Annotated in this window: 52 protein-coding genes and 1 pseudogene (1 of these 53 cut by a window edge); 31 read left to right on the top strand and 22 right to left on the bottom strand. The window is 73.7% G+C overall.

Features of this window, described 5'->3' with window-relative positions:
- The 5 genes in view from BU52_RS25385 to BU52_RS25365 are tightly spaced (at most 35 nt apart) and all read left to right on the top strand, a layout consistent with a single transcriptional unit that may run on beyond the window.
- Positions 1–229, top strand: the 3' end of a protein-coding gene (locus BU52_RS25385) for a beta-ketoacyl-[acyl-carrier-protein] synthase family protein (protein WP_037938360.1). The gene continues 1,040 nt to the left of window position 1, outside the view; only the last 229 of its 1,269 coding nucleotides appear in the window; the start codon falls outside the window, past its left edge; the stop codon is at positions 227–229.
- Positions 226–1,470 (top strand): ketosynthase chain-length factor, encoded by a 1,245-nt coding sequence (locus BU52_RS25380; protein WP_037938359.1) that lies wholly within the window; start codon positions 226–228, stop codon positions 1,468–1,470. Before BU52_RS25385 ends, BU52_RS25380 begins: the two co-directional genes overlap by 4 nt.
- Positions 1,471–1,497: 27 nt before the next feature.
- Entirely contained in the window at positions 1,498–1,758 is a 261-nt protein-coding gene (locus BU52_RS25375; protein WP_037938358.1) for an acyl carrier protein, read from the top strand.
- Positions 1,759–1,760: 2 nt separating this feature from the next.
- Positions 1,761–2,243 (top strand): SRPBCC family protein, encoded by a 483-nt coding sequence (locus BU52_RS25370; protein ID WP_037938357.1) that lies wholly within the window; start codon positions 1,761–1,763, stop codon positions 2,241–2,243.
- Between the two features lie 35 nt (positions 2,244–2,278).
- A complete protein-coding gene (locus BU52_RS25365; protein ID WP_037938354.1) occupies positions 2,279–2,614 on the top strand; it encodes a TcmI family type II polyketide cyclase in 336 nt (111 codons plus the stop codon).
- An 83-nt stretch (positions 2,615–2,697) separates the two neighbouring features.
- On the opposite strand, the gene BU52_RS25360 is transcribed toward BU52_RS25365, so the two are convergent.
- The 4 genes from BU52_RS25360 to BU52_RS25345 form a co-directional block, all read right to left on the bottom strand.
- Positions 2,698–3,726 (bottom strand): methyltransferase, encoded by a 1,029-nt coding sequence (locus BU52_RS25360; protein WP_037938351.1) that lies wholly within the window; start codon positions 3,724–3,726, stop codon positions 2,698–2,700.
- Between the two features lie 69 nt (positions 3,727–3,795).
- On the bottom strand, positions 3,796–4,857 hold the full coding sequence (locus tag BU52_RS25355; RefSeq protein WP_037938350.1) for a right-handed parallel beta-helix repeat-containing protein: 1,062 nt from the start codon (positions 4,855–4,857) through the stop codon (positions 3,796–3,798).
- 826 nt (positions 4,858–5,683) lie between these two features.
- Positions 5,684–6,085, bottom strand: a complete 402-nt coding sequence (locus tag BU52_RS25350) for a hypothetical protein (protein ID WP_037938346.1) — start codon at positions 6,083–6,085, stop codon at positions 5,684–5,686.
- Between the two features lie 437 nt (positions 6,086–6,522).
- Positions 6,523–7,032 carry a MarR family winged helix-turn-helix transcriptional regulator gene (locus BU52_RS25345; RefSeq protein ID WP_200881289.1) on the bottom strand — a complete coding sequence of 170 codons (510 nt, stop codon included), beginning with the start codon at positions 7,030–7,032 and terminating at the stop codon, positions 6,523–6,525.
- 74 nt (positions 7,033–7,106) lie between these two features.
- Between BU52_RS25345 and BU52_RS25340 the strand changes: the two genes are divergently transcribed.
- The 4 genes from BU52_RS25340 (at position 7,107) to BU52_RS25325 (ending at position 14,545) form a co-directional block, all read left to right on the top strand.
- The gene (locus BU52_RS25340) at positions 7,107–9,227 is read left to right on the top strand and encodes an MMPL family transporter (protein WP_051858591.1); all 2,121 of its coding nucleotides are present in this window, start codon (positions 7,107–7,109) and stop codon (positions 9,225–9,227) included.
- A 286-nt stretch (positions 9,228–9,513) separates the two neighbouring features.
- On the top strand, positions 9,514–11,577 hold the full coding sequence (locus BU52_RS25335; RefSeq protein ID WP_037938344.1) for a SpoIIE family protein phosphatase: 2,064 nt from the start codon (positions 9,514–9,516) through the stop codon (positions 11,575–11,577).
- Positions 11,578–11,790: 213 nt separating this feature from the next.
- On the top strand, positions 11,791–12,621 hold the full coding sequence (locus BU52_RS25330; protein ID WP_051858582.1) for a ribonuclease BN: 831 nt from the start codon (positions 11,791–11,793) through the stop codon (positions 12,619–12,621).
- A 181-nt stretch (positions 12,622–12,802) separates the two neighbouring features.
- The gene (locus tag BU52_RS25325; protein ID WP_037938342.1) at positions 12,803–14,545 is read left to right on the top strand and encodes a VanW family protein; all 1,743 of its coding nucleotides are present in this window, start codon (positions 12,803–12,805) and stop codon (positions 14,543–14,545) included.
- 43 nt (positions 14,546–14,588) lie between these two features.
- On the opposite strand, the gene BU52_RS25320 is transcribed toward BU52_RS25325, so the two are convergent.
- A complete protein-coding gene (locus BU52_RS25320) occupies positions 14,589–15,452 on the bottom strand; it encodes a CBS domain-containing protein (RefSeq protein WP_037938340.1) in 864 nt (287 codons plus the stop codon).
- Between the two features lie 175 nt (positions 15,453–15,627).
- On the opposite strand from BU52_RS25320, the gene BU52_RS25315 reads away from it, so the two are divergent.
- The 10 genes from BU52_RS25315 to BU52_RS25270 all read left to right on the top strand — a co-directional run bounded on the left by BU52_RS25315 (position 15,628) and on the right by BU52_RS25270 (position 24,369).
- The gene (locus BU52_RS25315) at positions 15,628–16,125 is read left to right on the top strand and encodes a hypothetical protein (protein WP_037938339.1); all 498 of its coding nucleotides are present in this window, start codon (positions 15,628–15,630) and stop codon (positions 16,123–16,125) included.
- Positions 16,125–17,084, top strand: a complete 960-nt coding sequence (locus BU52_RS25310; protein WP_037938337.1) for a V-type ATPase subunit — start codon at positions 16,125–16,127, stop codon at positions 17,082–17,084. The genes BU52_RS25315 and BU52_RS25310 overlap by 1 nt, the downstream gene beginning before the upstream one ends.
- Positions 17,071–18,555 (top strand): V-type ATPase 116kDa subunit family protein, encoded by a 1,485-nt coding sequence (locus tag BU52_RS25305; protein ID WP_063830034.1) that lies wholly within the window; start codon positions 17,071–17,073, stop codon positions 18,553–18,555. Before BU52_RS25310 ends, BU52_RS25305 begins: the two co-directional genes overlap by 14 nt.
- Positions 18,552–18,968, top strand: a complete 417-nt coding sequence (locus tag BU52_RS25300) for an ATP synthase subunit C (protein WP_037938336.1) — start codon at positions 18,552–18,554, stop codon at positions 18,966–18,968. Before BU52_RS25305 ends, BU52_RS25300 begins: the two co-directional genes overlap by 4 nt.
- Positions 18,965–19,198, top strand: coding sequence for a hypothetical protein (locus BU52_RS25295; protein ID WP_037938334.1), 234 nt, complete (start codon positions 18,965–18,967; stop codon positions 19,196–19,198). The genes BU52_RS25300 and BU52_RS25295 overlap by 4 nt, the downstream gene beginning before the upstream one ends.
- Complete coding sequence (locus BU52_RS32875; protein ID WP_157847912.1) at positions 19,195–19,740, top strand: hypothetical protein; 546 nt, start codon at positions 19,195–19,197, stop codon at positions 19,738–19,740. The genes BU52_RS25295 and BU52_RS32875 overlap by 4 nt, the downstream gene beginning before the upstream one ends.
- Positions 19,737–21,506 carry a V-type ATP synthase subunit A gene (locus BU52_RS25285; protein WP_051858586.1) on the top strand — a complete coding sequence of 590 codons (1,770 nt, stop codon included), beginning with the start codon at positions 19,737–19,739 and terminating at the stop codon, positions 21,504–21,506. Before BU52_RS32875 ends, BU52_RS25285 begins: the two co-directional genes overlap by 4 nt.
- Complete coding sequence (locus BU52_RS25280; protein ID WP_037938333.1) at positions 21,503–22,918, top strand: V-type ATP synthase subunit B; 1,416 nt, start codon at positions 21,503–21,505, stop codon at positions 22,916–22,918. The genes BU52_RS25285 and BU52_RS25280 overlap by 4 nt, the downstream gene beginning before the upstream one ends.
- Entirely contained in the window at positions 22,915–23,523 is a 609-nt protein-coding gene (locus tag BU52_RS25275) for a V-type ATP synthase subunit D (RefSeq protein ID WP_200881287.1), read from the top strand. The genes BU52_RS25280 and BU52_RS25275 overlap by 4 nt, the downstream gene beginning before the upstream one ends.
- A 120-nt stretch (positions 23,524–23,643) precedes the next feature.
- A complete protein-coding gene (locus BU52_RS25270) occupies positions 23,644–24,369 on the top strand; it encodes a hypothetical protein (protein WP_037938463.1) in 726 nt (241 codons plus the stop codon).
- Between the two features lie 40 nt (positions 24,370–24,409).
- Here BU52_RS25270 and BU52_RS25265 read toward each other — a convergent pair whose 3' ends face one another.
- Complete coding sequence (locus tag BU52_RS25265) at positions 24,410–25,846, bottom strand: MFS transporter (protein WP_037938331.1); 1,437 nt, start codon at positions 25,844–25,846, stop codon at positions 24,410–24,412.
- Positions 25,843–27,417, bottom strand: a complete 1,575-nt coding sequence (locus BU52_RS25260; protein ID WP_078903436.1) for a DHA2 family efflux MFS transporter permease subunit — start codon at positions 27,415–27,417, stop codon at positions 25,843–25,845. The genes BU52_RS25265 and BU52_RS25260 overlap by 4 nt, the downstream gene beginning before the upstream one ends.
- Before the next feature lie 109 nt (positions 27,418–27,526).
- Between BU52_RS25260 and BU52_RS25255 the strand changes: the two genes are divergently transcribed.
- On the top strand, positions 27,527–28,174 hold the full coding sequence (locus BU52_RS25255) for a TetR/AcrR family transcriptional regulator (protein WP_037938329.1): 648 nt from the start codon (positions 27,527–27,529) through the stop codon (positions 28,172–28,174).
- Positions 28,175–28,336: 162 nt separating this feature from the next.
- On the opposite strand, the gene BU52_RS36865 is transcribed toward BU52_RS25255, so the two are convergent.
- Entirely contained in the window at positions 28,337–28,510 is a 174-nt protein-coding gene (locus BU52_RS36865) for a metal-sensing transcriptional repressor (protein WP_078903441.1), read from the bottom strand.
- Between the two features lie 397 nt (positions 28,511–28,907).
- Complete coding sequence (locus BU52_RS25245) at positions 28,908–30,377, bottom strand: MFS transporter (RefSeq protein WP_037938326.1); 1,470 nt, start codon at positions 30,375–30,377, stop codon at positions 28,908–28,910.
- A gap of 503 nt (positions 30,378–30,880) precedes the next feature.
- On the opposite strand from BU52_RS25245, the gene BU52_RS25240 reads away from it, so the two are divergent.
- Positions 30,881–32,266 (top strand): MFS transporter, encoded by a 1,386-nt coding sequence (locus tag BU52_RS25240; protein ID WP_037938324.1) that lies wholly within the window; start codon positions 30,881–30,883, stop codon positions 32,264–32,266.
- Positions 32,267–32,317: 51 nt separating this feature from the next.
- Here the strand turns inward: BU52_RS25240 and BU52_RS25235 are convergent, their stop codons facing one another.
- The 6 genes from BU52_RS25235 to BU52_RS25210 form a co-directional block, all read right to left on the bottom strand.
- On the bottom strand, positions 32,318–34,297 hold the full coding sequence (locus tag BU52_RS25235) for a helix-turn-helix domain-containing protein (protein WP_037938320.1): 1,980 nt from the start codon (positions 34,295–34,297) through the stop codon (positions 32,318–32,320).
- Positions 34,298–34,384: 87 nt separating this feature from the next.
- Entirely contained in the window at positions 34,385–35,185 is an 801-nt protein-coding gene (locus BU52_RS25230) for a 3-hydroxybutyrate dehydrogenase (protein WP_037938318.1), read from the bottom strand.
- Between the two features lie 54 nt (positions 35,186–35,239).
- Positions 35,240–35,719, bottom strand: a complete 480-nt coding sequence (locus tag BU52_RS25225) for an NUDIX hydrolase (RefSeq protein WP_037938317.1) — start codon at positions 35,717–35,719, stop codon at positions 35,240–35,242.
- A gap of 57 nt (positions 35,720–35,776) precedes the next feature.
- Complete coding sequence (gene lnt / locus BU52_RS25220; RefSeq protein WP_037938315.1) at positions 35,777–37,390, bottom strand: apolipoprotein N-acyltransferase; 1,614 nt, start codon at positions 37,388–37,390, stop codon at positions 35,777–35,779.
- Between the two features lie 579 nt (positions 37,391–37,969).
- Entirely contained in the window at positions 37,970–38,515 is a 546-nt protein-coding gene (locus BU52_RS25215) for a hypothetical protein (RefSeq protein ID WP_037938313.1), read from the bottom strand.
- Positions 38,516–38,564: 49 nt separating this feature from the next.
- Complete coding sequence (locus tag BU52_RS25210) at positions 38,565–39,359, bottom strand: glutamate racemase (protein WP_037938311.1); 795 nt, start codon at positions 39,357–39,359, stop codon at positions 38,565–38,567.
- A gap of 57 nt (positions 39,360–39,416) precedes the next feature.
- Between BU52_RS25210 and BU52_RS25205 the strand changes: the two genes are divergently transcribed.
- Positions 39,417–40,592, top strand: a complete 1,176-nt coding sequence (locus tag BU52_RS25205) for a glycosyltransferase (protein ID WP_407702061.1) — start codon at positions 39,417–39,419, stop codon at positions 40,590–40,592.
- A gap of 7 nt (positions 40,593–40,599) precedes the next feature.
- Here the strand turns inward: BU52_RS25205 and BU52_RS25200 are convergent, their stop codons facing one another.
- Positions 40,600–41,868 (bottom strand): TerD family protein, encoded by a 1,269-nt coding sequence (locus BU52_RS25200; RefSeq protein ID WP_037938306.1) that lies wholly within the window; start codon positions 41,866–41,868, stop codon positions 40,600–40,602.
- 296 nt (positions 41,869–42,164) lie between these two features.
- Between BU52_RS25200 and BU52_RS25195 the strand changes: the two genes are divergently transcribed.
- The 4 genes from BU52_RS25195 (at position 42,165) to BU52_RS25180 (ending at position 46,729) form a co-directional block, all read left to right on the top strand.
- Positions 42,165–42,593, top strand: a complete 429-nt coding sequence (locus BU52_RS25195; protein WP_037938304.1) for a DUF6643 family protein — start codon at positions 42,165–42,167, stop codon at positions 42,591–42,593.
- A gap of 41 nt (positions 42,594–42,634) precedes the next feature.
- Positions 42,635–43,459 carry an MOSC domain-containing protein gene (locus BU52_RS25190; protein WP_037938302.1) on the top strand — a complete coding sequence of 275 codons (825 nt, stop codon included), beginning with the start codon at positions 42,635–42,637 and terminating at the stop codon, positions 43,457–43,459.
- Between the two features lie 102 nt (positions 43,460–43,561).
- Positions 43,562–44,167 (top strand): Rv1733c family protein, encoded by a 606-nt coding sequence (locus BU52_RS25185; protein ID WP_037938300.1) that lies wholly within the window; start codon positions 43,562–43,564, stop codon positions 44,165–44,167.
- Positions 44,168–44,290: 123 nt separating this feature from the next.
- Complete coding sequence (locus tag BU52_RS25180) at positions 44,291–46,729, top strand: right-handed parallel beta-helix repeat-containing protein (protein ID WP_037938298.1); 2,439 nt, start codon at positions 44,291–44,293, stop codon at positions 46,727–46,729.
- Between the two features lie 10 nt (positions 46,730–46,739).
- On the opposite strand, the gene BU52_RS25175 is transcribed toward BU52_RS25180, so the two are convergent.
- Positions 46,740–49,133, bottom strand: coding sequence for a hypothetical protein (locus BU52_RS25175; RefSeq protein WP_407702060.1), 2,394 nt, complete (start codon positions 49,131–49,133; stop codon positions 46,740–46,742).
- Positions 49,134–49,380: 247 nt separating this feature from the next.
- Here BU52_RS25175 and BU52_RS25170 point away from each other — a divergent pair, with 247 nt between their 5' ends.
- Both BU52_RS25170 and BU52_RS25165 read left to right on the top strand, forming a co-directional pair.
- Positions 49,381–50,220: a DeoR/GlpR family DNA-binding transcription regulator gene (locus BU52_RS25170; protein WP_037938297.1), complete on the top strand. Its 840-nt coding sequence runs from the start codon at positions 49,381–49,383 to the stop codon at positions 50,218–50,220.
- Positions 50,221–50,287: 67 nt separating this feature from the next.
- Complete coding sequence (locus BU52_RS25165) at positions 50,288–50,794, top strand: SRPBCC family protein (protein ID WP_037938454.1); 507 nt, start codon at positions 50,288–50,290, stop codon at positions 50,792–50,794.
- Here BU52_RS25165 and cds1 read toward each other — a convergent pair.
- Positions 50,732–51,886: an L-cysteine desulfhydrase Cds1 gene (gene cds1 / locus BU52_RS25160; RefSeq protein WP_037938296.1), complete on the bottom strand. Its 1,155-nt coding sequence runs from the start codon at positions 51,884–51,886 to the stop codon at positions 50,732–50,734. The genes BU52_RS25165 and cds1 overlap by 63 nt on opposite strands.
- A 318-nt stretch (positions 51,887–52,204) precedes the next feature.
- Between cds1 and BU52_RS25155 the strand changes: the two genes are divergently transcribed.
- Together BU52_RS25155 and BU52_RS25150 are read left to right on the top strand one after the other, a co-directional pair.
- Entirely contained in the window at positions 52,205–52,528 is a 324-nt protein-coding gene (locus BU52_RS25155; protein WP_037938295.1) for a hypothetical protein, read from the top strand.
- A 183-nt stretch (positions 52,529–52,711) separates the two neighbouring features.
- Positions 52,712–53,257, top strand: coding sequence for an ATP-binding protein (locus BU52_RS25150; RefSeq protein ID WP_200881284.1), 546 nt, complete (start codon positions 52,712–52,714; stop codon positions 53,255–53,257).
- 108 nt (positions 53,258–53,365) lie between these two features.
- Here the strand turns inward: BU52_RS25150 and BU52_RS25145 are convergent, their stop codons facing one another.
- On the bottom strand, positions 53,366–53,653 hold the full coding sequence (locus tag BU52_RS25145; RefSeq protein WP_037938294.1) for an SHOCT domain-containing protein: 288 nt from the start codon (positions 53,651–53,653) through the stop codon (positions 53,366–53,368).
- Positions 53,654–53,815: 162 nt separating this feature from the next.
- On the opposite strand from BU52_RS25145, the pseudogene BU52_RS36495 reads away from it, so the two are divergent.
- Positions 53,816–54,067, top strand: a pseudogene (locus tag BU52_RS36495) (TetR/AcrR family transcriptional regulator); the annotation flags it as partial.
- Positions 54,068–54,107: 40 nt separating this feature from the next.
- Here BU52_RS36495 and BU52_RS25140 read toward each other — a convergent pair.
- From BU52_RS25140 to BU52_RS25130, 3 genes are all read right to left on the bottom strand, one after another.
- Entirely contained in the window at positions 54,108–54,530 is a 423-nt protein-coding gene (locus BU52_RS25140) for a PPOX class F420-dependent oxidoreductase (RefSeq protein WP_037938293.1), read from the bottom strand.
- 45 nt (positions 54,531–54,575) lie between these two features.
- Positions 54,576–55,466 carry an NAD(P)-dependent oxidoreductase gene (locus tag BU52_RS25135; RefSeq protein ID WP_037938292.1) on the bottom strand — a complete coding sequence of 297 codons (891 nt, stop codon included), beginning with the start codon at positions 55,464–55,466 and terminating at the stop codon, positions 54,576–54,578.
- 38 nt (positions 55,467–55,504) lie between these two features.
- Positions 55,505–56,668: ROK family protein (locus BU52_RS25130; RefSeq protein ID WP_051858578.1), on the bottom strand; the 1,164-nt coding region annotated here is incomplete at its 5' end.

The following is a 56,668-nucleotide window of genomic DNA, read 5'->3' as shown; positions in this document are numbered from 1 at the left end:
GCTGGGCGCGATCGGCGCGATCGAGGTGGTCGCGTGCGTCCTCGCGCTGAAGCACCAGGTGGTGCCGCCCACGGCGAACTACGAGACCCCCGACCCGGAGTGCGACCTGGACTACGTCCCGCGCACCGCCCGCCCGCGGAAGCTGAACCACGTGCTCTCCGTCGGCAGCGGTTTCGGGGGCTTCCAGTCCGCGGTGCTGCTGTCCGGGCCGGGCGGGAGGACACGATGAGCAATCGGCGCTCCGGGCGCGCGGCCGTCACCGGCATCGGTGTGATCGCGCCCAACGGAATGCGGACGGACGCCTACTGGAAGTCCGTCCGCGAAGGCCTCACCGTACTGGACCTGATCGGCCGCGAGGGCTGCGACCACCTGCCGCTGCGGGTGGCGGGCGAGGTCAGGTCCTTCGACCCGGCGGATCTCATCGAGGACCGGTTCCTGGTGCAGACGGACCGCTTCAGCCACTTCGCCATGGCCGCCGCCGCCCTCGCCCTCGACGACGCCGGACTGGGCGGCGAACCCGCCGAGCCGTTCTCGGTCGGTGTGGTCACCGCGGCCGGATCGGGCGGCGGCGAGTTCGGCCAGCGTGAGCTGCAGAAACTCTGGGGCAAGGGCTCCAAGTTCGTCGGGCCGTACCAGTCCATCGCCTGGTTCTACGCGGCGAGCACCGGCCAGATCTCCATCCGCAGCGGGCTCAAGGGGCCCTGCGGGGTGGTGGCGAGCGACGAGGCGGGCGGTCTTGACTGCCTCGCGCACGCGAGCCGGGCCGTGCGGCGCGGCACCGACGTCATGGTCGTCGGGGCCGCGGAGGCGCCCCTCGCCCCGTACTCGATGGTGTGCCAGCTCGGCTACCCCGAGCTCAGCACCGTCGACGACCCCGACCGTGCCTACCGCCCGTTCACCGAGCAGGCCTGTGGTTTCGTGCCCGCCGAGGGCGGCGCGCTGCTCGTCGTCGAGGACGAGGCCCGGGCCCGGGAGCGCGGGGTGCCCGTACGGGCCGTCGTGGCCGGCCACGCGGCCACGTTCACGGGGGCCTCCCGCTGGGCGGAGTCCCGGGAGGGCCTCGCCCGCGCGATCCGCGGCGCCCTCGACGAGGCGGGCTGCGCCCCGGAGGAGATCGACGTCGTGTTCGCCGACGCCATGGGCGTGCCCGAGGCGGACCGCGCGGAGGCGCTGGCGATCGCCGACGCACTCGGCGCACACGGCACCCGGGTCCCGGTCACGGCGCCCAAGACCGGCATCGGCCGCGCCTACTGCGCGGCGCCCGTGCTGGACACGGTGGCCGCGGTGCTCGCCATGGAGCACGGCCAGGTGCCCCCGACACCCAACGTGTTCGACACCTGCCACGACCTCGACCTGGTCACGTCGCGCGCTCGCCCCGCCGAGCTGCGCACCGCCCTCGTCCTCAGCAGGGGACTGATGGGCTCCAACGCGGCGCTGGTCGTGCGCCGCGGTGATGATTCCGCCCGGTAGCGCCGGGCGGGGAAGGAGCAGTCACCCATGATCACCACCGAAGTGACCTTCGACGAGCTGTCCGCCCTGATGAAGCAGGCGGCCGGCATCACCGTCGACCCCGAGGAGCTCAAGGAGGCCGCGGAGTCCCCGTTCGACACCTTCGGCCTGGACTCGCTCGGTCTGCTCGGCATCGTCGGCGAGCTGGAGAACCGGTACGGCCAGCCGCTGCCCCCCGACTCGGAGCGCTGCAGGACGCCCCGGGAGTTCCTGAACCTCGTCAACAGCACCCTCACGGCTGGAGCCTGAACGTGGCCGGACACACCGAGAACAGCATCACCATCGACGCTCCCCTCGACCTCGTGTGGGAGATGACCAACGACCTGGAGAACTGGCCGCGGCTGTTCAGCGAGTACGCGTCGGTGGAGGTCCTCTCCCGTGAGGGCGGGACGACGACGTTCCGGCTGACCATGCACCCGGACGAGAACGGGAAGGTGTGGAGCTGGGTGTCGGAGCGCACCCCGGACCGCGAGAAGCGGATCGTCCGCGCCCGCCGTGTCGAGACGGGCCCCTTCGCCCACATGGACATCCTGTGGGAGTACGAGGAGGTGCCGGGCGGTGTCCGGATGCGCTGGACGCAGGACTTCGCCATGAAGCCCGACGCCCCGGTCGACGACGCGTGGATGACGGACAACATCAACCGCAACTCCCTTACCCAGATGGCCCTCATCCGGGACCGGATCGAGCAGGTCGCCCGCGACAGCGAGAGCGCGTCCGTCGCGTCCTCGCGCTGAGCGCCGGCCCGCGCGAGGACACGGAAGGAACCCTCATGCACCACGCCCTCATCGTCGCCCGGATGAAGCCCGGTTCGGCGCCGGACATCGCCGACGTGTTCGCGGCCTCCGACCGGGGTGAACTGCCCCATCTCATCGGCGTCAGCCGGCGCAGTCTCTTCCAGTTCGGGGACGACGTGTACCTGCACCTCATCGAGGCGGAGCAGGATCCGGCGCCGGCCATCGCGAAGCTGGCCTCGCACCCCGAGTTCCGCGGCATCAGCGAGCGGCTGGAGGCGTACGTCAGCCCGTACGACCCGGCCACGTGGCGCGGTCCCAAGGACGCCATGGCGCAGTGCTTCTACCGCTGGGAGCGCGGCGCGGGTTCCTGAGCCGGGCCGCGCCGCACACCCCGAGGCCGCCGGTCCCGCGTCAGTCGCGGAGCCGGCGGCCTCGGGGTCGTGGTGCCCGCGGATCAGCCGGGCACGGTGCACTCGAAGGCGTGCAGGTAGGCGTTGACCGGGCGGACCCCGTCGATGACCAGGCCCGCGGCGGTCAGGCGGTCGACCATGCTCTGCCGGGTGTGCTTGGCGCCGCCGACGTTGAGGAGCAGCAGCAGGTCCATGGCGGTGGTGAACCGCATCGACGGGGTGTCGTCGACGAGGTTCTCGATGACCACGACGCGGGCTCCGGGCCGGGCGGCCGCGCGGACGCTCGCCAGTGCCCGGCGGGTGCTGTCGTCGTCCCACTCCAGGACGTTCTTGATGATGTACACGTCCGCCTGGACGGGGACGGCCTCACGGCAGTCACCGGCCACGACGTCGACCCGGCCGGCGAGCGCGCCGCCCTCGCGCAGCCGGGGGTCGGCGTTCTCCACCACGCCCGGCAGGTCGAGCAGCGTGCCGTGGAGATGGGCGTGCTTCTCCAGAAGGCTGGCCAGGACGTGCCCCTGGCCGCCGCCGATGTCCACGACCGAGGAGGCGTCCTCCAGGTCGAGGAGCAGGGCCACGTCGCGGGCGGACTGCTCGCTGGACGTGGTCATGGCGCGGTTGAACACGTGGGCGGACTCGGGGGCGGACTCGTTGAGGTACGGGAAGAACTCCTGGCCGTGCACGTCCTCGAAGACGTCGCGCCCGGAGCGCACCGCCTCGTCGAGCAGCGGCCAGACGCTCCAGGTCCACGGCTCGGTGCACCACAGGGCGATGTGGCGCAGGCTGTGCGGGTCGTCCTCCCGCAGCAGCCGGGACATCTCGGTGTGCTCGAAGGTGCCGTCGGGGTTCTCGGTGAAGACGCCCTGACAGGACAGGGCGCGCAGCAGCCGCCGCAGCGTGTGCGGCTGGGTCTTCACCGCGGCCGCCAGGTCGTCGACGGTCATGGGGTGGTCGTCCAGGGCGTCGGGCACGCCCAGACGGACGGCCGCGCGTACGGCGGCGGCGCACGCCGCGCCGAATACGAGCTCCCTCAGCCGCATGGGCGGCGGGGGAGCCGGTTCAACGGTGGTCATCCGTTGCCTCGCTTCTGCTGTCGTGCGGTCGGTGGGTGGGTCGGGGCGGCTCGGGTCGGGTCGGGTCGGTCAGCACATGCCGGCGGGCTCGGAGAGCGTGCAGGTGTTGCGGCTGAACGTGTTGGTCCTGGCGGTGTCGCGGTTGGCCAGGTCGGCCGGGCTGTTGCCGGTCACCAGGTTGTCGCGGACGTCGTTGCGCTCGCTGGGGGTGCCGACCAGGCTCCTGAAGAGGACGATGCCGCCGGACAACGGGGACCTGCCCTTGTTGTTCTCGACCCGGTTGAAGGCCACCACCGTGTCCTCGACGCCGGTGAGCACGATGCCCGATCCCTGCAGGAAGGGCAGCCGCGGTGTCTTGGCGCAGTGCTTGTTGTTGGCGTGGATGTGATTCCATTTCACGTCCACCCGGCCGGCGCGAGGCTTGGACTCGTCGCCCACCACGAACACGGCGGCGCAGTTGCCGGTGGCCTCGTTGTGGGTGACGCTCAGGTTCCGCAGTCGGCGCACGGTGACACCGACCCGGTTGCCCGCGGTCGTGTTGTGCCGGATCACCGTCTTCTCGGCGTCCCGGGCGCCTTCCTCGGTGTCGACGGTGTTGGCGACGAAGATTCCCGCGTCGCCGTTGTTCTGCGTGACGTTGTGGCTGACGACGCTGCGGACGGAGCGTTCCCCGGCGATGCCCCACTGGCCGTTCCGCTCCGCCGTGACGTGACGGACGCTCAGCCGCTCGGTCCCGGTGGCCCACAGCCCGTTCTTGGCGAAACCGCGGACCGTCAGCGACCGCACGGTGACGTCCCGGAGGGGCTTGGTGTCGCTGCCGGTGACACAGATGCCGTTGCCCGCCTTGGCGCAGGCGCTCTTGCCGGCGTTCTTCGCGGGCACCAGGACGGTGCGACCCGCGCCGTGGCCGCGCAGGGTGATGTCCGGCTCGGTGAGGGAGACGCTCTGCTTGTAGGTGCCGGGCGCGAGGAGGACGGTGTCCCCCGGCCGGGCGGCGTCGACGGCCTTCTGGATCGACTGCCCGGGCTCCACCCGGTGCACGGTCGGACGGTGGGCCGACGGGGCGGCGCCGAGCCCGGCGGCCACGACCGCGGCGGTGCACGCGAGGTACGCGATGTGTCGTTTGCTCATGGAGCCGAAGCTATGAGCGGGGTTTCGGCCCCGCCACCGGTGATCACCCAGGCGGGCGCGGTGTTCACCGGTCCCGGCAGCGGCCCGGTCGCACCCCGGTGGTGCGCGGCGTCGGGGGGGCGGCGCACGGCCCGGCGCCACCCGTCCCCCGCCGTCGGGCCGGGCCGCCCGGCCCGGCCCGAGGAGCGGGCCGCGGCCGTCCTGTCGCACCGTCAACGGGTCGGTCCTGCCGGTGGACGACGACGGCCGGGCGGCCGTGTGACGCCGTGCCGGTTCATGCCGCCGCGTCCTCCCCGATGCGCCGCATCTCCAGACGAGGGGCTGGCGAGTACCCCGTAGCCGCACCTCGGTGTGCTTCTGCTCTCGAGTCCCTGTCCAAGAGGACGTCAAGTCCGTTTCCGGTACCGGCTGGTTCCGGGTCGGGGTGAGCTCGGCCAGGCGGGCCTCGGCCTCGCCGAGGGCGGTGGTGAGCCGTCCGATCTGCTCGCGCGGGTTCTCGGTGCGGGCTGCGGCCTCGTCGTGCTCGGCCTGCAGCAGACGCAGGAGTTCGCAGACGGGGCGGCGGAGCATGTCGGCGGTGGAGGCCCGGTAAGGGCGGTACCGGCCTCGTTGTCGTGCGCGTCGCGGTGTCCACCACCTGACCCTGCGGCCTTACCCATCGCGTCCTCCGGGTCCGCGAACGCCGGTGTGTGCCTGTCCTCGCCGACCGGATGTGGCGGCTCAGTCCCCAGGAGGGACGTTGCCGGGGGTAGGGCGTGACCGAAGGTTGTCGTCCGAGGTGTGCCGATCACCACCGGCGGGACTGGTGGCGACCGACACGCCTTGATCAGTACGGAAGGATGCAGACCCGCTGAGTAGCGCTGTAATTGTCGTTGCAGTACCGCACGTCCATGTGGAACGTCCACACGTTGAAGTAGTCGCTGGCGTTTATCTCGACGATCTGGTCCTCTTTGAACCAGTAGTCGGGCGCGTATCCGCACGGACCGTTCCAGTTGAGCTTGAAGTCCGGGGTCTGGACGAGCTGGTTCTTCTCGTTGTAGCCGACGACGTTCGCGCTCCCGAAAAGACCCTCGCTGCAAACGATGATCTCATAGCTATTCGCTGCGCTGGCTGCAGACGCCGAGCCTGCGGAGACTCCGATCAGTGGTAGTGCCGCCGCAAGCGCAACGAGAGCCCGGCGTACACGCATGATGTCCGTCCCTTCCCTCAAGGCCGACAGTTCGGGCATACAGCATCGCCCGCTCTTGGATGCTAACCGTGGAAATCAACAGTTTTCGTGGCGTCTTTGAGACACATTCGGCACACGCACCCTTGGTGCCCTGAGTCGTTGATTCGCGTGCGGTACGCGGCGAGGGGCCACTGACGAGGCGCTGAAACAGCTCGATGAATATATGGGGGGCGGAACCCGGGAGTCCGCCCTACGGCCATGCCTCAGGAGCAACCATGCCAAGATCCTCCTCTTTGACGACGCCTGGGTGACCACTTCCTTCAACTGGCCGTTTTTCGCGGGTGACCCGGACCGCGCTAACCGCATGGAGGAAGACACCCCGATCCGGAATGGGGAGAAAGCCGACATGTGCTGCACCCACTACCTCGAAACTCAGCGTCGACAACTCAGGTTGGCCAATGTCTCGGGGCTCGCGTGCGCGGTGCCCCGCGGCCGCTTCAGCCCGGGTCGCGCCGCAGCAGGTCGAGTTCCCGGTTCATCTCGGTGAGGAACCGCGCGATGACCAGCAGTTCCTCGGGGGTGAAGCGGCCGCGCGCGGCGTCGGTGCTCCGGGCCAGCGGCCGGAAGTAGTCCCTGGCCAGGCTTCTGGCCGCCTCCGCGTACTGCAGGTGCACCACGCGGCGGTCGTCGACCGCCCGGACGCGCCGGATGTGGCCGGCCCGCTCCAGCCGGTCGACGCAGGCGGTCACCGCGCCCGAGGTGAGGTTGAGCTGCTTGCGCAGGCGTCCGGGCGTCATCGGCTCGCCGCCCGCCTCGGGGTCGGAGTCCGCGTCGAGGATCGCGATCAGCGCCTGCACGTCGGTCAGGTGAAGGCCCTGGGACTGTGCGAAGTCGTGGGCGATGCGGTTGAACTCGCCGTTCATCCGGCGCAACAGGACGGCGAAGGACTGCAACCCCGTCGGGTCGTGCCCCTGAAGAGGTGTCGAGGGGGTACCGGAACCGCTCATGCCCCCAGTATAAGATCACTCAATGATTGAGATACTTTACCGTTGACTCACTTCTTCCGTTCGTTGGGATGCTGATGAAGAACGCACCGCGCTGGGCCCGATGGCTCGTGCCCCTGGCTCTGTTGGTCGTCTGGCTGGGAGTGGGCGGGACGCTCGGCCCGTACGCCGGAAAGCTGGGCGAGGTGGCCACCAACGACCAGGCCTCCTTCCTGCCGCAGAGCGCCGAGTCCACCCAGGTCCTCGAGGAGCGTGAGGCGTTCGACCAGTCCGAGACACTGCCCGCCGTCGTGGTCTGGACCGCCGACGGCTCCGGGATCGAGGACGGTCAGCGGCAGGCCGCCACGGAGGCGGTCGGCGCGCTCGCCGGCGCCACCGGTGTGGTCGGCCGCCCCTCGCCGGCGCTGGTCTCCGAGGACGGCAAGGCCATGCAGGCCGTCGTGCAGCTGGAGCCCGACCTGGGCGAGGAACTGCCCGCCGTCCTGGACGAGGTGCGGGAGGCGGCCGGCGACGTGCCGGCGGCCACGGCCCGGATCGCCGGTCCGGCGGCGAGCCAGGCGGATCTGTCCGACGCGTTCGCCGGCGTCGACGGACTGCTGCTCGGCGTGGCGCTCGGCGCCGTGCTGCTGATCCTGCTGCTGGTCTACCGGAGCGTGCTGCTGCCGTTCGTGATCATCCTCGGTTCCGTCTTCGCCCTGGGACTCGCCTGTGCCGTCGTCTACGCGCTGGCGGACCGGGACGTCGTGCGGGTGGACGGCCAGGTGCAAGGCATCCTGTCCATCCTCGTGATCGGTGCCGCCACCGACTACGCCCTGCTGCTCTCGGCACGCTTCCGCGAGGAACTCGCGCTGCGTGGCGACCGGGCCGCGGCCGCGGTGACGGCCGTGCGCAGGTCCTTCGGCGCCATCACGGCGAGCGCGGCCACCGTGGCGCTCGCACTGCTGGCCCTGCTCGCCAGTGACCTCACGAACAACCGCGCCCTCGGCCCGGTGGGCGCCATCGGCATCGTGTGCGCCGTGCTGTCGACGCTCACCTTCCTGCCGGCCGTGCTGGCCCTGCTGGGCCGAGCCGCGTACTGGCCCTCACGGCCGAAGGCGGCGGACGCGGCCGTGGAGGGCCACGGGGTGTGGCGCCGGGTCGCCGCGACGGTGGACCGCCGGCCGCGCCGGGTGTGGCTGCTGACCGCGCTGGTCCTCGCCGTCTTCGCGGCGTTCTCCCCCTCCCTGTCCGCCAAGGGCGTACCCCTCGACGAGATCTTCGTGAACGACGCGCCCTCGGTGGCCGCCCAGAAGACGCTCGGCGAGCACTTCCCCGGCGGGTCCGGCAACCCCGCCGTCATCATCGCCGACGCCGGACGGACCGCCGAGGTGACGGCCGCGGCGAAGGACACCGAGGGCGTGGCGTCGGCCGACGCCGTCTCCGCCTCGGGACGGCCGGGCGGCGGCGAGCCTCTGGTCGTCGACGGGCGCGTGCGCGTCGACGCCACTCTGCAGGACGCGGCGGACAGCGACGCCGCCAAGCGGACCGTCGAGCGGCTGCGCGAGAACCTGCACGCGGTGCCCGGCGCCGACGCGCTGGTCGGCGGGTACACCGCCCAGCAGTACGACACCCAGCAGACCGCCGCCGAGGACCGCGCGCTGATCGTTCCGGTGGTCCTCGGCATCATCCTGCTGATCCTGGTGCTCCTGCTGCGCTCCCTGCTGGTACCCGTTCTGCTGGTAGCGACCGTGGCGCTCAACTTCCTGGCGACGCTCGGTGTGTCGACGCTCGTCTTCGAGCACCTGCTCGGATTCAGCGGTACGGACGCGTCCGTGCCGCTGTACGGATTCGTGTTCCTGGTCGCCCTCGGCGTCGACTACAACATCTTCCTGATGTCACGGGTCAGGGAGGAGGCACTCGTCCACGGCACCCGGCAGGGCGTGCTGCGCGGGCTGACCACAACCGGCGGGGTGATCACCTCGGCCGGAGTGGTGCTCGCCGCGACGTTCGCGGCCCTGATGGTCATCCCCCTGGCGTTCCTGGTGCAGATCGCGTTCATCGTGGCCTTCGGGGTGCTGCTCGACACCCTCGTGGTGCGCTCGCTCCTCGTGCCCGCCCTGGTCCTCGACATCGGTCCGCCGGCGTGGTGGCCCAGCGCCCTGTCCCGCCGGGACAGCACCACCACCGGCCCGGCGGCCGAGACGGAGCCCGTGGGGTGACGGCGGTCCGCGCGCCGGGCCGCCGACGGCACGGCGCGCGGACGCGGATTCTGCGGTGCCCCCGGGGCGAACGGGTGACGGTCGGCTCGGACACGGTGGCCGTCGGCGGGCCGGGCCGGTAGCGGGCCCGTGGACGCCGGACCGGGCCGGAACCGCTCCCGGTCGCCTGGATGCCTTCGCGGCACGTTGGGCGTAATGTCCGGCATATGCACGGTGTTCGGTGTGACGGGCGGGACGCGGTCCCGCCGGTGTCGGCTGTGCACGTCGCGTGGCGGCCGGAGCGCTGATGGACACCGCGATGGCCGCCGTGGTGCGGGAGAGCGGCGCGTACGGCGGGCTGCTGTACGTGCTGCCGCCGGGCGAGGACGCGTTGCTGCTGGTCATGGTGGCGGGCGTCCCGCACGAATTCACCGTTCCGTGGCGGCGGGTGGCGCTGGCCGACCCCATGCCGGTGGCGGAGGCCGTGCGGGAGCGGCGTCTGGTGTGGATCGGGGACCAGGAGGAGATGGCGCGCCGGTACCCACGGCCGGCGCTCGTGCTGCCCTACGACTTCGCGCTGTCGGCCGCACCGCTCACCGCGGGCGGCACGGTGCACGGCGGGCTGGTGCTGCTGTGGTCCGGGACCCGGTCGCCGGAGCTGAGTCGCGCCGAGCGCGAGGCGATCGCATCGGGCTGCGACCGCCTGGGGGTACTCCTCGCGGAGACCGCCGGGCGCGGCGGCCCGCCCCTGACGGGGGACCGGCCGCGGACCGTGCCCCTGACGACCGGGCGCATCGTCCCACCCGACGAGGCGGCCGCCGCCACGGCCTTCATCGACCGCCTGCCCGGGGGGTCGTGCGCGCTGGACACGTACGGCCGCATCACCTTCATCACCCCGGCCGGCGCCGACCTCGTCGGCCGTGATCCGCGGGACCTGGTGGGCGCCCTGCCCTGGGAGGCGCTGCCGTGGATGGACGTCCCCGAGGTGGAGGACCGCTACCGGGCCGCGCTGGTCAGCCGTCAGCCGCAGCATTTCACCGTCCTGCGGCCGCCCCGGACGTGGCTGGCCTTCGAGCTGTACCCGGACCCCTCCGGGACGAGCGTCCGCATCACCCCCACCGACCCGGCCGAGGACGCTCCGTCCTCACCGTCCGTGCCGGCCGCGGGTCCCAGCCGCGCCACGCTGCTCTACCACCTGATGCAGCTGGCCGCCACGCTGACCGAGGCCGCCGGCGTCCAGGACGTGGTGGACCAGGCCGCCGACCAGCTCCTGCCCGCTCTCGGCGCTCAGGGCATGGTGCTGATGACCACCGAGGACGGCCGCCTGAAGATCCTCGGTCACCGCGGCTACAGCGCCGAGCTCATGACGCGCTTCGACTCCGCCCGCCTGAGCACGGACATCCCCGCCGTCCGGGTGCAGGCCACCGGCGTCCCGGCGTTCTTCCCGACGTTCGCCGACATGAAGCGGGAGTATCCGTCGATCGCGCACGAGGACGGGATGGCCGCCTGGGCCGTCCTGCCGCTGATCGCCTCCGGCCGCCCCCGGGGCTCCCTGCTCCTCTCCTACCGCAGGCCCCATGCCTTTCCCCCGGGCGAGCGCGCCGTCCTGACCTCCATCGCGGGTCTGGTCGGCCAGGCCCTGGACCGCGCCCGCCTCTACGACGCCAAACACGACCTCGCCCGCCGGCTCCAGTCCGCCCTGCTGCCGCACACCCTCCCCGACATCCCCGGTCTGAGGGTCGCCGCGCGCTATCTCCCGGCGGCCCGCGGTCTCGGGATCGGCGGGGACTTCTACGACCTCATCCGCCTCGACGAGTGCACCGCCGGCGCCACCATCGGCGACGTGCAGGGCCACAACGTGGACGCCGCGGCGCTCATGGGGCAGGTCCGCACCGCCGTACACGCCCACGCCACCGCGGGCTCGTCCCCCGACCAGGTCCTGGCCGGCACGAACCGGCTGCTCAACGACCTCGAGCCGGGCCTGTTCACCTCCTGCGTCTACGTCCACCTCGACCTCGCCACACGCCGCGGGTGCGTGGCAACCGCCGGCCATCCGCCGCCCCTGCTGCGTCACGCCGACGGACGCACCGAACTCCTGCAGGTCTCCCCCGGCCTCCTGCTCGGCATCGACCCGGACTCCCGCTACCCGGTCCGGGAAGTGCCCCTGCCGCCCGGCTGCGTGCTGGTCCTCTACACCGACGGACTGGTCGAGGCCCCCGGGGTGGACTTCGACGACGCCGTCGCGGCCCTCGCCGGGCTCCTCGAACACGGCGACCCGACGGACCTCGACTCCCTGGCCGACACCCTCATCCGTCACGCGCCCAGTCCTTCCGACGACATCGCCCTGCTGCTCATCAGCCCCAGCGGGTGACGCGGCGGCCACCACCCGGAGGCGCGGCCGGCGGGCTCCCGGCGTCACCCGGCGGGCGGACACGGTTGCCGCACGCGGCCCAGCCCGTGTTTCGGGGCCGGGCCGAACGGTGACCTTGGAGAAGGCCGTCCGCCACCGGGCCTGACACCCGGGGCCCGCATCTGCCGCCGCGTGACACGGGCAGGGGTACGCGAGTCCACGAAGGAGCGCACCGTGAAGCGTCACCTGCGCGCGCTCCGCCGCGCCTGGGCGTGGCTGGGCGCCGGCACCCTGCTGCGGCGCGGCCGCGACCTCGAGCTAATGCACAGGGCCATGGGGTTCGCCACGCTCGCGCTGGTCACACTGGCGCCCCTGCTGATCGTCATCGCCGCCGCCGATCCGCTCGGGCGGGGCGGTTTCGCGGCCTGGCTGGCGGACGGCATGGGGCTGTCCGGACGGTCCGCACACGTCCTCGCGGAGATCATCAGCCCGCCGCGCGAGGTGATCGGCACCACCAGCGTCTGGGGCGTGCTGGCCCTCGCCGCGTTCGGCATCCCGTTCGGGGGGAGCGTCCAGAACGGCTACGAGCGGACGTGGAACCTGCCCCCGGGGCCGTGGCACCGGATCTGGCGCCAGACGACGTGGCTGTGCGTCCTGTCCGCGTACCTGTACCAGGAGGTACTGACACGCGACGCCATGCACGGGCCGGAGCGGATCACCCTCTCGCTGGTGACCGGCGTGCTGTTCTTCTGGTGGGGGCAGCACTTCCTGCTGGGCGGGCAGGTCCGCTGGCGGCATCTGCTGCCGGGCGCGCTCGCCACCGTGGCGGGCCTGATCGGCCTGCGGGGCTTCTCCTACTCCGTCTTCACCCCGCTGATCGTCGACAACGCGATCAGCTACGGCACCGTCGGAGTGGTCCTCGTCGTCGAGTCCTGGCTCATCGGTGTGGGCTTCGTCATCTTCGGCGGCGCCCTGTTCGGCCGCTGGCTCCTGGACCACCACGGGCACCGGTTCACCGACGTGCCGCCTCGGCCCGGCACGGCACCGGTCCGCGACGACGGCTGACGTGCTCCGGCCGCGCGGTGGCGGGCGGTGCGCGTCACCGGCGCCGCACTCCTTGATCCCAAAGGCCCGACGTGACCTGGGATATACCCTTTGGCGTCCGGTTGCGCCTATCGTGACCGACTGCTCTCGCGCACAGTGCCGTCACATCGGGTGTACGCCCCGTCGATCGTTCAGGAGATCCATGCGCCCCCGGATGCCCTCCGTCCCCCGAATAGCCTCGCTCCCGCCCCTCGCCGTGGCGGGCGGCGCGCTGACCGTCGGCGTGGGCGGGCTGTATCTCGCCGGGCTGCTGCTCACCGGCGGTGAGATCGAGGCGGGTACATCGGTGCGGGGCGTGGACCTCGGGGGTCTCACCCGTGAGGAAGCCGCCCGCAAGCTGGAGCGGCATTTGGTGGACGCCGGCTCGCGGACACTGGCGGTGAAGGTCGGCGACCGCGAGGGCACGCTCGACACGCGGCGGGCGGGGCTCTCCTACGACATCCCGGCGACCCTCGACCGGGCGGCGGCCACCGGTACCGACCCGGTCGGCGTCATCGGCGGGCTGTTCCGGTCGGGCGGCGCCATCGAGCCGGTCGTGCGCGTCGACGAGGACAAGGCCCGCGCCGCCCTCGGGAAGCTCGCCGGGTCACTCGATGAGAAGGTCCGCGAAGGAGCCGTCTCGTTCAACGACGGCCGTGTGGAGCGGACCGCCCCGCACCGTGGGTACGCGCTGGACGTGGACGCCGCGATCGGCTCGCTGCGCGCCCCCTTCCTGCGCGGCACGGCCGGCCCGGTCACGGTGCTGCCCGCACGCGAGAGCGAGCCGCGGGTCACGGCGGACGAGGTGCAGCGGGCGGTGCGCGAGTTCGCACGGCCGGCGATGTCGGCACCGGTCACCCTCGCCGCGGGCGGCAAGCGGTTCACGATCACCCCGGCCGTACTGGGCGAACACCTGACGATGCGGCCGGACGACACCGGCAGGCTGACACCGGAGCTCGACAGCAAGGGGCTGCGTGCCGCGCCCGTGGTGGCCGGCGCCCTGAACGGCCTCCCCGCCACACCCCGCGACGCCCGGCTGGGGCTCGAGGGCGACAGGGCCGTGGTGACCGCCGACGCCAGGCCCGCCCTGAAGGTGACCGACGAGGCCCTGGGCAAGGCCGTCCTGCCCCTGCTCACCAGGACGGGCGGCGCCCGCACCGGCGAGGTGGACACGCAACGGATCCAGCCCGAGGTCACCCGCGAGAACGCGGCGCGCCTCGGCCTGACGGAGAAGATGTCCTCCTTCACGGTCAACTTCGAACCGGCCGCGTACCGCACGACGAACGTCGGCCGGGCCGTGGAACTCATCAACGGCTCCGTCGTCATGCCGAACGAGACGTGGAGCTTCAACCGCACCGTCGGCGAGCGCACCGAGGCCAACGGCTTCGTCGACGGAGTCATGATCTTGAACGACCGGTACACCAAGGCGCCCGGCGGTGGTGTCTCCGCCGTGGCCACCACGGTCTTCAACGCGATGTTCTTCGCGGGCGTCGCGCCCGTCGAGCACGGCGCCCACTCCTTCTACATCGAGCGCTACCCGGAGGGCCGTGAGGCGACCGTCGCCTGGGGCAGCCTCGATCTGAGGTTCACCAACGACTCCGGCAAGGCGCTCTACATCCGGGCCGAGTCCACCGCCACCTCGGTGACCATCAGTTTCATCGGCACGAAGAAGTACGACGAGATCACGTCGGTGAAGGGACCGCGGACCCGTGTGGAGCAGCCCGCCAGGAAGGTGAGTGCCGACGAGCGGTGCGTGCCGCAAACGCCGCTCGAGGGCTTCGACGTCACGGTGGAGCGGGTCTTCCGCGACGCGGGCCGCGAGGTGCGGCGTGAGCCGTTCCGCACGCACTACACCCCGCGTGACGAGATCGTCTGCGAAGAGACGCCGGGCGAGCCCGGGACCTGACGCCGGGAGAGCGCGCCGCGCGGAGGGTGACCGCTCAGAACGCTCAGAAGGCCTCGGTGGCGTCGACGACGTCGAGCACGTCGTCGATGTCCCGGACCGCCGCGAGCACGTCGGCAACCAGCGCCTTGTCCGCCCGCCCGGTCATGGTCACCGTGCCGTTCTCCACGGAGACCGCCACGGCGTGCGGGTCCGGCAGGTACCGGCCGACGAGGGACTCTGCCTCGGCGCGGATCTCGGCGTCGTCGCGGATCAGGGCCCGCAACAGGTCGCGCCGGCTGACCACACCGACGAGCCGGCCGCGGTGGTCGGTGACGGGAAGCCGCTTCAACCGCGCGTGAGCGGCGGTCCACGCGGCGTCCGACACCCGTGCCGTGGGGTGGACGGTGACCGGCGGGAAGGTCATCAGGGTGGCCGCCGTGTCGCCGTGGCTCTTCTCGTACAGGCGGTGCTGCCACATCCTGCCGACGGACCCGTGCCGGTGCGGTTCCGCCATGACCGCGGCCTTGGCCAGCAGATCCGACTCCGAGACGACACCGATCACGTGGTCGTCGGCATCGACCACCGGTACCGAACCCACCTGTTCACGGGCCAGGGTGCGGGCCACCTCCGAGAACGGCATGTCGCCGGGGACGGAGGCCGCCGGCACCCGCATGACGTCCCGCACGTGGAGGACGGCCGGGCCCGGGGCGGCCGGCCCCGGTGAGGCTGTGACGGGTCCCTCGGTGCTCCCCGTGCCGGAGGCGGGTGCGGACTCCTGCCCGGTGCTCCTCCGCGACGCGGCGGCGGCCACCGCCCCCAGGTAGCGGCGCAACGCGTCCTGGCGCGGTTCCTCCTGGGGCGTCCAGGGGCGGCCGGGTGTGGCGCGGCGGGTCTCCGTCTCCACGGAGCGGTGCTCGAAGTCGCTCACGGCTGCCTCCAAGGGGTGCCCCCGCCTACGGCTTCAGTCTCGCACCCATCGATCGGCGCGGCCTCCGGGCCGAACGGCCGCGCTCCGGGGACGCACGACGTGGCACGGCGCGACATGCCCCCGCTCACCAAGGACACTGGAAGGCGAGTCCGGTCCCACCGACGGGAGAGTTCGTGTGACGGGTTTCCGGGACTTTCTGACACGGTTCCGGCCGGCGGCGTCGCCCGGCCGGGCCGCACCCGGCGGTGTCCCCGCGGACCGCTCCGCCGAACTCCGTGCGGAGCTCGCACCGCCGCTGGCCCTGCTCGAAAGCGCGGAGGCGGAAGCCCGGACGGTTCGCGAGCGGGCCGCCGACGCCGCCGCTTCCCGCCGGCGGGAAGCCGAACGGCAGGCGGGGGAGATCGTGGCCGCCGCACGCGCACAGGCCCCCCGGGTCCGGACGCGCGCGGCCGAGCGGGTGGTGCGCGCGGCCGAGGACGAGGCGGCGGCACTGCGCGCCGCGGCCGGGCGGGAGGCGGGCGCCGTACGCGACCGTGCCGGGCAACGGACGCCCGTGATCGCCGACCGTGTGGTGGATCTGGTCCTGGAGGACCTGGCGGAGGACGCGTCGCGGCCCGCACACGCCCCTCGGCGGGTTCCGGGCCGCGGGGGTTCCCGGGAGGCTGATCACTGATGGGGGCCGGGTGGGTGGCCGGTGCGACCAGGGCACGCGCGCTGCGGACCAGGTGCCTGGGTGAGGACGGCGTCCGGACCGTGGCCGGATCCGGGACGCTGGAGGACGCCCTGCGCTACCTGGCGGCCACCCCGTACCGGCACGACGTCGCCACCGGCGCCACCCCTGCCGAGGCCCAGCGGGCGGTCTCGTCGGCGCTCCTGTGGCATCTGCGGATCCTCGCCGGCTGGCAGCCGGCCACCGGGACCGCCGCCGTCCGCGCGCTCGCCGCCGGGTTCGAGATCTCCAACGCGGAACACCGTCTGCGGTCCCTCTCGGCCGGGTCTCCCGACCCGGACCCGGGTGGCCTCCCTCCCCCGCCGTACCGTCTGGGCACGCTGGCGATCGCCTGGACGCGGCTGGCCCGCGCCCGTACGCCGGCGGAGCTGCGCACCGCGCTGGCGGCCTCCGACTGGGGCGATCCCGGCGGCGACTCGCCGGCCGCGGTCGCGACCGGCATGCGGGTCTCCGCCGCGGTGCGGTTGGCCACCTCCGTTCCCGGCGCGGAGCGCTGGGCCGCGTCCCGGCTCGCCCTGCTGTTGGGCCGCGAGGTGTTCGTCGCCGGCCGCCGGATCCCGGACGTCTCCGCCCGCCGGGCGGCCCGGCTGCTCGGCCCGCGGGCCGTGGACGCGGGGTCGTACGCCGACTTCCGGGAGGCGTTGCCGGCCACCGCGGCGTGGCTGCTCGACGGCGTGGACGAGGCGGCGGGCCTGTGGCGGGCCGAGTCCCGGTGGTGGGAGGCGGTCGAGGAGGACGGCCGGGAGCTGCTGCGGCGGTCCCGCTTCGGCCCCCACCCGGTCGTGGGAGCCGTCGCGGTGCTGTCCGCCGACGCCTGGCGCACCCGCGGCGCACTGGAACTGGCCGCCCGGGGCGGCGGCCCCGGCGACCGGTCCGTGGAGGTGCCGGATGCCCCAGGGTGAGGCGGCGGTCCCGGTCCGGATGCGCAGGGTGGCCGTCGTGGCTCCCGAGGAGGCGCTGCGGGACAGCCTGGTACGGATCGCCGAGGCCGGCTGTGTCGAGATCGACCTGGCCGGGGACGGCAGGCCGGAGGTCCGCGGTCCGGCGGCGACCCGGCTGCAGCGGCTGCGCGCCGAGCCGGCGCGTCCCCGCCTCAGCGAGGCTCCGCCCGACCTGGACGCCCTGGAGCGGGAGGGCCGGGCGGACCTGCTGGCGGGCGAGGCACAGGTGGAGGAACGGCTCGGCGGCGCGGTCCGGCACGGCGATGTCGCGGCCCTGGCCGGCTGGTGTCCGCGGAGCGAGGTGGGCGCCGTCGCGGCGCGCATCGCCGGTACCGGGGCCGCGCTGGTGCCGCTGCGGTCCCCGCGCGGTGTCGACCCGCCCACGCTGCTGGCCGGAGCCGCCGCGGCGACGCGTCCGGCGCCGGCCGTGCGCCGTTCCTTCACGCCCCTGGTGACGACGTACGGCACCGTGCCCTACGCCGACCTCGACCCCACGATGGCGGCCGGAGTCGTCTACGTGGTGATGTTCGGCCTGATGTTCGGCGACGCCGGGCACGGGCTGCTGCTGGTCACCGTCGCCCTCCTCCTGCGCGCCGGCCGGCCGCGCCGCGTGGCGGCGCTGCGCCCGTTGTGGCCCTTCGTCGCCGGGGCCGGGCTGGCCGCCACCCTGGCCGGAGTGGCGTACGGCGAGTTCTTCGGCCCGACCGGGGTGCTGCCCGCGCTGTGGCTGACACCGCTGGAGGAGCCCGTGCGGCTGCTGGCCGGCGCCGTCGGGTTCGGCACCGTCCTCCTCGGTCTCGCCTACGCCGCGGGGATCGTGAACCGGTGGCGGGAGGGCGGACCGGCGGCCGCCCTGTACGCGACGACCGGCATCGCCGGGGCGGCGCTCCATCTGGGTCTGGCCGTCGTCGCCGGATCCGTGTGGCTCGGACAGGCCGCGTACGGGGTCGTGGGGGCCGTGATCGCGGTCGCCGGTCTTGCACTGGCCGGGCCGGGACTGTACGCGGCCACCGCGGGCGGACCGGGCGGCGCCGTGCAGACGGGCATCCAGCTCTTCGACGCGGTGGTCAGGATCGGCTCCAACGCCGTGTCCTTCGCGCGGCTCGCGGCCTTCGGCCTCACCCACGCGGCGCTCGGCGCGATCGTCTGGGACGGTACGACCGCCCTGGCGGGGCGGGGCCCGGTGGGCGTCGCCGCCGCACTCGTGGTGTTCCTCGCGGGCAACGCCCTGGCCTTCTCGCTGGAGGCGCTGGTGGCCGGTGTCCAGGCGCTGCGTCTGGAGTTCTACGAGCTGTTCTCCCGGCTCTTCGTAGGTGAGGGCCGCCCGTTCAGGCCCTGGCACCTGCCCGTGGAGCGCGGGTCCGCCGTCGCCGAACCGGCCACGCCGCTGGAGAGCGTCCGGCCGGACCCGGCGAGGAAGGAGCGATCGTGATCACCTGGTTGCTGGCCCTGCCGGTCATCGCGGCGGTGTGCGCCGCCGTCCGTCTCGTGCTGCGGCGCTCGGGCCGGGCGGCCCTGTGGTGGACGGCCGCCGCGGACGCCGTGCTCCTGGTGGCCGCCACCGTGGTGCTGACCCTGGCGCTCGGCGGGGGGTCCGCCGAGGCCGCGACCTCGGCGGCGCAGGACTCCGGCTCCGGGTCCGCCGCTCTGATCGGGGCCGCGATCTCGGTGGCCGCGTCGACCATCGGCGCGGGTATCGCCGTCGCCTACACCGGTGCGGCGGCCCTCGCGGCGCTCAGCGAACGACCCGAACTCTTCGGCCGGGCCATGGTCATCGTCGGCCTGGCCGAGGGCATCGCCATCTACGGGCTGGTCGTCGCGGTCATCCTCATCGGGAAGGCGTGACCGTGGGCCGCGTCGCCGCGCTCGGAGAGCGGTCCAGGGTGACCGGCTGGGCCCTGGCCGGAGCGGTCGTCCTCGTCGCCGACGACGCCGGGACCGTACGCCGGATCTGGCACGACCTGCCGGACGGCATCGACCTGGTCATCCTGACCGCCGCCGCGGCCGAGGCGCTGGAGGCGGCCCTCGCGGCGCCGGGTGGCCGCCGTCCACTGACCGCGGTGATGCCGCCATGACGCCCCCGGCGCCCATGACGCCCCCGGCCCCCGAGCAGGTGACGCGGGCGCTCTCCCCGGTCCGCGAGGCGCTGCTGCGGGCCGCGCGCACCGATGCGGAGGCACTCCTTGCCGACGCCGACCGGGAGGCCGCGGCCGTGCTCGAACACGCCCGCGCCGAGGCCCGGGCGATCCTCGGCGCGGCCCGGCGGGAGGGCGAGGCCGACGGCTCGGACGCCGCCCGCGACCTCCTGGTCAGGGCCCGCCGGGAGGCCAGGGCCCGCACGCTCGCCGCCCGCCGGGAGTCGTTCGAGGAGGTGCGCCGCCAGGCGGCCGTGCGGGTCCGCGCCCTGCGCGGGAACGACGGCTACGCCGCGCTGCGGGAGGAACTGGAGCGCAGGGCCCGGGTCCTCCTCGGTCCCGCGGCGGAGGTGAGCGAACACGCCGACGGGGGTGTGGTGGCCCGGGTGCCGGGACGGCGGGTCGATCTGTCGCTGACCGCGCTGGCCGACCGCGCGCTGGACCGTATGGGAGGGCAGGTGCGAAGCCTGTGGGAGCCGTGAGGGAGGAAGAGGACTCCGGGACACCTCGGCGGGACACCGGCCGGCCGCCGGCCTCGCGGATCCTGCGTGTCACCGGGCCGCTCGTCGAGATGGAGTACACGGGCGGCGTCGCGATGTACGACCTGGTCTCGATCGGCCCCGCCCGGCTGCCCGGGGAGATCGTGGCCATCAGCGGACGCGTGGTCACCGTCCAGGCGTACGAGTACACCGGTGGTCTCGCCCCGGGCCAGACGGTGCTGCCCCGGGGGCGTCCGCTGTCGGTCCGGCTCGGTCCCGGACTGCTCGGCGGGATCTTCGACGGCCTGCTGCGCCCCCTGTCCGGTGCCGGCGACTGGCTGTCGCCCGGCACGGGACGGCAGGCGCCCGAGGAACCCGTCGCCTCCTTCCGCCCCTTCGTGGCGCGGGGCGAGCGGGTGGCCGAGGGGCAGGCGCTCGGGGAGGTCCGCACGGCGGGGCCCCTGCGGCTGAAGGTCCTCGTGCCGCCGGGCGGCGGGGGCACGGTCGAGGAGATCGCCGGGGCCGGGGACCATCCCGGGGACGCCGTGGTGGCCGTGGTGGGGGGCACCCGGATCACCGCCGGCGCCCTGTGGCCGGTGCGCCTGCCGCGTCCGGTGCGGGAGCGCGTCGACAGCCGGGAGGCCCTGAACACCGGCCAGCGGGTGATCGACCTGCTCTTCCCCGTGGCCCGGGGAGGCACGGTGGCGGTGCCCGGCGGCTTCGGCACGGGCAAGACGATGCTCCTGCAGCAGATCGCCAAGTGGTGCGACGCCGACGTCATCGTCTACGTCGGGTGCGGGGAGCGCGGCAACGAGATGGCCGACGTGATCACCGAACTGTCCGAGCTCCGGGACCCGCGCACGGGCGGGAGCCTCGCGGACCGCACGGTCACGGTCGCCAACACCTCCAACATGCCGATGATGGCCCGCGAGGCGAGCGTCCACACGGGGATGACGGTCGCCGAGTACTTCCGGGACATGGGCCTGGACGTGGTCGTCATCGCCGACTCGACCTCCCGGTGGGCCGAGGCGCTGCGCGAGTTCGCCTCCCGTACCGGTGCGCTGCCCGCGGAGGAGGGCTACCCGGCGGGACTGGCCTCCGCCATCGCGGCCTTCTACGAACGGGCCGCGGCCGTGACCACCCTGGGGGGCGACCGGGGATCGGTGACCGTGATCGGCGCGGTGTCCCCGCCCGGCGGCGACATGACCGAACCGGTGACCGCGCACACCGAACGCTTCGTCCGCTGCCTGTGGACCCTCGACCGCGACCTCGCCTACGCCCGCCACTACCCGGCGGTCTCCTGGGCCGGGTCCTTCTCCCGCGACGTACCCGTCCTGGCCGCCGGGCACCGGACGGCGGGCGACCCGGCGTGGCCGGGGCGCCGCGACCGGGTGGGAGCGGTGCTGACGGAGGCCGACCGGCTGGCCGACCTGGTGGACCTGATCGGCATCGCCGCGCTGCCCCCGCGGGAGCGCGTCAGTGTGCTGGCCGGGAGGCTGGTCCGCGAGGGCGTGCTGCAGCAGAGCGCGCTGTCGGAACGGGACGCGTACTGCGGCCCGGAGAAGACGGCCGCACTGGCCGACGCCGTGCTCGCGGTCGTCGACCGCTGCCGCGAGCTGGTCGACGCGGGCGTTCCGGCGGCGTCGGTCGAGGAGGTCGACTTCGGCCCTCTGCTGCGTGCCCGCGAGGACACCGGCCCGCACGACGCCGCGGGGGTGGCGGAGCGGCGCGACGCGATGCTCGCCGCGCTGCGGGGGGTGCGGCCATGAGCACGGCCGGGAGCATCGAGTACACCGCGGTGCGCGAACTGCGGGGGCCGCTCGCGGTCGTCGAAGGGGTCACGGGCGTCGGCTGGGACGAGTACGCCCGCATCACCCTCGCCTCGGGCGAACGGCGTCACGGCGTGGTCCTCGACGCCGACCGTGACCTGGCGGTCGTCCAGGTGCTGGAGGGCACCGCGGGCATGGACCCGGAGGGTGTCCGGGCGGCCTTCACGGGCAGTCCGCTGCGCGTCCCGGTCGGCACCGACTGGCTCGGCCGGGTCTGCAACGGGCGGGGCGAGCCCCTGGACGGCGGCCCGCCCGTCCTCGCCTCACGGAACGCCGAGGTGGGCGGCGCGCCCATCAACCCGGTGCGGCGCGAACCGCCGTCCGAGCCGGTGCTCACCGGTGTCGGAGCCGTCGACACCCTGACCACGCTGGTACGCGGGCAGAAACTGCCGGTGTTCTCCGTGGCCGGGCTGCCGCACCTGGAACTGGCCGCCCAGATCGCGGCGCAGGCCACCACCGCGGGAGAGGCGTTCGCCGTGGTCTTCGCGGGCATGGGGCTCACCCACGCCGACGCCTCCTTCGTCCGCGACGCCCTGGAGGAACGGTCCGCCGCCGGGGACCTGGTCCTGCTGCTGAACACCGCCGACGACCCGGTGATCGAACGGATCCTCACCCCGCGCATCGCGCTCACCGTCGCCGAGCACCTCGCCTTCACCGGCGGGCGGCACGTCCTGGTGGTGCTGAACGACATGACCACCTACGCGGAGGCCCTGCGCGAGGTCTCCGCCGCACGTGGGGAGATACCCGCCCGCCGTGCCTACCCCGGCTACCTCTACAGCGACCTGGCGTCGCTGTACGAGCGCTGCGGACGGATCAGGGGCCGTCCCGGGTCGGTCACCGTGCTGCCGGTGCTCACCATGCCCGCGGGCGACATCACCCACCCCGTGCCGGACCTGACCGGCTACATCACCGAGGGCCAGATCGTGCTTTCGCCGGAGACGCACGCGCGGGGCGTGTACCCGCCGCTGGACGCCCTGTCCTCGCTGTCCCGGCTGATGCGCAAGGGCGCCGGCCCCGGCCGCACCCGCGACGACCACCTCGACGTCGCCGCCCAGCTGCTGGCCGCCCTGGCCCGCGCGCGGCAGGTGCGCGACCTCGCCGACCTGGTCGGCCGGGCGGCGCTGAGCCCCGCCGACCGCCGCTACCTGGACTACGAGGAGGTCTTCCTGCGGGACTTCACCGACCAGCGGAGCGACGAACCCCGCGGCCTCGACGCCTCGCTGGAACGCGGCTGGCGGGCGCTGCTCACCCTGCCCCGCAGCCGGCTCTCCATGCTCCCCGCCGCTCTCCTCGACGCCCACGGGGCCGAGGACAGCGGCGCACCCGACGATCACGAGGAGACGCCGCGATGACCGGCGTCCGCGGTACGCCACCCGGTCGAGCGGGACGTCTGCGGCTGCGGCACAGCCTCGACGTCGCCGAACGCGGAGCCGGCCTGCTGGAGCAGAAGCTGCGCATCCTGCGGTCCGAGCACCAGCGGCTGCTGCGCGCGCGGGAGGCGGCCGGACGCACCTGGCGGGACCTGGTGGCCGAGGCCGAGACATGGCTGCTGCGCGGACTGCTGCTGAGCGGGGAACACGCCCTCGACTCGGCCGCCGCGGGCGTCGCCCCCGCCGAGACCGCCGTGGGGTGGACCACCTCCATGGGGGTACGCCGCCCGACGACCGCCTCCGCGTCCGTGCCCGCCCGTCCGGCCACCTCCGCCACTCCCGCCAACACGGCCCTCGTGCACGCCGAGGCGGCCTACCGCCGTGCCGTGCGCGCCGCCGCCGAGTACGCCGCGGCCGACGCCGCCGCCGGGCTGGTGGGCGAGGAGGTCGCCGGCACCCGGCACCGGGTCCGCGCGCTGCGGCGCCACTGGATCCCCCGGCTGCGGGAGGCGCTCGACCGCAGCGACCTGGCCCTGGAACAGGCCGAGCACGAGGACGCCGTGCGGCGGCGCCGGGCCACCCGGTAGGTCTCCCCGCCGTGCTCCCCCGGCGATGCCGCCTCGCGGTGAGCGCCGGACGGCTGGAATCCGCCGCGGCGGGCGTGTGCCGTGACCTCCGTGCACGCGGGGGCGGTGCAGAGTGTCGGCATGGCCGAGGACGAAGCACGGCTCAGCCCTCCCGAGCCCCTGCTGCAGTTGATCGACAACCTCGCGCGGTTCCACCGCGAGCACGAGGAGTACTACGCGCAGGCGCCGCTGCGGCAGGCGACCGAGCTGCAGGCGCGGTCCCGGGTGCTGAAGGCGCTGGCCGACCGGTGGAGCGTGGTCGGTGTGGGTGAACGGGCGTCGGCGGCCGGGTTCGCCGGTACGGAGGATCTGAACGCCCCCGGGCTCGTCGCCGAGTCGGGGGTTCTCTTCATGGAGGGCGAGGGCGAGCCGGCCGAACTGCGGCGGCTGCGGCGTGAGGTCCGGCAGGCCGCGGACGACGCCGAGCAGACGGGCGGCTGGCTGGCCCGGGCGATGGAGCAGGCCTGGGAGATCGCGGGCGGCCTGGCCGCCCACCCCGCGCTGGCCGACCTGCTCGGGGAGCGCCACCGGATCATCGCCAACGACTGGCAGTCCGCCGCGCTGCAGTCCCTGATCGCGCGGATGCTGCGGCGTGCCCTCGACCTGCTGGCCAGGGTGGACTTCACGCCGGCGGCCCTGCGGGCCGACCTGGCGGGCGAACGGCAGGCCCCCGCGTACCTGTACTCGGCCTCCGAGCTGCTGGACCGCGCGGCGGACCTGATGGCGGAGTCGGCCATGCTGGTGCACGACAACGAACGGCGCTGGCGCGTCTTCCGTGCCCGGGTCCGCGCGCTGCGGTCCGCGTAGCGCGCACCCACCGAGGCGGGCACGGCCGGCGGCCGCCCTGTCAGTGCACGTGCGGTCCACCGGTCGGCTGCGGTTTGCCTCGCGGTACCAGACCCAGGGCGACGACGGCGCCGGCAGCGGCCGTCACCGCGCACACGGTGAACGCGTCGGCGAAGCCGCCCACCGCGCCTCGCTCGAAGCCCGATGCCGCGACCGTGGAGACGACGGCGACGCCGATCGAGCCACCCACCTCGTGGAAGGTGTTGACGATCCCGGAGGCGAGCCCCGCCTCCCGGTGCTCCACCATGGCCAGGGCGGTGGTCGTGGCGGTGACGAAGACCGCGCCGAGGCCGAGGGAGGCGATCACGAAGCCCGGCAGCAGCCCGGCGTACACACTGCCGGTCTCCGACAGCCGGATCAGCGGAACGGTTCCGGCGGCGGCGACGGCCATGCCGGCGACGGCGGTCGGACGGCCGCCGATCCGGCCGACGAGCCGGGACCCGAGATGGGCTCCGACACCGGTCGCCACGGCCACCGGCAGGAACACCAGCCCGGTCCTCAGCGGGCTGAAGCCACGGAGGTGCTGGAGGTACACGGACCCGAGGAAGAAGTACGCGATCAGCAGGGCCGTGGCGATCAGCATCAGGAAGGCACCTGCGAGAACCGGCCGCCGGGTGAACATCCGCAGATCCATCAGTGGGGTCCGCGCTGCTCGCTCGACGGTCACGAAGGCCGCGTACGCCGCCACCGCGCCGAAGAGCGGCAGCAGGGTCGAGACGCCCGTCCAGCCGGTGTCGCCCGCTTCGACCAGGCCGTAGATCAGTGCGGCGGTGCCCGTGGTGACGAGCAGCGCGCCGGACACGTCGAGCCGTGCGGGCTGCGGCGCGCGGGCCGGGACGAGGGCGGGCAGGGCGATCAGCAGGAGCAGCCCGACGGGCACGTTGATGTAGAAGACCCACTGCCAGCCGGGGCCCCCGGTCAGAGCTCCGCCCAGGAGCACGCCCACCGCGGAGCCGCTGCCGCCGATGGCCGCCCAGACGCCGAGCGCCTTGTTGCGTTCGGCACCGTGGAAGGTGGTGGTGACGATGGACAGCGCGGCCGGTGACAGCAGGGCCGCGCCGACGCCCTGGCCGATCCGGCCGCCGAGCAGCGTCGAGGCGTTCTCGGCCAGGCCGGTGGCCAGCGAGGCGGCGGTGAAGAGCGCGAGTCCGGCGAGCAGGGTGCGGCGGGCGCCGAGGGCGTCGGCGAGTCGGCCGCCGAGCAGCATCAGCCCGCCGAAACAGAGGGTGTAGGCGGTGACCACCCAGGTCAGTGTCTCCCGGCCGAGGTCGAGGTCGGCCGCCATGTCGGGCAGGGCGACGTTCACGACGGTCACGTCGAGGATCAGCATGAACTGGGCGACGCAGATCAGTGCGAGCGCTGCCCAGCGGCGCGGTTCGGGGGTCGGGGCGGGAAAGTGTTCGGCCGTGTGCGGGGCACCGGCTGCGGAGTGGGTCATGGCGTGTCCTTCGAGTGCGTTGTTGCGGTCGGGTCCGCGCCTCGGGACGGCGCGAGGAGAAGGGCGAGGAGCACGCCCGCCGCGGTGACACCGGCCCCGGTGAACATCGCCGGTCCCATGCCGTCGACGAACGCGCGGCGGGCGGCTTCGGCGAGGCCGGGTCCGGCCTCGCCGGGCAGGCGTTCGGCAAGGGCGAGCGCGCTGCCCAGGGACTCCTTGGCGGACGCCAGGAGTCCGTCGGGAACGGAAGCGGGGGTGGCGTCGAGTCCGCTGCGGTAGCGGTCGGACAGCAGGCTGCCCATGACCGCGACTCCGGTGGCCGCGCCGAGCTGGATCGCGGCACTGTTGGTGGCCGAGCCCACGCCGAGGTCGGTTTCGGGCAGTGAGCCGACGATGGCGTCGCTGGTCGCCGTGATGACGAACCCGGCGCCTGCCCCCAGCAGCAGCATCGCCACAAGGGGCCGGTCGTAGCCGTCCGTCGCCTCGGTGGTGGCGAGCACCGCGGCGGACGCGGAGAGCAGGGCGAGGCCGAGGGCCGACACCGTGCGCATACCGAGGCGTGGCGCGAGCACGCCCGCCAGTGGTCCGGCGACCAGCAGCATGAGCGCGGCGGGACCGAGCCGCACGCCGGTCTGCCCGGCGCTGTATCCGAGCACGAACTGGAAGTGCTGCACAACGACGAAGAGCGTGCCGATCAGCGCGAACGCGCCCAGCAGGACCAGCAGGTCACCGGCCGCCAGCGCGCGGTACCGGAAGATCCGCAGCGGCAGCATCGGGGAGGCGGCCCGGCGCTGCCAGGCGAGGAAGACGACCAGCAGGAACGCGCCCGCCACGAAGGCGGCCGACACGGCAGCACTCGTCCAACCGCGGTCGGGCCCTTCGATGACCGCCCACAGCACGCTCGCCACGGCCACGACGGACAGCAGCGCCCCGGCCGGGTCCAGCCGCCCACGCTCGGGGGCTCGGGAGTCGGGCACCAGCAAGGCCGCGGCGACCAGGCCGGCGATGCCGACGGGAAGGTTGATCAGGAAGACCGACCCCCACCAGTAGTGGCTCAGCATCCAGCCACCGACCATCGGCCCGATCACCGTCCCGACACCGACCGCCGCCGACCAGACACCGATCGCCTTCGTGCGTTCGGCACCACGTGGGAAGACATTGCCGATGACAGCGAGCGTGGCCGGCATGATGAGCGCCTCGCCGACGCCCATGGCCCCGCGGGCGAGCACCAAGGTGGTGACAGAACCGGCGTAGGCGGCGACGGCGGACGCCACGGTGAACAGCGCCAGGCCGGTCATGAAGATCCACTTGCGGCCGAGCCGGTCCGCCAGGCTGCCGCAGAACAGCACCAGGCTGCCGGACATCAGCGCATAGCTGTCGACGATCCACTGCAACTGGCTCGTGGAGGCACCGAGTTCACCTACGAGGGTCGGCAGTGCCACGTTCAGCACGGTGGTGTCGAGCCCGACGACCAACAGGCTCACGCTCACGACGGCGAGGGTGAGCCAACGCCGGACCGGCGGGTCACCGGTCTGCGGTGAAGCGGTCACCTGATGAGTGACAGAAGGCACGAGGGCTCCTTTCTGGCGCCTGGCTCTGCCCGAGCGGCGAGACCTGAACCGTACCGTTCAGTTCACGTGAACTCAACCGTACAGTTCAGGTAGGTGCTAGGGTCGAGTCATGACCGTGGACGGCGTCAAGCAGCCCCCCAGCGGACCCCGGGCGGAACTCAAGCGGCAGGCCATCGTGCGGGCCGCCCGCGAGCTGTTCCTGCAGGAGGGCTTCGGCGTGGGAATGGACACCATCGCCGCTGAGGCAGGCGTGTCGAAGGTGACCGTCTACAACCACTTCGGCAGCAAGGAAGCCCTGTTCACAGCGGTCATCACGAGCGCCCTCGACGAGCCGCTCGCCGGTGAGTCGTCGGCCGCGCTGGAGGGCCTGGCCGAGGCCGGGGACTTGCGGGCCGCCCTCGTCGAGGCGGCCCGCACCTGGGTGCACGCCGTGCGCACCAACCACGAGGTCACCGCCCTGCGCACCCTCGTCGCCGCCGAACTTCACCGCTTCCCCGAGCTGGGCGAGGCGTGGAGACACCGCGGCTCGGAAGGCCACCACCCCGCGGTCGCGGGCGCCCTGGGTACGCTTGCCGAGCAGGGCCGCCTGGAGATCCCCGACCTACAGGTGGCGATCATCCAGTTCTACGGTCTCCTGGTCTTCCCCCACATGGTCTTCAGCTCCTACGGCACGGACATCGACGAGGGCCTGACGGACCGTCTCGTCATGAGCGGCGTCGACATGTTCCTGGACCACTACGGCCCACGGAGCAGCTAGCGGCCCATCCCCGTCGAGGGCACTGGAATCGGAACGTCGGCGGCATTCCTGTGGTCGCTGTGGGCACTGTTCTTCGGGACGGCCGGAACGCCCGGAATGACGCACCCCTTCGAGCTGACCATCGCCCGCACCGACGGCGCCGCGAACATCTGCCTCGAAGCCTCAGCGGGCGTCACGGCCTTCGTTCTGGCCGGGAGGTACTTCGCAGCCCGGTCCACGCGGAAGGCGGGGGCGGCGCTGAAGGCCCTGCAGGCCCACGGCGACTTGCTGCAGGGCCCGCGTGGCGGCGCTGATCCCGGTGAGGACGTCGACGCAGGCGCGGTCGTCGGTGACCATGCGCGAGATGCCACGTGTCCGGCCCTCGATCCCCTTCAGGCCAGATGGTCGGCCTGGTCGGCGTCCGTGAGCGTCTGGCCCGGGGTGCACGGCCAGGGAGGCATGCACGGCGGCCACGACGGTCGGCGTCCTGCGGACCGGGCCTGCGGACCGGGCCTGCGGACCGGGCTGGGGACCCGCTGCCCAAGCACGACCACCACTCCGGGCCCGGACGGACCGGGCCCGGACGGACCTGACGCCCGCCCGGGCCCCGGCAGGTGAGCCATGGCCGCCGTGATCGCCACGCCGGCAGAGAGGGTCGTCCGTCGCCGCTTTCCCGGCCACGGACGACCCTTCCTTGGTTCTCCGGCCTGCTGTTCCCGGTGGACTGCGGTCTCCGCGGTGACGCCCCCACCTGCTACTGAAGGCCGCCGGGGCCCTGTACGCCGGTCTTCTCCCCGCGCGCCCCGGAAGCAGCCGCGACCTGTTGTGTCGCCGCCGTCGCCGCCTTGTCGCTGCGCATCACCAGCAGGGTGACAACGCCGCCCACCGCGGCGATCGCGGCCGCCCAGACGAACGCCGCGCTGAAGCCGTCCGTCAGCGCGGGCAGGTTGCCCAGCTCGCCGGCGCCCTGCGAGGTGGCCACCGCGGTCAGCGCCGCGAGGCCCAGTGCGGAGCCCACCTGGTAGGTGGTGTTGACGATGCCGGACGCCAGGCCCGCCTGCTCCCGCGGAGCCCCGGACATCGCGGCCATCATCGCCGGGATGTAGGCGAGCGACATGCCGAGCGCGGCGACCAGCGAGGCGGGCAGGACGTCCACCACGAAGGTGCCGGTGGGCTCGACGGCGGACAGCCACAGCAGCCCGGCCGCGAGGACCAGCAGACCGCCGCCGATCAGCGGCTTGGCACCGAACTTGGCCATCAGCCTCGCCGTGATCACGGTCATGAAGATCATCAGCAGGCCGGTCATCGGCAGCAGCGCGGCGCCGGACGCGAACGCCCCGTAGCCGAGCACCTGCTGGAGGTACAGGTTGAGGAAGTACCACATGGGGATCCAGGCGGCACCGAGCAAGGTCATCGCCAGGTTGGCCGAGCCGAGCCGCGGGACGCGCCAGATGCCGAGCGGCATCAGCGGCTCGCGCACCGTCTTCTGGACCACGAAGAAGAGCGCGAGCAGCGCCGCTGCGCCGGCCAGCTGGAGCACGGTTCCGGTGGAGGCCCAGCCGGCCTCCGGCGCGCGGACGACGGCGAAGACGGCGAGCGCCAGACCGGCGGTGACCGCGGCCGCTCCGAGCACGTCGACGGCACCGCGACGGCTGCCGACGGCCGGCAGGACCTTGGTGGCGGCGAGGGTGGCGACGCCGATCGGGACGTAGATGATGAAGATCCACGGCCAGCTCAGCCACTCGGTGAACACCCCGCCGAGGAACACACCGGCCGTGCCGCCGGCGGGGGCGGCAGCGCCGTAGAGCGCCATGGCCTTTCCGAGCTCCTTCGGGTCGTGCGCGAAGAGCATCATCAGCAGCGTCATGGCGGAGGGTGCGATCAGCGCGCCGCCCACGCCCTGCACGGCCCGGCCGGCGACCTCCACCCAGGCCGTCTGGGCGGCGGCCGCGACGACCGACCCGGCGATCAGCACGACCCAGCCGGTGGTGAAGATCTTGCGCGCGCCGAGCAGGTCGGACAGGCGTCCGCCGAGGAGCAGCAGCCCGCCGAAGGCGATGACGTAGGCGTTGAAGACCCACTGCAACTCGCCCTGCGAGAAGCCGAGGTCCTTCTGCATCTCGGGGAGTGCCACCCCGATGATCGACGTGTCCATGATCACCATGAACTGAGCCGCGGCGAGCACGACGAGCGCCCACCAGCGTCTGGGATTGGCGACTGACATAACCCCTACCCCTTCCTCTACATACCCCCAGGGGGTACTTGCCGACCCGCACCGTAACATACCCACCGGGGGTATGTAGAGCGTGCTACGGGGCCAATCCGCGATGCGGCTGGGCACCTCCCCGACGCATGACGTGCCTGACCCCGGAGGACCAAGCCCGCATCGCGACTCCACATGACGATGCGCCCGCCCTCGGGGCCGCCTTCCGGCACGGATCCGCTGCCGCATGCGCTGTATGCCCAGGCAACCGCGGCGCATCGGAGGGACGCACATGTGCAACGGTTGTTCGCAGCCGACGCCGATCTGCCGAGTACTGCGGCAGTTCGCCGGCGCGGGCCAGTGGAGCCGTGGCGCCTGAAAGGCCGTTCCACGAGTCGGCATGGTGGCCGCACGCATAGCCGACCCTCGAACTATGTTGTCCCACCACATGTGCGCCTGACCTGCGGGTTCCTACGGTGTGGCGACACGCAAACGTCCCCGTCACGCCCCAGGAAGTGGTGCCGATGTCGTCGCCCGCAACCGCTCCACCAGCCCCGAACAACCTCAAGCGCATCGTCGCCGCGTCCCTCATCGGCACCACCATCGAGTGGTACGACTTCTTCCTCTACGGATCCGCCGCCGCGCTCGTCTTCAACAAGCTGTTCTTCCCGGACTCCGATCCGCTGGTCGGCACGCTGCTGTCGTTCCTGACGTACGCCGTCGGGTTCGCGGCGCGGCCGCTGGGCGCGCTCGTGTTCGGGCACTACGGGGACCGGCTCGGGCGCAAGAAACTGCTGGTGCTGAGCCTGCTGATGATGGGCGGGGCGACGTTCGCGATCGGACTGCTGCCCACGCACGCCACCATCGGCAGCGCCGCTCCCGTGCTGCTCACCGTGCTGCGCCTGGTCCAGGGCTTCGCGCTGGGCGGCGAGTGGGGCGGTGCCGTGCTGCTGGTCTCCGAGCACGGGGACGCGCGACGGCGCGGGTTCTGGGCCTCCTGGCCGCAGACCGGAGCGCCGGCGGGGCAGCTGCTCGCGACCGGTGTGCTGTCGCTGCTGACCGCCGTGCTCTCGGACGCCGCCTTCGGCTCCTGGGGCTGGCGGATCCCGTTCCTGCTGTCCGGTGTGCTGGTGATCGTCGGATTGTGGATTCGTCTCTCCGTCGACGAATCACCGGTGTTCAAGCAGGCCCTGGAGCGTGCCGAGGCCCGCAAGGCGGACGCCGACGCGGAGCGGATGCCGATCGTGGCCGTGCTGCGGCACCACTGGCGTGACGTGCTGGTGGCGATGGGTGCCCGTATGGCGGAGAACATCAGCTACTACGTGATCACCGCGTTCATCCTGGTGTACGCCACGACCTCGGCCGGCGTGTCGAAGCAGACCGCGCTCAACGCGGTGCTCATCGCGTCGGCGATCCACTTCGCCGTCATCCCGGGCTGGGGTGCGCTGTCGGACCGGCTCGGCAGGCGCCCGGTCTACATGATCGGCGCGGTCGGCGTGGGGCTGTGGATGTTCCCGTTCTTCGCCCTGATCGACACCGGCGGATTCGGCAGCCTGCTGCTCGCGGTGACCGTGGGACTGGTGCTGCACGGTGCGATGTACGCGCCGCAGGCCGCCTTCTTCTCCGAGATGTTCGCGACCCGGATGCGCTACTCCGGCGCCTCGATCGGCGCCCAGTTCGCCTCGGTGGCGGCAGGTGCTCCGGCGCCGCTCATCGCCACCGCGCTGCTGTCGGACTATGGCAGCTCCACCCCGATCGCGCTCTACGTCATCGCGGCGAGCCTGCTGACGGTGGTGGCCATCGCGGTGGCCAAGGAGACCCGCCACCGTGACCTGGCGGACGTGGCGCCGCAGGACGAGCGCGAGGGGGCCGCCGAGGTCCCGGCCGAGCAGGGCGCGCGCACCGTCTGATCCCGGCCCGTCGGTGCCGCCCCGGCCCCCGTACGCACCCGCGTACGGGGGTCAGGGCCGTGTGGGGGGCCGCGTGGTGGCGGACAGCCGGTGCAGGCGCAGCGCCAGCTGGATCTCCAGTGCGCGGGCCGGGCTCTGCCAGTCGTCGCCGAGGAGGCGGCCGACGCGTTCCAGCCGCTGCGCGACCGTGTTGACGTGGACGTGGAGCTCGTCCTTGGTGCGGGCGGGGCTCATGCCGCAGGCGAAGTAGGCGTCGAGGGTGCGCAGCAGCTCCGTGCCGCGTCGCTCGTCGTACGCGACGACCTGGCCGATGGTGCGGTAGACGAAACCGGCGATGTCCCGCTCCCCGGCCAGCAGCAGCCCCAGGAAACCGAAGTCCTCGGCGGCGGAGCCGTCACCGGCCCGGCCGAGGAGGCGGAGGGCGTCGAGGCAGCGGCGGGCCTCCGCGTAGGCCGCCGCCACGTCGTCGGGGCGGGCGGTGAGCCGCTCGACCGGGGCGGAGGCGCCGACGGTGACCGGCTCGTGGACCGCCGTGCCCAGCTGGCGGGCGGTGCGGCGGGCCAGCTCCGTGGCGGTGTCCCCGGGGGTGACGGGCAGCAGCAGGACGGTGCCGCCGTCGCGCGCGGCGGCGAGGCCCTGCCGGGTCGCCGCCAGGTGCGAGGCCGCCGCCCACAGCCGTCTGCGGGCGTCCGCCTCCTGGTCGGCGTCGGCGGTGCCGCCCTCCAGCCGGGCGGCGAGTACGGCGTGGGTGGCGTCGAGGTCGGCGTGCAGCCGGGCGGCGCGCTCACGCAGCAGGCGCGGGTCGCGGTCGCGGGCGTCGAGCAGGTCGTCGAGCAGTTCGCCGCGGACGCGCTGTTCGGCCTCGGCGGCGGAGCGGCGGGCGAGCAGCAGCAGTGAGGTGACCATGGCCGCGCGCTCCAGTGTGCGCTGGTCCACGGGGTCGAGGCCGGGGTGACCGCGCAGGACGAGCGCGCCGAGGAGTTCGTCCCCCGCGGCCACGGCGGCGATCCAGTCGTCCCGGTGCCGTACCGCGTGGCCCTCCTCCCGCGAGGACTCGAGGGCATGGGCGGGTGCGGCGGTGGCCTCGGTGAACTGGACCGCCCCGTCCAGGACCTCGGAGACGGCGGCGGCCACGTCGTGCACCCCGCCGCCGCGCAGGACCAGCTCGGCCAGCCGGTCGTGGACGTCCGAGGCGCGCTCGATGACCGCGCTGCGGTCCTGGATGATCTCGTTGGCTCGCTCCAGGCCGGCCAGGGCCGAGCGGGTCTCCGCCAGCAGGTTGGCGGTGTCGATGGCGGCCGCGGCGAGGGCGGCGAAGGAACCGAGCAGGGCGATCTGTTCCCGCTCGAAGACCCTGGCGCGCCGGTCCGCGGCGAACAGGACACCGATGACGTGGTGCCCGAGTGTCAGGGGCACCCCGAGGATCGCGACGAGGCCCTCGTCCCGCACCCCGCTGTCGATGGTGTGGGTGTGCTGGAAGCGCTCGTCGCGGAAGTAGTCGTCGGTGACGTAGGGGCGGGCGGTCTGGGCGACCAGGCCGCCGAGGCCCTCTCCCATGCCGAGGCGCAGCTGCTGGAAGCGGGCGGCGACCGAGCCTTCGGTGACCCGCATGTACGTGTCGCCCCTGACCGGGTCGTTCAGGCTGAGGTAGGCGACGTCCGTGCCGAGCAGTGAGCGGGCGCGCTGCACGATGGCCTGGAGGACGGCGTCCAGGTCGCGCAGTCCGGCGAGGTCGTGGGCGGTCTCGAACAGCGCGGAGAGCTCGGCCTCCCGGCGTCGCCGGCCTTCGAGTTCGGACCGGACGCGCAGGGCGAGAAGCTTGGCCTGTTCCAGAGCGGCGATCCGGTCGGCGGGCAGTGACTCGGCGCGGGCGAGCAGCACCGGCTGCTCGTAGGCCTCGGCGGGGGCGCCGCGGGCCAGCAGCTCGAGGAACGGCGCCTCGGCGCCGCCGGTGCCCGGGCCGGCCTCGGGAAGGGCCCGGCCCGGCGCGGCTGCGGAACGCTCGGCGGACTGCACGTGATCGCGGGACATGCTCACAGGATTCCTCATCCCGCGGCCACCCCGTCAGGCCTGTGGACAACTCCGTCGGCCGACGGCCGGCCGCCGGCGGCCGATGTCTCAGTGCGCGGTCCAGCCGCCGTCCAGGACCAGGGAGGTACCGGTGACGAAGGATGTCGCCGGACCGCACAGGTACGCCACCGCCTCGGCGACGTCCTCCGGTTCGATGAGCTGTTTGACCGCGCTGTCCTGCAGCAGCACCTCGGACAGGACGCGTTCCTCGGGGATGCCGTGCGCACGGGCCTGGTCGGCGATCTGCTTCTCCACCAGGGGGGTGCGCACATAGCCGGGGTTCACACAGTTGGAGGTGACGCCGTGGGGTGCGCCCTCGAGAGCGGCGGTCTTGGACAGCCCTTCCAGGCCGTGTTTGGCGGCCACATAGGCGGACTTGTAGGCGGAGGCGCGCAGCCCATGGACCGATGAGACATTGACGATGCGGCCCCAGCCCTGCCCGTACATGTGCGGCAGCGCGCCCCGGATCAGCCGGAAGGGTGCCTCCAGCATCACGGTGAGCACCGTGTGGAAGACGTCGGGCGGGAATTCCTCGAGGGGACGGACCAGCTGCAGCCCCGCGTTGTTGACCAGGACGTCGGTGCCGGCGGCGACGAGCTCGGCGGCGTCCAGGTCGGTCAGGTCAAGGACGTGCGGCTCGACGGCGCCTCCGAGCTCCCGGGCCTCGTCGGCGAGCGCCTCCAGTCCCGTGGCGTCCCGGTCGACGGCTCTGACCTTGGCCCCGGCGGCCGCGAGCCGCAGGACGCAGGCGCGGCCGATGCCGCCTGCGGCACCGGTGACGAGGGCGGTACGGCCACCGAGGTCGAGGGGGGTGGCGTGTGGGGCCGGGAGGTCACGAGGCGCGGTCATGGGTCGACCCTAGGCAGCACCCCCGGGCCGACCCATGTGGTCGGGCCCTACAGTTCAATCGTTTCCAGTGGGGTCGAACCATGTGGGTGCGTCCGACAGGGCTTGCTTGATCCGGAAGCTCGCGAAGTCGTTCAGCTCCGGCAGCGCGTCCACGGCGAACCAGCCGACGTCCAGGGACTCGTCGTCGTTGACCCGCGCCTCGCCGCCGAGGGCACGGCAACGGAAGGTGATGTCCATGTACTGACAGATGTCACCGTTCGGGTACGTCACCGCGTCCAGCGCCTGCACCAGCACGACCCGCTCGACAGCGCAGCGCACCGCGGTCTCCTCCTCGACCTCCCGCACGGCGCAGGCCGCGGGCTGCTCCCCCGGGTCGGGGATACCACCGATCACCGACCACTTGCGCGTGTCCGACCGGCGGTTCAGCAGCACCCGGCCCTCGTGGTCGAAGACGAGCGCGGTGACCCCGGGGAGCCACAGGAGCTGATGACCGGCGGAGGCGCGCAGGGTGCGGATGAAGTCAGGAGTAGCCATGGCGCGACCCTAACCGGCGCCGTGCGGGAGCTCCCCGGCACGTCGGGGGGCGTACGCCTACGCGTCACCGGCGCGTCGCCGTGCGCGTGTCCCGGCGCCGACGCCCCAGCCGAGGCCGGCCGCAGCGACCAGGACGAGGGCGGTCTCCGGAAGCACGCCGAGACGGGTCGCGGGCGTCAGGGAGGAGCGCAGCGGCACCTCCTGCACCAGCGAGTCGGCGACGAACATGCCGGTCCTCCGCGTGATCTCCCCGTCGGGCATGATGACGGCGCTCACCCCGCTGGTCACCGGGACGGTGACGGCGCGGCTGTGCTCCACGGCGCGGACCCGGGACATGGCGAGCTGCTGGTAGGTCATCTCGCTCCGGCCGAAGGTCGCGTTGTTGCTGGGCACCGAGATCAGCTGGGCTCCCGCGGTGACCGTGTCGCGCACCGCCCAGTCGAAGGCGGCCTCGTAGCAGGTGACCAGGCCGATTTCGATGCCGTTCATGCGGAACACGCCGGGCTCGCCGCCCCGGCTGAAGTCCTGGCGGACCATCGAGGTCCAGTTCTCGTTGATCGCTCCGACGAGCGGGCGCAGCGGGAGGTACTCGCCGAAGGGCTGGATCTGCCGCTTGTCGTAGGTGTCGACGGGGCCCTTCACCGGGTCCCAGAGGATCTGCTCGTTCAGCAGCCTGCCGTCCCTGGCGACCACGCCGCCCACCGAGATGGGCGCGCCGACGGCCTTGGCAGCCCTGTCGATGACGGCGCGCGCGTCGGGGTTCACGAAGGGGTCGATGTCGGACGAGTTCTCCGGCCACAGCACGACGTCCGGGCGCTCGGCCCTGCCCGCCGCCACCTCCGCGGCCAGACGCTCCGTCTCCCGCGCGTGGTAGTCCAGGACCGCGCGCCGCTGGGAGTTGAAGTCCAGCCCCAGGCGGGGCACGTTGCCCTGGATGACGGCGACGGTCGTGGCGCCGTTCTCCGCCTCGTCGCCGGCCAGCGCGCGGGCCCCGAGGGCCCCGGCCGGCGGGACGGCGACACTCAGCACGCCGACGACCGCAGCGGCCCGGTGCAGGGTCCCGGCGCGGCGTGCCCGCACGGCGAGCCGGACGGTCTCGTACAGGCCGAAGCCGCACAGCACGACGGCGAAGCCGAGCACCGGGGTGCCGCCGAGCGCGGCGAGCGGCAGGAAGACGCCGTCCGCCTGACCGAACGCGATCTTGCCCCAGGGAAAGCCGCTGAACGGCACGCGCGCGCGTGCCGCCTCCCCGGCGATCCACAGCGCCGCCGCCCACACCGGCCACCCGGGCAGCTTCGACACCGCGGTGATCGCCGCGCCGACCAGCGCGACGAAGACCGCCTCGATCACCACCAGCGCGATCCACGGGCCTGGGCCGACCTCGACACCGGTCCACACCAGCAGCGGCAGCAGGAAGCCGAGCCCGAAGAGGTAGCCGAGACCGAGTCCCGCCTTCCAGCTCCGCCCGCGCAGCACCCAGCCGAAGACGGCGAAGGCGGGCAGGGCCAGCCACCACAGGGTGCGCGGCGGGAAGCTGACGTAGAGGAGCAGGCCCGAGAGCGCGGCTGCGGCGGCCGGAAGGAGGCGCACGAGCCGCCGGCCCCGCGCGGTGGGCGCGGTCTGCGGCGGCATCGGGTCCGACTCGCCGACGGTGGTTGCGGTGACGGTCACTCGGGGAGTCTACGGCGGGTGACCCGGCGGCCGACAAGCACGGTCGCACGCGCGGGAAGTCTTCGCCGGGGGCTCTTGCCTCCTCCGGGACGGCCGGCACGCCGCTTCGTTTCCGCGCGAGGTGTCACCACATATCTCCGAACCGGCCACCGGCCGTTACGGTGTGCCGGTGCCCTGGTCGTGCGGCACTTCGCGGTGCCCGCGCCCGGGGCCCGTCACAGGCCGGGGCGACGCGGTGCGGGGTTGCGGAGCAGTTTCCACGGGGATGGCTGCCGCCGGTCCGGACGCGGACGGCGCGAAGCGGATCGGCCCGCACGCGGCGGGCGTCGTCGTGCTGGGTGCCCGTGCGGCCCGGCCCCTGGTCACGGCGGCGGCGCCGGGCGGCCGCCCGGAGGGCATGCTGCTCGCGGTCCCCGCCGTGGCCGCGGGTCATGCGGCGGTCCGGATCGGCGGGGCCTGCTGCCGGTGGCCGACCGGCTCGTGCGGTGGCGGGGGAGGCCCGTCGGTCCGCACACGCCACCCCGTCCTCCGCGCGACCTTCCGGTACCGCGATCCGGCTCCGTACCGGGATCGCCCGCCTCAGTGCTTCGTGTCCGGCTTGCGGGGGCGGAGGCGGTCCCGGATGACGGTGACCGCCGCCTCCGCGTCGTCCACGGTGACCGTGAAGGTGTGGCCGTCCCAGAGACGCAGGACGACGCCCTCGCCGCGGCGCACCACGACCGCCGTGCCCTTCTCGGGCCGCCAGCGGTACCCCCAGCCGCCCCAGTGACGCGGCGTGACGTGCGGGGCGAACTCCGCGCCGGCGACGTGCGACAGCGGGATACGGCGGCGCGGCAGGCCCATGTGTCCGCAGCGGACCTCGAGGTGGTCCTCGTCGACCCGCAGCGCGACGTGCACGAAGGCGAGGGTGCCGAACAGGACGAGCAGACCGGCGGCGATGCAGCCGACGACGGCCATGACCAGCGGCGCGACGCCGGTCGTCCACGCGGAGTCGACGGCCAGCGCGATGCCGAGCGCCATGCAGGCGGCGCCGATCAGCGCCAGCAGCCACTGGAAGCGACCGGTGGCGCGGCCGGTCCAGACCCCGGGGTCGGGGCCGTGCTCGCCGAGGCGGTGGTCCCTCATGGTCCGAGACTACTCAGGATTCGCTCGGCTGGTACCGCGTGGCACAGCGTTACTGGGCCGTCCGGACGGGAGCCGGCTGCTGGAGCAGCCTGCCTTCGGCGTAGGTGAGGGCGGCCTCCGGGAGCACGCCGCCGCGTCCGCTCAGCAGCACCGTCAGGGTGCCGCTCACCGGCGCCCCGGGGGCAGCCCGTTCACCGAGGCGGCGCAGGGCCTGGGCGGCCACGGCCCCGGCGGAGCCGTGCAGGGCGAGCGGCGCACGGCCGGGGCGGTGCACGGCGGCCCGGATGCGCTCGGCGACCAGCTCGTAGTGGGTGCAGCCCAGGACGACGGTCGTCACGTCGTCGGGGGTGAGCGAGGCGGCCGCGGCGACCGCGGCGTCGATCGCCGTCTCGTCCGCCCGCTCGACGGCCTCGGCGAGCCCCCAGCAGGGCACCTCGGTGACGGTCACGCCGTCGGCGAAGTTCTCGATCAGATCGCGCTGGTAGGGGCTGCCGGTGGTGGCCGGGGTGGCCCAGATCGCCAGCGGTCCGCCGCCGGCCGCGGCCGGCTTGATCGCCGGGACGGTACCGATGACGGGCAGCGCGGGCTCGAGACGGGCGCGCAGGGCGGTGAGGGCGTGCACGGTGGCGGTGTTGCAGCCGACGATCAGGGCGTCGGGGCGGTGTGCCGCCGCAGCCTCCGCGACGGCGAGGGCGCGCCCGGTGAGGTCCTCGGGAGTCCGCGGTCCCCAGGGCATGCCGTCGGGGTCGAGGGAGAGGACGAGATCGGCGTCGGGGCGGAGACGCCGTACCGCGGCGGTGGCCGCCAGCAGTCCGATTCCGGAGTCCATGAGCGCGATCTTCACCCGGTCACGATAGTCGATGAGCCGCTGCGGGGCGGTGGCGTGGTGCAGACTGCGCACGTGAGCGCCGTTGTGTGGTGTGCCGCCGGATCACTCGCCGCCTGGCTGTGGCTGCTGCTGTGCCAGGGAGGGTTCTGGCGTACGGACGTCCGGCTTCCGCCGCTCGGCGCGCCGGACGCGTGGCCGGGCGTGTGCGTCGTCGTCCCCGCCCGTGACGAGGCGGCCGTGCTTCCCGTGAGCCTGCCGTCGGTGCTGGCCCAGGACTACCCGGGGCGCGCCGAGGTCTTCCTCGTCGACGACGGCAGCACGGACGGCACCGGAGACGTCGCGCGGGAGCTCGCGCGACGCCACGGCGGGCTGCCGCTCACGGTGGACGCTCCGGGTGAGCCGCCCGCCGGCTGGACCGGCAAGCTGTGGGCGGTGCGGCACGGGATCGCCCTGGCACGGGCGCGTGACCCCGAGTACCTGCTGCTCACGGACGCCGACATCGCCCACGCCCCGGACAGTCTGCGCCGGCTGGTCGCGGCCGCCCGCTCCGGCGGGTTCGACGTGGTGTCGCAGATGGCCCGGCTGCGGGTCGAGAGCCGTTGGGAGCGTCTGGTCGTCCCGGCCTTCGTCTACTTCTTCGCGCAGCTCTATCCGTTCCGCTGGATCGGGAAGACGGGGGCCCGTACGGCCGCCGCGGCCGGCGGCTGTGTGCTCCTGCGCGCCGGGGCCGCCGCACGGGCGCGGATCCCGGACGCCATCCGCCACGCCGTCATCGACGACGTGGCCCTCGCCCGCGCGGTCAAGCGGAGCGGCGGCCGGATCTGGCTGGGGCTCGCGGACGGGGTGGACAGCGTGCGCCCGTATCCGCGGCTGCCCGACCTGTGGCACATGGTGTCGCGCAGCGCGTACGCGCAACTGCGGCACAGTCCGGTGCTGCTGGCCGGCACGGTCGCCGGGCTGACGCTGGTGTACCTGGTGCCGCCCGTCGCGGTACTCGCGGGCGCGGTGACGGGGAGCGCCGCCGCGGCGGTGCTCGGCGCGGCGGCCTGGCTCGTGATGGCGGGGACGTACGTCCCGATGCTCCGTCACTACCGGCAGCCCTGGTGGCTCGCTCCCCTGCTGCCGTTCACCGCGTCGCTGTACCTCCTCATGACGGTGGACTCGGCGGTGCGGCACCACCGGGGGCGCGGTGCGGCCTGGAAGGGCCGCACCTACGCCCGTCCCGAGGCCGTACCGGACGAGAGATGACGCGTCGTCACTTGCGCCCCGGCGTCCAGTTCATGCCCCATCCGTAGGCGTGGTCGACGGTGCGCTGCGGGCTTACGCCCCGCTCCGGCACCAGGTAGCGGGCCTCGCGCCGGACGACGAGTTCGCCGCCGCCGGTGTTGGTGATGAGGGCCAGTGCGCAGACCGTCGAGGGGACGGTGCACTCGTCGAGGGAGAAGTCGATCGCCGCGCCGTGCTGCGGCTGGAGGGTGACCGTGGCGTGCAGGTCGGCGAAGGAGCGGGCGCCCTCGTAGACGGTGACGAAGACGAGGATGCGCCGGAAGAGGTGCTTGTGGTCGAGACTGACGGTGAGGTTCTCGCCGCTCGACACGGCACCGGTGCGGTCGTCACCGTCGAGGTGGATGAACGGGGGCTGGTGCAGGGCCCCGAAGGCGTTGCCGAGGGCCTGGACGACGCCCTTCCTGCCGTCGGTGAGTTCGTACAGGGCGCACAGGTCGAGGTCGAGGTCGGAGTGCATGGCGACCGGGCGGCCGAGCTTCGCGGCCCATCCCGAGAACTGCTTGCGCACCTCCCAGTTGAGGTTCACGCGCAGGGCGCCCGACGTGCCGCCCTGCTTGGTGAGCGAGACCGACGGGGCCGACTTGGTGAGCGTGACCTTCGTCAGCCGGACGGGCGCCGGGGGTGCGGACGGCGGGGGCGGAGCGGCCGGCGGGGGCGCGGTGACCGGGGTCGCGACGGGCGGCACCGCGGCGGCCGGGGCCGCCGGGGCGGCGTGCTGCGGTTCGTCCACGGTGATGCCGTAGTCGGTGGCGAGGCCCTCGAGTCCGCTGCTGTAGCCCTGTCCGACGGCGCGGAACTTCCAGGCTCCCTGGCGCCGGTAGAACTCGCCGAGCACGAACGCCGTCTCCGTGGTCGCGCCGGTGCTGTCGAAGCGTGCCGCCACGGTGCCGTTCGCGGCGTCCTTGACCTCGATGTGCAGATCCGGCACCTGTCCGAAGGCGCCCCCGTCGCAGGAGGCGGCCAGCATCACGGTCTCGATGCCGGGCTCCACGCGCGTGAGGTCGACGAGCAGGGTGTCGGTGACGCGGCCGCCGGCGTCCCGCTTGCCCTCGTGACGGACGGCACCGGAGGAGTGGGCCGGCTGGTTGTAGAAGACGAAGTCGCTGTCGGAGCGGACCTTCCCCCCGGCCAGCAGGAGTGCCGAGGCGTCCGCGTCGGGGACACCGGGCCCGGATCGCCAGCCCACGTCCACCCGCAGTGCCGTCGCCGGCACCGGTGTGTTCGATCCTTTCGACATTGACATGTCCGCCCCCATCACGGGTCGCCCGCGCCGGGCCAGGCCCCGGCATTCGTCGGTCTTCGTCCGCACAACCTATTGCCCCGGGCCGGGAACGCCCACGGGAAGGGCGCGGCAACCGGTGGCCAACCGCCGGTAACCGCCCCGGAACTCGGCCTTTACACGAAATGCGCTCGGCAGGAGTGCCTGTTTCCCCCATGTTCGCCCGCATTGGTGATCCCCGGTCACGGCGAGCACAGAAAACAACCCTCTTATCGGGCTCCCCAAAAGCACATCGTGGGCTTAACTTATGTGCCATGACCTCCCCCCGCTCCACTTATGGCGGCGGCTACTACTCCGCCTCCTTCCCGGACACTCCGATCTACGACTCGCTCGTGGCCGAGCGGGGCACCCCGCAGATCGCCCCGATCCGGGTCCCCGCCGCGTACGAGGCGCCGGTCAGTCATCTGCCCGCGCTTCCCTCGGCGATGCCCGCCCTCCCGGCGGCTCCGTCCCAGCCCGCCTACGGCTATCCGCAGGCGCAGCAGCCCGCGCCGCTCCAGCAGGCGCACACCGCGTACATCCCGCAGCAGGCCACCGCGCCGCGCGGCTACCCCGGCCCGCAGCCGCAGCCGCCGCGTCCGGCTCCGCCCGCCGGCTACGAGGCGATGCGTCCCGCGGCTCCCCGGCCGGTTCCCGCGCCGTACCAGGACCCGTACCAGTACCAGCAGTACCGCGGGTACTGAGCAAACCCGGGGCCGTCGGCGCCGGATGGCACGATGGCCCCATGGGGAACGCACACCTGCAGGCGCTCAGCATTCATCCGGTCAAGGCCTTCCGGAGCCTGCCGCTCCGGGAGGTCGTCGTGGAGCCCTGGGGTCCGGCCGGGGACCGGCGCTGGATGCTGGTCGACGACGGGGGAAGGGTCGTCACACAGCGGCGCCACCCACGCCTGGCACTGGCCGCCGCCGAGCTCCTGCCCGGCGGCGGCGTCCGGCTGTCCGTTCCCGGGGCCGAGCCGGTCACAGCACATGTTCCCGCGCCCGGCGCGACGGTCCCGGTGGAGCTCTTCGGAGACAAGGTCGAGGCCGTCCTGGCCGAGGACGGCGCCGTGCATGCCTGGTGCAGCGCCCACCTCGGCGTCCCGGTACGTCTGGTGCACCTGGACGACCCGGCCACGCGCAGGCCGGTCGACCCCGCGTTCGCGCTGCCGGGCGAGACGGTCACCTTCGCCGACGGCTACCCGCTGCTGCTCACCACGACCGCCTCCCTCGACGCCCTCAACTCCCTGATCGCCGCGGGGGACCACGCTGCCGAGGGCCCGCTGCCGATGAACCGCTTCCGGCCGAACGTGGTGGTCGAGGGCACCGAACCCTGGGAGGAGGAGCGGTGGACGAGGGTCACCGTCGGCGAGGTCGCCTTCCGCGTCGCCAAGCCGAGCGGCAGGTGCGTGGTGACCACCACCGACCAGGAGACCGGCCGGCGCGGAAAGGAGCCCCTGCGCTCGCTGGCGGCCCGTCAGCGGACCGCCGGGGAAGTCGTCTTCGGGCAGAACCTGGTGCCCCTCTCCCCCGGCACGATCAGGGTCGGCGACCCCGTCGAGGCCGCGTAGCGGTCCCTTCCGCGGGAGCGGGAACCGGCCCCCGGCTTCGTCCGTTTCCTTTCATGTGCGCTTCATGAGCGCTCATGGGAGAACCGGCGAGGGGGTGCGGCGGTGCGGGCGATCAGCGGACTCTGGCGCTGGCGGCACAACCCGCTGCGTCGCGGGACCGACCTGGCCGAGGCCTGGGTGGCGCTCGCGGCCCTGCTGCTCGCCGCCCTCGCCGCGCCCGTGATCGGCTGCCTCGTCGGAGCCGCCGCCCAGGACACGCTGGAGCGTTCGGTCCGCGCCCAGCACCGGGACCGGCACCTGACGACGGCCACCGTGGTGCGTGAGCTCGATCCGTCCGTGCTCGGAGTGGACCCGGAGGCGGCCGCGGCCGGGGACCCGCCCGTGCGGGTCCTGGCCCACTGGACCGCACCGGACGGCACCGGGCGGAGCGGAGCCGTGACGACCCGTCTCCGGGAGCCTCGGCCGGGCGACCGCTTCAGCATGTGGACCGACCGTCAGGGGCGCGTGACCGCACGCCCGCTGGACACCGCGACGGCGACGACGCACGCCGTGCTCGCCGGCGTCGGCGCCACCCTGGTGACCGCGGGCCTGGCCGAGGGCTGCAGACGGCTGATCGTCCGGCGCATGCTCCGCCGCAGATACGTCCGCTGGGACCGGGCATGGGAGAGGGCGGGACCGGACTGGGGCAGGACCGGAGCCGGCAGCTGACGGCGTTGCCGCTCTGGTCAACCCGGTGCCCGTACGCACGCTACGGTGGTCCGGCCGAACCGATCGGCGAGACACGGGCGGGAACGAGCCATCAGTACGACGAGGTGGGGGCACAGCTACGCCATGGCACAGGGCACGGTCCAGGTGACGCACACCGGCACATCGAGGTGGCGCCGCCGCACGGGTGAGTACGCATCGCTCGCCGCCGCCCTGGAGGCCGCGGCGGAAGGCGACGTCCTCACCGTCGCCCCCGGCACCTACCGGGAGAACCTCGTCGTCCAGCGCGCGGTGACGCTGCGCGGCCCGGAGGGCGCGCCCGGCTCCGTGCGCATCGCGCCCGCGGACGGCGTGCCGCTGACCGTGCGCGCCTCGGCGGTGGTGCAGGACCTGCACGTCGAGGGCCAGGACGCCACCGCCCCCGCCGTGCTCGTCGAGGAGGGCACCCCGGAGCTGCGTGACGTCCGCGTGGTCACCCGGTCCGCGGCCGGCATCGAGGTGCGCGGCGGTGCCCGGCCCACGGTGCGCCGGTGCACCGTCGACAATCCGGCGGGTGCCGGCATCGCCGTACTGGACGGCGGGGGCGGAGTGTTCGAGGAGTGCGAGGTCGTCGCCGCTGGGCAGGCGGGCGTCACGGTGCGCGGCGGCGGCCACCCCCGGCTCGAACGCTGCCGGGTGCACCACGCCGCGGGCTCGGGACTGACCGCGACCGGGGAGAACTCGGCCCTCGAGGCGGTGGGGTGCGAGGTCTACGAGGTGCGGGGCAGCGGCGTCCAGGTGACGGGCCGCGCCACCGCGCACCTCACCGACTGTGACGTGCACCGGACGACCGGCGACGGCGTCACACTCGACACGGACGCGGTGCTGACGCTTGCCGACTGCCGCATCCACGACATCCCGGAGAACGCGGTCGACCTGCGGTCCCGCTCGGTGCTCACCCTGACCCGCACCAGCGTGCGGCAGTTCGGCCGCAACGGTCTTTCGGTGTGGGACCCGGGCACGCGCGTGGACGCCAACCAGTGCGAGATCTTCGACAGCACGGGTGACTACCCGGCGGTGTGGGTGAGCGACGGCGCCACCGCGGTCCTGGACTCCTGCCGGGTGCACGACGTGCCGGACGCGCTGTTCGTCCTCGACCGCGGCTCGCGCGCCGACGTCGTCGACAGCGATCTGTCGCAGGTGCGCAACACGGCCGTGTCGGTGAGCGACGGCGCCACCGCGCAGCTCGACGACTGCCGGATCCGGGAGGCGGCGACCGGCGCCTGGTTCCGCGACCACGGCAGCGGCGGAACGCTGAACAACTGCGCCCTGGACGGCACACAGACCGGTGTGATCGTCACCAAGGGCGCCGACCCGACCCTCGAGCGCTGCACGGTCGACTCCCCCGCCGAGGCCGGCGTCTACGTCTCGGCCGGTGGCCGCGGCACGTTCCTGAACTGCCGGGTCACGGGCAGCGGCGGCTACGGCTTCCATGTGATAGACGGCAGCCGTACGACGCTGAGGAAGTGCCGCACGGAGCGCTGCGCGCGCGGCGGTTACGAGTTCGCCGAGGGCGCGGACGCGGCGTCCGGATCGGGCGGTCCCGTCGTCGAGGACTGCACGAGCGACGAGAGCGGCAGTCCGAGGGCGCCCGCGGCGCCCGAACCCGCCGTGGAGACGGCGGGCCGCTCCACGGGCCTGCTGGGCACCGTGCCCGCCCGGACGGCCGAGCCGGCCCCGCACGCCCCTCCCGCCCCGGCGCCGGAGCGGGAGACCCGCTCCTCGAAGGCCGTGCTCGGGGAACTCGACGCGCTGGTGGGTCTGGAAAGCGTCAAGCGCGAGGTGCGCGCCCTCACCGACATGATCGAGGTGGGCCGGCGCCGGCAGCAGGCGGGTCTGAAGGCGGCGTCGGTCAAGCGGCATCTGGTGTTCACCGGTTCCCCCGGCACCGGCAAGACCACCGTCGCCCGCCTGTACGGCGAGATCCTCGCCTCGCTCGGCGTGCTGGAGCAGGGACACCTGGTCGAGGTGTCCCGGGTCGACCTGGTCGGTGAGCACATCGGCTCCACGGCGATCCGCACCCAGGAGGCGTTCGACAAGGCACGCGGCGGTGTCCTGTTCATCGACGAGGCGTACGCGCTCTCCCCCGAGGACGCCGGGCGGGACTTCGGCAAGGAGGCCATCGACACCCTGGTGAAGCTGATGGAGGACCAGCGGGACGCGGTCGTGGTGATCGTGGCCGGGTACACCGCCGAGATGGAGCGGTTCCTGTCGGTCAACCCGGGTGTGGCGTCCCGCTTCTCACGGACGATCACCTTCGGCGACTACGGCCCCGAGGAACTGCTGCGGATCGTGCGGCAGCAGGCCGAGGAGCACGAGTACCACCTGGCGCCGGGCACCGCCGAGGCCCTGCTGACGTATTTCACCGAGATCCCCAAGGGTCCCGCGTTCGGCAACGGGCGCACCGCGCGGCAGACCTTCGAGGCGATGGTCGAGCGGCACGCGAGCCGCGTCGCCCAGCTCGACGAGCCGACCACCGACGACCTGACGCTCCTCTACGCCGAGGACCTGCCCACGCTCCCCTGAGTCCGGCCCCTCACGCCGCGGGGCCGCCGCGCTCCCCCGTGGGCCGGGGGGCCGGCACCTCGGCGGCCCGCAGCCGGGCGAGCAGCCGGCGCCGTTCCTCGACGAACGCGGGGTCGGCCTGGTAGTCGGAGTGGCCGAGGATCGGCGCGGGCAGCGGATGGGCCTCGGTGCGGCCGTAGGCGAGCGGGTCTCGGAGCGCGGGGCGGTCCACGTCGGGGCCCCGGTCGCCGGGCAGCCGCATCGGACCGCCGATGGGGTCGGTGCGCCGGTACAGGTTGCGCCAGCAGTCGACCTCCCGGTGCAGGAAAGCGAGCGCGTCCGGTCCGAAGTGGGCGGGGAACCAGCGGCCGTACAGCCGCTCCAGCGGGGAGCCGTAGGTCAGCAGGGCGACGCGCCTGCGGGCGGACGGCGGGAGCTGCCAGGCCGCCGCGGCGGCGAGGACGCTGCCCTGGGAGTGGCCGGAGATCACCAGCCGCCCCCCGGTCGTCCGCGTCCAGGTGGCGATCCGCCAGGTCAGGTCGGGCACGGCGCGCTCGGCGTAGCAGGGCGGCGCGAAGGGATGCGCGGCCCGTGGCCAGAAGGTGCCGACGTCCCAGAGGATGCCGATGGTGCGCCGCGCGGAGGCGTCCTTGTAGGCGCGGCGGCCCCAGGTGACGAAGAGTATGAAGCCGAGTCCGATGAGCCAGGAGCCGAGCGCCTCGGCGGTCTCCGCCGCGCCGTGGACGACGGCGTACGACCCCCGTGCCGCCTCCCCGGGCGTCCGGTCGGTGGCGAGGGCGCCGACGAGGGCGCCGGCGCCGAGCAGCAGGGTGGCGGTGGAGGTGACGGCGAGGATGCGCGGTCCGCGGTCGGTGAGGGCGGCCATGGCGCGTACGGACGCGATACGGCGGGTGCGGCCGGGGTCGCCCGTCTCCCCCGCGTACTCGCGTTCCACGGCGGCGCGCTCCTCGCGCGCGATCCGCCAGGCGCGCCGGGCGAGCCAGCCGCACAGCACCAGCAGGAGGACGAGCAGCAGCGGGATCACGGACGCCTGCCAGGTCAGCAGCACCGGCGGGCCGGGCATCGACGTCCCGGTGCCGTCCAGCCAGTCGGACACCCGCTGGGAGACACCGCCGGACATGACCCCGCCCAGCGCGCAGGCGAGCATCGCGACCGCCGGTCCGGCCAGGCCCCGCATCGCGGCGCGCCGGTCGGGGTCGGTCCGGTGCAGGATGTGGGCCACCCCGGCGAGGACGATCACCAGCAGGCCCTGCGCCAGGGCGAGAGCGCCGAAGGTGGCGTCGCCCGGCAGCCGGCCCGCCGACCGCCATCCGGGGCGCTCCCACCCGGCGTACACCACGGTGAGCGCGAGCAGGACCAGGGCGGCGAGGGGCAGCCACCGCACCAGGCGCCGGTCGAGTCCGCTGTCCACCCGGCGTTCGCTGCGGCCCCGGCGGCAGACCACCCACACCACGGCGCCCGCCCCGGCGGCCAGCGCCGCCTCCAGCAGCACACCGAGAACACCCAGGACGCCCGGGCCGCCCGGCTCGCGGTCGTACCTGGCGGCGGCTGAGCCGACAGCGGCGGCGACCGTCAGCAGTCCGGCGGCGGTGTGCGCGGCGCGCAGCCGGGCGACCAGGCGCCGACCGTACCAGAATCCGGGCCGGCCCAGCGCGGTGGGACCGCCGTCCTCCTCCGGCTCGCGGTCCTGGGTCATCGGCTGCTGGGACTCGTACGCGCTCCAGGTGCGCAGGGACAACAACCACAGCAGGCCGGTGAGGGCGGTGGGCACCACGGCGGCGAGGGCGAGCCTGCGGCCCGGCGGACTCCACCAGCCCCCGTCGGAGACCTCGGGCGAGAGGAAGCCGAGCCAGGAGTGCCGTTCGGCGCACGCGTGCGTGCCCGCGCACTGCCATGCGGCCAGGTCGAGGGCGACCTCGCAGGCGGCCGCGACGAGCAGCACCGTCAGGCTGAGCCCTGCCAGCCGCACCAGCAGCCCGTACAGCCGCACGGTGCGTCTGCGGCCCCGGGCGGTGGGGCGCATCCAGTGGGCGATGTTGACCACCATGAAGGGGAGCAGCAGCAGCCACAGGGCGCGGGTGCCGTTGCCCGAGGTGAGGTTGCACCAGACGTAGGCCTCGGGCACGGGCCCTTCGCGGCGGCCGGCGGGTCGCCGCTCCGCGTCGGCGTCGTCGGCACGGCGGAACACGGCGGCGATGCCGTCACCCGTGATCCGTACCGTGCGCGGGTCGTCGAGCATCGTCTCCGGGGTGGTGCCGCCCACCCCGTGGACCAGGAGTTCCAGGGCGGTTCCGGACTCCCCGGGCCGGGCGTCCGGATTGTCGGGCCCCTCTGCCGGTCTGTGTCGCTGCGCGTTCTCCACCGATTCGCACTTCCCCCGTGACGCCCCGTCGGTTCCGTCCATGCGCGCACAGGATCTCCCGTGGCGGGACGGCTCGCACCTCTCGTCACGTAATCTCCCCGATCCGCGGGACGGGCAAGCACACCGCGGGGCCTCAATGACATGTGCGCGTCGGCTGCCGGTGGCGCCGCCCGGGGCGCGGCATGCGAGGATGGGACGTCCGCGCACCGGTGCCGGGAGGGGATCCGCTCGTCGCGGCGGGTGCGTGAGGCGTGTCGGACGGCTGTGCGGCGAAAGGACCGGAGCGTACGTGAGCGAGAATCAGAACCTGCTCGCGGAGCAGCGGCGCACCCTGATCCTCGACGAGGTCCGGCGCCGCGGCGGTGTCCGCGTGAACGAGCTGACCCGCAAGCTCGGCGTGTCGGACATGACGGTCCGCCGCGACCTCGACGCGCTGGCCCGGCAGGGTGTGCTGGAGAAGGTGCACGGCGGCGCGGTGCCGGTGGTCGAGGCGAGCACGCACGAGCCCGGGTTCGAAGCCAAGTCCGGCCTGGAGCTGAGCGCCAAGGAGGACATCGCGCGGGCGGCCGCCGAGCTGGTCGCCCCGGGGGCCGCGATCGCGCTGTCGGGCGGTACGACGACGTTCGCGCTGGCGCATCGGCTGACCGACGTCCCCGATCTGACGGTGGTCACCAACTCGGTGCGGGTGGCGGACGTCTTCCACGCGGCGCAGCGCTCCTCGGGGCCCCGGCAGGGCGCGGCCACGGTCGTCCTGACGGGCGGGGTGCGCACGCCGTCCGACTCGCTGGTGGGGCCGGTGGCCGACCAGGCCATCGCGGCCCTCCACTTCGATCTGCTGTTCCTCGGAGTGCACGGGATATCGGTCGAGGCGGGTCTGTCGACTCCCAATCTCGCGGAGGCCGAGACCAACCGGCGGCTGGTGCAGTCGGCCCGGCGGGTGGTCGTGGTCGCCGACCACACCAAGTGGGGGACGGTGGGGCTGAGTTCGTTCGCCTCCCTGGATCAGGTCGACACCCTCGTCACGGACTCCGGACTGCCCGAGGGGGCACGCGCGGAGGTGTCGGAGCATCTGCGGCACCTGGTGGTGGCGGGCGAGCCCGAACACTCCGCGGAGGCCGCCGACATCTGACGGGATGCCCGCGTCGCACGCCGCCCGTCCGGCCCCGAAGCCCGTTCTCGTCGAGGGGGACACGTCCATGGCCCACCGTCTGCGCCCTGTGGGGCCCGAGTTCACCGGAGCCGCCCCCGTGCGTCTGGTCTTCGGCCGGGAGGTCTCCGCCGCGCCGGACCGGGTCTTCCGCGCGCTGGCCGAGGACGTGACCGGCTGGACGGAGTGGTTCGGTCCGGTCACGCTTTCCCGCCCCCTCGACGGCGGCGCGGGGCGGGAGATCCGGCTCCGGGGCGGGGCCCGGGTCCGCGAGACCGTCCTCCTGACGAGGGCGCCCGAGGTGTACGCCTACCGCGTGGACGTGACCAATGTGCCCGGCGCCCGTGCCCTGGCCGAGGAGTGGCGGCTCACGCCGGCCGGGACGGGCACGCGTGTGCGGTGGACGATGGCGGCCGACGGCACGGCGCCGTTCCGGCTGGCGCTCGCCGCCGCACGGCCGGGCCTGGGGCTGACGTTCCGCGGCGCGGTGACCTCACTGGACCGCCGGCTCGCGGGACGGCTTCCCGCCGGGCCAGACGCCGGTCCGCAGCAGTGAGTCGATCGCCTCCGTGTACGGCGCGATGTCCAGGCCCTGCGCGGCCAGCCAGGCGTCCGAGTAGTACTTGTCCAGGTACCGGTCCCCCGGGTCGCACAGCAGCGTCACCACGCTCCCACGCCGTCCCTCGGCGACCATCTCCGCGACGAGCTTCAGCGCGCTCCACAGCCCTGTTCCGGTGGAGCCGCCCGCCTTGCGGCCGATGACTGCCTCCAGGGCCCGCACCGCGGCGACACTGGCCGCGTCGGGCACCTTCATCATCCGGTCGATCGCGCCGGGCACGAAACTCGGCTCCATACGGGGCCGTCCGATGCCCTCGATACGGGACGCGCTGTCGCAGGCCACGTCCGGATCGGCGGTGGTCCAGCCCTGGAAGAAGCACGAGTTCTCCGGGTCGGCGACACAGATGCGGGTGTCGTGCTGCATGTAGTGGACGTACCGCGCCAGGGTCGCCGACGTGCCGCCGGTCCCGGCCGTGGCGACGATCCACGCGGGTTCCGGGAACCGCTCCCTGCGCAGCTGGCGGAAGATCGATTCGGCGATGTTGTTGTTGCCCCGCCAGTCCGTCGCCCGCTCGGCGTAGGTGAACTGGTCCATGTAGTGGCCGCCCGTCTCCGCCGCCAGGGCGGCGGAGGCCTCGTACATCGTGCGGGGGTCGTCCACGAAGTGGCACCGCCCGCCGTGGAACTCGATCAGACGGCACTTCTCCGCGCTCGTCGTGCGCGGCATGACCGCGATGAAGGGCACGCCGATCAGCTTCGCGAAGTAGGCCTCGGACACGGCCGTGGAACCACTGGACGCCTCGATCACCGGGCGGCCCGGACGGATCCAGCCATTGCACAGCCCGTACAGGAAGAGCGAACGGGCGAGCCGGTGTTTGAGGCTGCCGGTCGGGTGGGTGGACTCGTCCTTGAGGTAGAGGTCGATGCCCCACCGCTCGGGCAGCGGGAAGAGCAGCAGATGGGTGTCGGCCGACCGGTTGGCGTCGGCCTGGACCCGGCGCACGGCCTCTTTCAGCCAGGCTCGGTAGACGGGGTCGCTGTGGTCGACGTCGAGGGTGGCGCCGGTCAGGGTCCGTTGGGGGGTGCTCACGACAGGGCTCCTTACGCTGAGCGCCGACGGCGTTCCGCGCGGCCGGTACACCGATCATAGGCATCATCAGCACCAGCTCCCACCTGCATAAACAGTCCTTTGGGGAGCCCCAAGGCACCCCTGGGGCGGGGGGCGCGGGGGCGCGGGGGCGCATTGGCGCGAGTGCTCCTCGCGCCCCGGGGAACGGGGGCGCGCGTACTGGTGCTCGGCGGCGGCTGCGGGCAGACTGCACCGGCGGGAGCAAGGGCACACTGGATCTGGCAGGAGCCGGCCCGCGGAGCACGGTCCGGCACACCGACGCGCAAGGGGGCGGGTGGCATGGCGGAGCCGGAATTCACGGCCACGGGTGTGCGGATCGGCAAGCGGCTGCGTTCGCTCACCCGGGCCGGGCAGGTCCGGATCAGCGACGGCCGGCTGGAGTTGCTGACCAGCTACGGCAGCGAGATCGACAGCGCGCCGGTGCAGGCGGTACGCGCGACCAGGCCGTGGTTCGCGCCCGAGGACCGGGCGCTGGCGGACCTCAACGGCAACCGGTACCTGCTCACCCTCGGTGAACACGATCCCGCGCCGGGCGAACCGGGCCCGCCGGCCGCCCGCCGCTTCATCGAGGCCGTGCGCCGGGCGTCGGGGCGTGACGCCTGAGATGTCCGCGAGTTGCGCCACCCCATCCGCTGCGTCACGCTGTTCTCACGTCACTCTGGGTTTACCGGCGATAACGCTGCGAACCAGCCCGCCGGCCACGACAGCAGGCGGCAGCGTCACGCAGACGCCCTGCTGGATCCGTACTCCGTGTTCTTCCGGACCTCACGTCGGGGAGTCGCAGCCGTGATCAGTCACCCAAGCAGGCACTGCACGGTGGAGCTCCAAGCCCTGCCGTCGCGGATCGGCCAGGTCCGCAGAATCGTATCTGCGCAGTTGCGCTACTGGCACATGGACTCACTGATAGACCGGGCCTCGCTCGGTGTGACAGAGCTGTTGTCCAACGTCCACCGGCACGCCCAGCCCGACAAGACGTGCACCGTCGAGATGGAGCTGCTGCTCGACCGGCTGAAGGTCTCGGTGCACGACCGGGATCCCCGCCTTCCGGTCGTGGCGGACGCCGCACCGCTCGCCACCTGCGGGCGCGGGCTGGCGATGGTGGCCGCGATGAGCGAGAGCTGGGGCGCGGTGCCGGACGGCGAGTTGGGCAAGGTCGTGTGGTTCACCCTGCCGGCACCGTCCCAGACCGCCCCGGCGGCCTGGGACCGGCGCCCCCGGCTCACGACCGCCGAGCCCGCGGCCCCCCGGTTCCCGGAGATCGCGCTCGCCGAGCACACCCTCGACAGCCAGGACACCGGACTGACTCCGGCCCGGTCGGCCGTTCCCGGCTGACGGGCGACCGCCCACCGGGCGCGCGGCGCACGGTGCGCCCCACGCGGTACGGCGGGGTGGTCGCCGGGACGGCCAGGGCGGCTCCGCGCGCGGGCCGCCCCGTCGCGGTCACCGCCCACCGGCCCCGCCCGGCCGGCCGAACTGTTCGTCCAGGACGGACAGCCGGCGCCAGTACTCGTCCTCGTCGATCTCGCCGGAGGCGAAGCGGTGGCCGAGCACCGTGAGAGGCGAGCCGGCCTCCGCCGCGGGCCGGCCGGCGTCGGCCCCCCTGCCTCCGCGCCACACGGTGCGGCGGAGCAGCGCGACGCCGCCGCCGATCACCAGGGCCCAGACGACCGGGAGGAACAGGATCCACGGGCCGGGCCCGCCGTCGCCGAAATGCGCCAGGGTCTGCATGATCGTCAACTCCTCGGGTGCGATGCCTCGTCGCTCCGTGTGCGACAGTTCGAGCGTCGCCCCGCACAGGGGGTCCGGTCGTCGTACGGCCGGCGGCACCGCGCGTACCTCCCGGGGAGTACTCGGACGGCTGACGCGTGTCCCGGTCCTGCCGGCCAACCGGACCGCGCGGGCGCGGGCCGGGGCAGCATGTACCACCACTTCAAGGGGAAGCCGGACCTGGCGCCGGCCGCGATCCGGCGGACCGCCGACGGGATGCGCGCCGACGCCGCGGCGCTGCTCGACGGGCCGGGGACACCGTACGAGCGCGTCGAGGCGCATCTCCCGCGCGAGCGCGACGTGCTGCGCGGCTGCCCGGCCGGACGGCTCACCATGGACCCCGACGTCGTCGCCGGGAGCGGACCGCACCGTCCGCGGCGGGAGGCCCCCCGGCCCCCCGGCCGGACGCCGCAGGTCAGCCGGACGCCTGCGCGCTGTCCTTCATCGCGCCCCAGCCGTGCCACCGTTCGACCTCGACCCAGCCGCTGACCCTGGCCCGCTCCCGGTTCGGGTAGGCGTTGCCGGTGTAGTGCCGGGAGAGGCGGTCGATGTCGGCCAGTCCCTCGTCGTCGTACAGGTCGGCCACGCGGCCGATCAGGGTGACGTGGGTGTACCAGTCGTCCCCGGCGAGGACGGTCAGGGTGACGCGCGGGTCGCGGCGGACGTGCTTCAGGCGCACCCGGCCCTCGTCGAAGTTGATCAGCGCGCGGCCGTCCTCCCACAGGTACCAGGTGGGGGTGGAGACGGGAGCGCCGTCGGAGCGCAGCGTGGCCATCACGCAGGGGTTGGGCCTGCGCAGCAGGGCGTCGGCCTCGGGCGGCAGTGGGGGCTTGGACACGTGGTGACTCCTCGGTGTGCCGGACGGTGGGGGCCGGTCCGGTGGTCAGGCAGCGGGACCGTCGTCGAAGCTGGCGTAGTAGGCCGCGGCCATGTCCTCGTCGCCATGGCCCCGGTCGGCGGCGCGCTCCAGTCGTTCGGCGCTCGCCTCGGCGACGTCCAGACGGACACCGTGCTGTTCACCGGCCCGCACGATCAGTCTGGCGTCCTTGACGGCGGTCGTCACGGCGAACTGGGCCGGGGAGAGCCGCCCGTCCAGGATCAGCCGGGCCTTGGCGCGCAGATAGCCCATGTCGAGGGGGCCGCCCGCGATGAGGTCGAAGAAGCCGTCCGGGGCCACGTCCAGGGCCTTGGCCAGGGCGAGCGTCTCCCCGGCGGCGGCGGTGGCCGCGACCACCCAACTGTTGGCGACCAGCTTCAGACGGGTGGCGCCCGCCGCCGCCCCGTCCTCGCCGGCCCACACCGTGCGGGCGCCCACGGCGTCGAAGACCGGGGCCACCCTGTCCCGGCCCTCGGCGGGGCCGGCGGCGAGCACGGTCAGCTGTCCGGCCTCGGCGGGCTCACGGGTGCCCAGGACCGGGGCGTCGTAGAAGAGCAGTCCGTGCTCATGGGCGAAGCCGGCCAGTTCGGCGGTGCCCTCGATCCCCGCGGTGGTGGACTGCGCCCAGACGGTCCCGGGGCGCAGGGCGGGGGCGGCCCGGCGCATCGTCTCCAGGGTGGCCGGCCCGTCGTGCAGCACGGTCAGCACGACGTCGGCGGACTCGACCGCCTCGGCGGGTGTCCCGGCGATGTGCGCGCCCTCGGCGGCGAGCGGCTCGGCCTTGGCGCGGGTGCGGTTCCAGGCGCGGACGGTGTGGCCCGCACGGGCGAGGTTGCGGGCCATGGCCGCGCCCATGATCCCCGTCCCCAGGACGCTGACGGTGAGCTGATCGGTCATGATGGCGCCTCTCCTGTGCGTCGAGCGGTTCTCGTCATTCACACCAGTGCCCCGAGAGGATCGTCCAGCACCGGCTGCCAGGCGAGTTCCGCCGCGCCGACCAGGCTGTTGTGGTCCAGGGTGCAGGCGAGGATGGGCACACCCCCGCTGCGGCCCCACAGGCTGCGGTCGGCGACCACGGCGCGGAGCCGGTCGGGATCCGCCTCCAGCAGGGTGCGGTGCAGACCGCCGAGGATGATCCGGTCGGGATTGAGGATGTTGACCAGTCCGGCGAGACCGAGGCCGAGCCGGTCGATCAGGGACTCGGTGGCGGCGCGCACGTCCGGGTCGTCGTACTGCCCGCGAATCAGGTCGTCGGCCTGCTTCAGCAGGGACATCTCCGGGCCCGGCGCCCGACCCGCCGCGGTGAGGAGGGCCAGCGGGTCCGCCTCGACGTCGAGGCAGCCGCGGCTGCCGCAGTGGCAGGGGCGGCCCTCGGGATTGACGCCGAGGTGGCCGACCTCCAGGGCGAGGCCCGAACTGCCCGAGTGCAGACGGCCGTCGAGCACCAGCGCCCCGCCCACACCGCGGTGACCGGTGGCCACGCACAGCAGGTCGCGGGACCCGCGCCCGGCACCGTGCCGGTGTTCGGCCAGGGCGGCGAGGTTGACGTCGTTGGCCGCGAAGGCGGGCCCGTCCAGTCCGGCCGCGCGCACCTGCTCGGCGAAGATCTCCCGTACCGGGGCGCCTGCGGGCCAGGCCAGGTGCAGGGGGTTGAGGGCGAGCCCCTCCGGTTCGGCCACGGCCGACGGCACCGCGAGCCCGGCGCCCACGCACCGCCGCCCGGTCTCCCTCAGCAGGTCGGCACCGGCGGCGACGACGGAGCCCAGGACCTTCGCCGGATCCGCGTCGACGACCTCGCAGCCGGGAGCGGTGGCGACGATGCGGCCGCCGAGTCCGACCAGGGCCGCCCGGAAACCGTCGGCGTGCACCTGCGCGGCGAGCGCCACGGGACCGTCCTCGGCCACCGCCAGCCGGTGCGAGGGGCGCCCCTGCGAACCGGCCGCCGCGCCGGGCCGCGCGTCCACCCTGATCAGCCCGAGCGCCTCCAGCTCGGCGGCGACCGCACCGGCCGTCGCGCGGGTCACGCCGAGCTCGGCGGTGAGCACCGCGCGGGTCGGCGCACGTCCGGTGTGCACGAGCTCCAGCGCGGGTCCCAGCGC

Origin of the sequence: Streptomyces toyocaensis, from assembly GCF_000725125.1 — a bacterium.
GTDB classification, from domain to species: domain Bacteria; phylum Actinomycetota; class Actinomycetes; order Streptomycetales; family Streptomycetaceae; genus Streptomyces; species Streptomyces toyocaensis.
This window is presented reverse-complemented; position numbering and strand designations above follow the sequence as displayed.

Coding starts and splice junctions, on each gene's coding strand:
- BU52_RS25380 (WP_037938359.1), top strand. CDS start 226: ATGAGCAATCGGCGCTCCGGGCGCGCGGCCGTCACCGGCATCGGTGTG.
- BU52_RS25375 (WP_037938358.1), top strand. CDS start 1,498: ATGATCACCACCGAAGTGACCTTCGACGAGCTGTCCGCCCTGATGAAG.
- BU52_RS25365 (WP_037938354.1), top strand. CDS start 2,279: ATGCACCACGCCCTCATCGTCGCCCGGATGAAGCCCGGTTCGGCGCCG.
- BU52_RS25360 (WP_037938351.1), bottom strand. CDS start 3,726: ATGACCACCGTTGAACCGGCTCCCCCGCCGCCCATGCGGCTGAGGGAG.
- BU52_RS25355 (WP_037938350.1), bottom strand. CDS start 4,857: ATGAGCAAACGACACATCGCGTACCTCGCGTGCACCGCCGCGGTCGTG.
- BU52_RS25350 (WP_037938346.1), bottom strand. CDS start 6,085: ATGCCCGAACTGTCGGCCTTGAGGGAAGGGACGGACATCATGCGTGTA.
- BU52_RS25345 (WP_200881289.1), bottom strand. CDS start 7,032: ATGAGCGGTTCCGGTACCCCCTCGACACCTCTTCAGGGGCACGACCCG.
- BU52_RS25340 (WP_051858591.1), top strand. CDS start 7,107: ATGAAGAACGCACCGCGCTGGGCCCGATGGCTCGTGCCCCTGGCTCTG.
- BU52_RS25335 (WP_037938344.1), top strand. CDS start 9,514: ATGGACACCGCGATGGCCGCCGTGGTGCGGGAGAGCGGCGCGTACGGC.
- BU52_RS25325 (WP_037938342.1), top strand. CDS start 12,803: ATGCGCCCCCGGATGCCCTCCGTCCCCCGAATAGCCTCGCTCCCGCCC.
- BU52_RS25310 (WP_037938337.1), top strand. CDS start 16,125: ATGGGGGCCGGGTGGGTGGCCGGTGCGACCAGGGCACGCGCGCTGCGG.
- BU52_RS25305 (WP_063830034.1), top strand. CDS start 17,071: ATGCCCCAGGGTGAGGCGGCGGTCCCGGTCCGGATGCGCAGGGTGGCC.
- BU52_RS32875 (WP_157847912.1), top strand. CDS start 19,195: ATGACGCCCCCGGCGCCCATGACGCCCCCGGCCCCCGAGCAGGTGACG.
- BU52_RS25280 (WP_037938333.1), top strand. CDS start 21,503: ATGAGCACGGCCGGGAGCATCGAGTACACCGCGGTGCGCGAACTGCGG.
- BU52_RS25275 (WP_200881287.1), top strand. CDS start 22,915: ATGACCGGCGTCCGCGGTACGCCACCCGGTCGAGCGGGACGTCTGCGG.
- BU52_RS25270 (WP_037938463.1), top strand. CDS start 23,644: ATGGCCGAGGACGAAGCACGGCTCAGCCCTCCCGAGCCCCTGCTGCAG.
- BU52_RS25265 (WP_037938331.1), bottom strand. CDS start 25,846: ATGACCCACTCCGCAGCCGGTGCCCCGCACACGGCCGAACACTTTCCC.
- BU52_RS25255 (WP_037938329.1), top strand. CDS start 27,527: ATGACCGTGGACGGCGTCAAGCAGCCCCCCAGCGGACCCCGGGCGGAA.
- BU52_RS36865 (WP_078903441.1), bottom strand. CDS start 28,510: ATGGTCACCGACGACCGCGCCTGCGTCGACGTCCTCACCGGGATCAGC.
- BU52_RS25245 (WP_037938326.1), bottom strand. CDS start 30,377: ATGTCAGTCGCCAATCCCAGACGCTGGTGGGCGCTCGTCGTGCTCGCC.
- BU52_RS25240 (WP_037938324.1), top strand. CDS start 30,881: ATGTCGTCGCCCGCAACCGCTCCACCAGCCCCGAACAACCTCAAGCGC.
- BU52_RS25235 (WP_037938320.1), bottom strand. CDS start 34,297: ATGTCCCGCGATCACGTGCAGTCCGCCGAGCGTTCCGCAGCCGCGCCG.
- BU52_RS25230 (WP_037938318.1), bottom strand. CDS start 35,185: ATGACCGCGCCTCGTGACCTCCCGGCCCCACACGCCACCCCCCTCGAC.
- BU52_RS25225 (WP_037938317.1), bottom strand. CDS start 35,719: ATGGCTACTCCTGACTTCATCCGCACCCTGCGCGCCTCCGCCGGTCAT.
- BU52_RS25215 (WP_037938313.1), bottom strand. CDS start 38,515: ATGAGGGACCACCGCCTCGGCGAGCACGGCCCCGACCCCGGGGTCTGG.
- BU52_RS25200 (WP_037938306.1), bottom strand. CDS start 41,868: ATGTCGAAAGGATCGAACACACCGGTGCCGGCGACGGCACTGCGGGTG.
- BU52_RS25195 (WP_037938304.1), top strand. CDS start 42,165: ATGACCTCCCCCCGCTCCACTTATGGCGGCGGCTACTACTCCGCCTCC.
- BU52_RS25190 (WP_037938302.1), top strand. CDS start 42,635: ATGGGGAACGCACACCTGCAGGCGCTCAGCATTCATCCGGTCAAGGCC.
- BU52_RS25180 (WP_037938298.1), top strand. CDS start 44,291: ATGGCACAGGGCACGGTCCAGGTGACGCACACCGGCACATCGAGGTGG.
- BU52_RS25175 (WP_407702060.1), bottom strand. CDS start 49,133: ATGGACGGAACCGACGGGGCGTCACGGGGGAAGTGCGAATCGGTGGAG.
- BU52_RS25165 (WP_037938454.1), top strand. CDS start 50,288: ATGGCCCACCGTCTGCGCCCTGTGGGGCCCGAGTTCACCGGAGCCGCC.
- BU52_RS25155 (WP_037938295.1), top strand. CDS start 52,205: ATGGCGGAGCCGGAATTCACGGCCACGGGTGTGCGGATCGGCAAGCGG.
- BU52_RS25145 (WP_037938294.1), bottom strand. CDS start 53,653: ATGCAGACCCTGGCGCATTTCGGCGACGGCGGGCCCGGCCCGTGGATC.
- BU52_RS25135 (WP_037938292.1), bottom strand. CDS start 55,466: ATGACCGATCAGCTCACCGTCAGCGTCCTGGGGACGGGGATCATGGGC.